The 49,353-nt window shown below is 62.2% G+C and carries 44 protein-coding genes (1 of these 44 running past the window's edge); 9 read left to right on the top strand and 35 right to left on the bottom strand.

Going from position 1 to position 49,353, the window contains the following annotated elements:
- Positions 1-104: 104 nt before the first annotated feature.
- The 5 genes from HKX24_RS15380 to HKX24_RS15360 form a co-directional block, all read right to left on the bottom strand.
- A complete protein-coding gene (locus HKX24_RS15380) occupies positions 105-770 on the bottom strand; it encodes a DUF262 domain-containing protein (RefSeq protein WP_276154089.1) in 666 nt (221 codons plus the stop codon).
- A gap of 112 nt (positions 771-882) precedes the next feature.
- Positions 883-1,242 carry a response regulator gene (locus tag HKX24_RS15375; protein WP_271692240.1) on the bottom strand — a complete coding sequence of 120 codons (360 nt, stop codon included), beginning with the start codon at positions 1,240-1,242 and terminating at the stop codon, positions 883-885.
- A 6-nt stretch (positions 1,243-1,248) separates the two neighbouring features.
- On the bottom strand, positions 1,249-2,697 hold the full coding sequence (locus HKX24_RS15370) for a histidine kinase dimerization/phosphoacceptor domain -containing protein (protein ID WP_276154088.1): 1,449 nt from the start codon (positions 2,695-2,697) through the stop codon (positions 1,249-1,251).
- 329 nt (positions 2,698-3,026) lie between these two features.
- Positions 3,027-3,437, bottom strand: coding sequence for an ATP-binding protein (locus HKX24_RS15365; RefSeq protein WP_271692242.1), 411 nt, complete (start codon positions 3,435-3,437; stop codon positions 3,027-3,029).
- Entirely contained in the window at positions 3,418-4,539 is a 1,122-nt protein-coding gene (locus tag HKX24_RS15360) for an MHYT domain-containing protein (protein WP_271692244.1), read from the bottom strand. The genes HKX24_RS15365 and HKX24_RS15360 overlap by 20 nt, the downstream gene beginning before the upstream one ends.
- Before the next feature lie 397 nt (positions 4,540-4,936).
- Here HKX24_RS15360 and HKX24_RS15355 point away from each other — a divergent pair, with 397 nt between their 5' ends.
- Complete coding sequence (locus tag HKX24_RS15355) at positions 4,937-6,742, top strand: histidine kinase N-terminal 7TM domain-containing protein (protein ID WP_271692245.1); 1,806 nt, start codon at positions 4,937-4,939, stop codon at positions 6,740-6,742.
- A 15-nt stretch (positions 6,743-6,757) separates the two neighbouring features.
- On the opposite strand, the gene HKX24_RS15350 is transcribed toward HKX24_RS15355, so the two are convergent.
- Together HKX24_RS15350 and HKX24_RS15345 are read right to left on the bottom strand one after the other, a co-directional pair.
- A complete protein-coding gene (locus HKX24_RS15350; protein ID WP_271692247.1) occupies positions 6,758-7,465 on the bottom strand; it encodes an SDR family oxidoreductase in 708 nt (235 codons plus the stop codon).
- A gap of 67 nt (positions 7,466-7,532) precedes the next feature.
- Complete coding sequence (locus HKX24_RS15345; RefSeq protein ID WP_168612790.1) at positions 7,533-8,252, bottom strand: LuxR family transcriptional regulator; 720 nt, start codon at positions 8,250-8,252, stop codon at positions 7,533-7,535.
- Between the two features lie 621 nt (positions 8,253-8,873).
- Here HKX24_RS15345 and HKX24_RS15340 point away from each other — a divergent pair.
- The 3 genes from HKX24_RS15340 to arsJ are packed head-to-tail and all read left to right on the top strand — an operon-like array spanning position 8,874 to position 11,970.
- On the top strand, positions 8,874-9,716 hold the full coding sequence (locus HKX24_RS15340; RefSeq protein WP_271692249.1) for a helix-turn-helix domain-containing protein: 843 nt from the start codon (positions 8,874-8,876) through the stop codon (positions 9,714-9,716).
- A complete protein-coding gene (locus HKX24_RS15335; RefSeq protein WP_271692251.1) occupies positions 9,713-10,711 on the top strand; it encodes an ArsJ-associated glyceraldehyde-3-phosphate dehydrogenase in 999 nt (332 codons plus the stop codon). The genes HKX24_RS15340 and HKX24_RS15335 overlap by 4 nt, the downstream gene beginning before the upstream one ends.
- Positions 10,708-11,970 carry an organoarsenical effux MFS transporter ArsJ gene (arsJ, locus tag HKX24_RS15330; protein ID WP_271692252.1) on the top strand — a complete coding sequence of 421 codons (1,263 nt, stop codon included), beginning with the start codon at positions 10,708-10,710 and terminating at the stop codon, positions 11,968-11,970. Before HKX24_RS15335 ends, arsJ begins: the two co-directional genes overlap by 4 nt.
- A gap of 3 nt (positions 11,971-11,973) precedes the next feature.
- Here arsJ and HKX24_RS15325 read toward each other — a convergent pair whose 3' ends face one another.
- The 12 genes from HKX24_RS15325 to HKX24_RS15270 form a co-directional block, all read right to left on the bottom strand.
- A complete protein-coding gene (locus HKX24_RS15325; RefSeq protein ID WP_271692254.1) occupies positions 11,974-13,479 on the bottom strand; it encodes a mannitol dehydrogenase family protein in 1,506 nt (501 codons plus the stop codon).
- A gap of 72 nt (positions 13,480-13,551) precedes the next feature.
- Positions 13,552-14,556 carry an ABC transporter ATP-binding protein gene (locus HKX24_RS15320; RefSeq protein ID WP_271692256.1) on the bottom strand — a complete coding sequence of 335 codons (1,005 nt, stop codon included), beginning with the start codon at positions 14,554-14,556 and terminating at the stop codon, positions 13,552-13,554.
- Positions 14,557-14,571: 15 nt separating this feature from the next.
- Positions 14,572-15,402, bottom strand: a complete 831-nt coding sequence (locus tag HKX24_RS15315) for a carbohydrate ABC transporter permease (protein WP_271692258.1) — start codon at positions 15,400-15,402, stop codon at positions 14,572-14,574.
- A gap of 12 nt (positions 15,403-15,414) precedes the next feature.
- Positions 15,415-16,281, bottom strand: coding sequence for a sugar ABC transporter permease (locus HKX24_RS15310; RefSeq protein WP_136720472.1), 867 nt, complete (start codon positions 16,279-16,281; stop codon positions 15,415-15,417).
- 118 nt (positions 16,282-16,399) lie between these two features.
- Positions 16,400-17,704: a sugar ABC transporter substrate-binding protein gene (locus HKX24_RS15305; RefSeq protein ID WP_271692259.1), complete on the bottom strand. Its 1,305-nt coding sequence runs from the start codon at positions 17,702-17,704 to the stop codon at positions 16,400-16,402.
- A 115-nt stretch (positions 17,705-17,819) separates the two neighbouring features.
- On the bottom strand, positions 17,820-18,851 hold the full coding sequence (locus HKX24_RS15300) for a LacI family DNA-binding transcriptional regulator (protein WP_271692260.1): 1,032 nt from the start codon (positions 18,849-18,851) through the stop codon (positions 17,820-17,822).
- Positions 18,852-18,999: 148 nt separating this feature from the next.
- Entirely contained in the window at positions 19,000-19,653 is a 654-nt protein-coding gene (gene eda / locus HKX24_RS15295) for a bifunctional 4-hydroxy-2-oxoglutarate aldolase/2-dehydro-3-deoxy-phosphogluconate aldolase (protein ID WP_271692262.1), read from the bottom strand.
- Between the two features lie 3 nt (positions 19,654-19,656).
- Positions 19,657-21,465 (bottom strand): phosphogluconate dehydratase, encoded by a 1,809-nt coding sequence (gene edd / locus HKX24_RS15290; protein WP_271692264.1) that lies wholly within the window; start codon positions 21,463-21,465, stop codon positions 19,657-19,659.
- Positions 21,462-22,925, bottom strand: a complete 1,464-nt coding sequence (gene zwf, locus HKX24_RS15285) for a glucose-6-phosphate dehydrogenase (RefSeq protein ID WP_271692266.1) — start codon at positions 22,923-22,925, stop codon at positions 21,462-21,464. The genes edd and zwf overlap by 4 nt, the downstream gene beginning before the upstream one ends.
- 149 nt (positions 22,926-23,074) lie before the next feature.
- On the bottom strand, positions 23,075-24,001 hold the full coding sequence (locus HKX24_RS15280) for a carbohydrate kinase (RefSeq protein WP_271692267.1): 927 nt from the start codon (positions 23,999-24,001) through the stop codon (positions 23,075-23,077).
- A gap of 3 nt (positions 24,002-24,004) precedes the next feature.
- The gene (locus tag HKX24_RS15275) at positions 24,005-25,132 is read right to left on the bottom strand and encodes an ROK family transcriptional regulator (RefSeq protein WP_271693853.1); all 1,128 of its coding nucleotides are present in this window, start codon (positions 25,130-25,132) and stop codon (positions 24,005-24,007) included.
- Between the two features lie 198 nt (positions 25,133-25,330).
- Positions 25,331-26,401 carry an alcohol dehydrogenase family protein gene (locus HKX24_RS15270; protein ID WP_271692268.1) on the bottom strand — a complete coding sequence of 357 codons (1,071 nt, stop codon included), beginning with the start codon at positions 26,399-26,401 and terminating at the stop codon, positions 25,331-25,333.
- 88 nt (positions 26,402-26,489) lie between these two features.
- Between HKX24_RS15270 and HKX24_RS15265 the strand changes: the two genes are divergently transcribed.
- Together HKX24_RS15265 and HKX24_RS15260 are read left to right on the top strand one after the other, a co-directional pair.
- Positions 26,490-27,023 (top strand): TetR/AcrR family transcriptional regulator, encoded by a 534-nt coding sequence (locus HKX24_RS15265; RefSeq protein ID WP_271692269.1) that lies wholly within the window; start codon positions 26,490-26,492, stop codon positions 27,021-27,023.
- An 18-nt stretch (positions 27,024-27,041) separates the two neighbouring features.
- Complete coding sequence (locus HKX24_RS15260) at positions 27,042-27,977, top strand: EamA family transporter (RefSeq protein WP_271692270.1); 936 nt, start codon at positions 27,042-27,044, stop codon at positions 27,975-27,977.
- Positions 27,978-27,990: 13 nt separating this feature from the next.
- Here HKX24_RS15260 and HKX24_RS15255 read toward each other — a convergent pair whose 3' ends face one another.
- The 7 genes from HKX24_RS15255 to HKX24_RS15225 form a co-directional block, all read right to left on the bottom strand.
- Positions 27,991-28,950 carry a D-glycerate dehydrogenase gene (locus tag HKX24_RS15255; RefSeq protein WP_271692272.1) on the bottom strand — a complete coding sequence of 320 codons (960 nt, stop codon included), beginning with the start codon at positions 28,948-28,950 and terminating at the stop codon, positions 27,991-27,993.
- A gap of 3 nt (positions 28,951-28,953) precedes the next feature.
- A complete protein-coding gene (locus tag HKX24_RS15250) occupies positions 28,954-29,115 on the bottom strand; it encodes a hypothetical protein (protein ID WP_271692273.1) in 162 nt (53 codons plus the stop codon).
- A gap of 10 nt (positions 29,116-29,125) precedes the next feature.
- Complete coding sequence (locus HKX24_RS15245; protein WP_271692274.1) at positions 29,126-30,463, bottom strand: amidase; 1,338 nt, start codon at positions 30,461-30,463, stop codon at positions 29,126-29,128.
- Between the two features lie 7 nt (positions 30,464-30,470).
- A complete protein-coding gene (locus HKX24_RS15240) occupies positions 30,471-31,889 on the bottom strand; it encodes a TRAP transporter large permease subunit (protein WP_271692275.1) in 1,419 nt (472 codons plus the stop codon).
- Positions 31,886-32,470 (bottom strand): TRAP transporter small permease subunit, encoded by a 585-nt coding sequence (locus HKX24_RS15235; protein WP_093928097.1) that lies wholly within the window; start codon positions 32,468-32,470, stop codon positions 31,886-31,888. Before HKX24_RS15235 ends, HKX24_RS15240 begins: the two co-directional genes overlap by 4 nt.
- A 75-nt stretch (positions 32,471-32,545) precedes the next feature.
- Positions 32,546-33,676 carry a TRAP transporter substrate-binding protein gene (locus HKX24_RS15230; RefSeq protein WP_067266961.1) on the bottom strand — a complete coding sequence of 377 codons (1,131 nt, stop codon included), beginning with the start codon at positions 33,674-33,676 and terminating at the stop codon, positions 32,546-32,548.
- A 234-nt stretch (positions 33,677-33,910) separates the two neighbouring features.
- The gene (locus tag HKX24_RS15225; RefSeq protein WP_271692277.1) at positions 33,911-34,858 is read right to left on the bottom strand and encodes an SDR family oxidoreductase; all 948 of its coding nucleotides are present in this window, start codon (positions 34,856-34,858) and stop codon (positions 33,911-33,913) included.
- 154 nt (positions 34,859-35,012) lie between these two features.
- On the opposite strand from HKX24_RS15225, the gene HKX24_RS15220 reads away from it, so the two are divergent.
- Positions 35,013-35,906, top strand: a complete 894-nt coding sequence (locus HKX24_RS15220; protein ID WP_271692279.1) for an AraC family transcriptional regulator — start codon at positions 35,013-35,015, stop codon at positions 35,904-35,906.
- A gap of 6 nt (positions 35,907-35,912) precedes the next feature.
- Here the strand turns inward: HKX24_RS15220 and HKX24_RS15215 are convergent, their stop codons facing one another.
- Entirely contained in the window at positions 35,913-36,308 is a 396-nt protein-coding gene (locus tag HKX24_RS15215) for a GtrA family protein (protein WP_271692281.1), read from the bottom strand.
- A gap of 4 nt (positions 36,309-36,312) precedes the next feature.
- A complete protein-coding gene (locus HKX24_RS15210; protein WP_271692283.1) occupies positions 36,313-37,338 on the bottom strand; it encodes a glycosyltransferase family 2 protein in 1,026 nt (341 codons plus the stop codon).
- A gap of 216 nt (positions 37,339-37,554) precedes the next feature.
- Between HKX24_RS15210 and HKX24_RS15205 the strand changes: the two genes are divergently transcribed.
- A complete protein-coding gene (locus tag HKX24_RS15205; RefSeq protein WP_276154087.1) occupies positions 37,555-39,345 on the top strand; it encodes a hypothetical protein in 1,791 nt (596 codons plus the stop codon).
- A gap of 30 nt (positions 39,346-39,375) precedes the next feature.
- Here HKX24_RS15205 and HKX24_RS15200 read toward each other — a convergent pair whose 3' ends face one another.
- The 7 genes from HKX24_RS15200 to HKX24_RS15170 form a co-directional block, all read right to left on the bottom strand.
- The gene (locus tag HKX24_RS15200; protein WP_271692286.1) at positions 39,376-40,515 is read right to left on the bottom strand and encodes a M20/M25/M40 family metallo-hydrolase; all 1,140 of its coding nucleotides are present in this window, start codon (positions 40,513-40,515) and stop codon (positions 39,376-39,378) included.
- Between the two features lie 69 nt (positions 40,516-40,584).
- Positions 40,585-41,757, bottom strand: coding sequence for a M20 aminoacylase family protein (locus HKX24_RS15195; protein WP_276154086.1), 1,173 nt, complete (start codon positions 41,755-41,757; stop codon positions 40,585-40,587).
- Entirely contained in the window at positions 41,754-43,439 is a 1,686-nt protein-coding gene (locus tag HKX24_RS15190; RefSeq protein WP_271692289.1) for an ABC transporter ATP-binding protein, read from the bottom strand. The genes HKX24_RS15195 and HKX24_RS15190 overlap by 4 nt, the downstream gene beginning before the upstream one ends.
- A gap of 3 nt (positions 43,440-43,442) precedes the next feature.
- Entirely contained in the window at positions 43,443-44,330 is an 888-nt protein-coding gene (locus tag HKX24_RS15185) for an ABC transporter permease (protein ID WP_209217112.1), read from the bottom strand.
- A gap of 1 nt (position 44,331) precedes the next feature.
- The gene (locus HKX24_RS15180) at positions 44,332-45,273 is read right to left on the bottom strand and encodes an ABC transporter permease (protein ID WP_067266948.1); all 942 of its coding nucleotides are present in this window, start codon (positions 45,271-45,273) and stop codon (positions 44,332-44,334) included.
- Between the two features lie 112 nt (positions 45,274-45,385).
- Positions 45,386-46,996 carry an ABC transporter substrate-binding protein gene (locus tag HKX24_RS15175; RefSeq protein ID WP_067266946.1) on the bottom strand — a complete coding sequence of 537 codons (1,611 nt, stop codon included), beginning with the start codon at positions 46,994-46,996 and terminating at the stop codon, positions 45,386-45,388.
- A gap of 33 nt (positions 46,997-47,029) precedes the next feature.
- A complete protein-coding gene (locus HKX24_RS15170; protein ID WP_271692292.1) occupies positions 47,030-48,586 on the bottom strand; it encodes a M81 family metallopeptidase in 1,557 nt (518 codons plus the stop codon).
- 147 nt (positions 48,587-48,733) lie between these two features.
- On the opposite strand from HKX24_RS15170, the gene HKX24_RS15165 reads away from it, so the two are divergent.
- Positions 48,734-49,353 carry the 5' portion of an IclR family transcriptional regulator gene (locus tag HKX24_RS15165; RefSeq protein WP_271692294.1) on the top strand. The gene runs 187 nt beyond the window's last position, so 620 of the gene's 807 nt are visible here — the first part of the coding sequence; its start codon is at positions 48,734-48,736; the stop codon falls past the right edge of the window.

Genomic DNA, 49,353 nt, shown 5'->3' with positions numbered 1-49,353 from the left:
GCGCTGAGGCTGCAAAGAAAACACGAAAGGAGCCAAAACATTGACCGCGTCATAAACCACGACGCATAACTGAGGGTGGGTCAAATCTCGGTGAAAATACCGGGTCAGCTCTCAGTGACAATCAACACTCTCTCCTCATCGCCAAACCTGGTTGTGATAGTTGCAGGGCCGTCTTTCAGAACCTCTTCCTGAAGGTAAGGAAAACTCGTCTCAGTCTTCAGGACGTAAACTGTTCGTGCATCCCGATCACGTTGCTGAATATATGATTGTATGCCATTCGCGAGATCCGTCGCACCTATGTTCTTAAACCCTTCTCTTAGGGCGCAGAGCAAGATCGCAATCGTAGTTAGACGTTGTTGACCATCTACGACAAACACTTTCGACCGATCACCTTTATAAACCACCATAGAGCCAATGAAGTATGTCTCAGCAATATTCTCGAGGATGTCGTCCCAAAACTTGTTTATGTGATCCATCTCCCACGAGTATGGGCGCTGAAAACTGGGGATCTCAAACACCGTTCCTTTTAACAACGCTTCTACTGTCTGGTCCTGAGATTCGATCTTCATTTGCGCGCCTTCTTCTACCCTTTGGCGAAAAGACTGAAGTAGATCTTTAACTATGCCAATACTGTAAAGCGCAAAAATGCTCTGAATCATGGATGTTCGACCGCCTCCCGAAGCTCCTGCAGCCACCAACTTCGAAACCGGCGTGTTAATGTGTATCCCCATACACTTTAAAATGTTATCGCAATTGGGAAGAGCAGCCATCTATAAAGGCCTTCCGAGCCATTATTACACACACACTCGAGAAAAGTGGGTAAGATAAGAGTTCGAATCCTTCAGGGAGCGCCACTTTCCTCTACGCCTAGACCCTCCCCACCTACGCGCGCGAAAAATCCTCGATCGCCGCGGCGATTAGGTGCGGGAAGGTCGGCTTGCCAAGCATGGCGACAGGCTCAAGCGCGCTTAGCCGCTGCTGGGTGAGATCGTCCAGATTGCCGCTCATGAAGACGCAGCGGATGTTGTGCTCCGCCAGCAGCCACTGCGCCACCTCTTCACCGGAATCGCCATTGGCGAGCCGCAGGTCCATGAAGGCCAGATCGGGCCGGGTCTGCGCCACCACCTCCCGGCAGGTCGCGAAATCCTTGACCGGGCCAAGGACGGAATGTTGAAGCTGTTCGAGCTGCATCTGAAGGTCCAAGGCAATCAAGAATTCGTCTTCGACAATCAGAATATTCACCGGGCATCACCCGGCGGGCATGGGAACCTCAATTTCAACGCAATAACCATGCTCTGTTGCCCTCTTATCCATCGTCGCCCCAAGCTGGCCGACAATGCCCGCCACGATCTTCGAACCGAGACCGACCCTACCTACACTCTCCGCGTTGCCGATCCCATCGTCCGACACCGTTAACGTCAAAAGGTCTCCCTCTTGATGCAAACGAACATCAACCCTGCCCTGTTCCCGCGCGACGAATGCATGTTTATGCGCGTTGGTCACAAGCTCATTGATCAGCAGCGCAAGGTTGATCGCCAAATCGGTCGGCACGGTGACCGACTGCGCGTCGACGACAGTCTCGATCTGCTTGCTATCGGTCTCGGTACTGGCTGAAAGGAAATCGACAAGCTGCGGGATGTATTCACCGACATCCACATGGGTAACGTTATGCGATTTATAGATAAGTTCATGGACGGAGCTTACCGCATGCACCCGGAGCGAGGCCTGTTGCAGGCTGTGTTTCACAGACGCATCGTCCACCGACGCGGCTTCGAGACGCAGAATGCTCGACACCAGATGCAGGCTGTTCTTGATCCGGTGGTTCACATCGCCAAGCAGTGTTTCCTTCTGCTCAAGAAGCTTGTCACGCTCGGTCAGGGTCTTCTGCAAGACCTCTTCGCGCTTCTTGGAATGGGTCAGATCGAGGGTGGCATCGATGAACCGCGCGGGCTTGTCATGTTCGAAAAGAACTTCACCACGCGTGTTCAGCCACCGGGTTTCCCCATTGGGCAAGACGATCCGATAATCGGCGTTCACCGTGGCATCATTGGCCATCGTTTCGCCCAAGCTTTGGTTCACATGCGCCAGATCATCTGGATGGATACGCCGGAACAGCTTGGCCATGGGGATTGTCCCCTCGGTATCGGCATAGCCGAAAAGATTGGCCAATTCCTGCGAGATATTCGCGGTCCCCGTCTGAAGGTCCAACTCGCCATAGCCGATCCCCGACACCTGCTTAGCTAGATTGAGCCGTATCGCCTGATCACGGCGACCGATAAATTCCGAGGTGACATCCTCGACATGGTGGATCAGCGCGATCAGCTTGCCATCTTCGAACACGGGCGTGTTCAACGGTTGCCAATATTTCTCTTCAAAGGCCCCGTCGGCGCTGTCGCGAATGGGAATATTGTACTTCTGCACGGCCATGCGGTGCTGTTTGCCCGTGGCGGCGACGATCTCAAGCGATTTGCCCAGATTATTGGTGCCATCTGCCGTCGCGTCGGAAGGGTCATCCGGGAAAGCGTCGAACAGATGTTTCCCGACGAGGTCCTCCGCTTTTGACCCGGTGATGAATAGGTACCGGTCATTCACGTCGATAATCTTCAAATCGGTATCTAGAACGAGATACCCATGGGGGGATGCCGCAAAAATTGCAGATCTCGACACGCTACCGTTCGCCGATCTTTCACCACCCATATTCTTCCCTATAAACTTCCTTCAATCCCTCTGGCCACCATATCCCCTTAACTTTGAACAGAAAAGCGCAGCCTCCTTGATATAAGTTAAGCAGCGATATGGCGACGCGCCGCAGCAAATGATGGACCGCTCAATTATTCGGCAAGCTAAGAACTCAGGTAATGAATGACGCGCATAAATGGCGCGTCTTTTTACGATTGGCGCTTTTGCGCCTCTATTCAAGCCGCAGCACCCTGAGGCGTGCCAATTGAATTAAAACCGCGCGCATTCGCTTACTCGATTGGCGTATTCAGAGGAAGAGACCCCGCCCCGAATTGGGAAGGGGCCGATCACGCGGCCACAAGCGCTTCCTCTGCCGCGATTTCCGAGGCGCAGAGGGGCAGATCGACGGTGAACTTCGTCCCGATGCCAACGGTGCTCTCTACCCGGATGTCCCCCTCATGCGCGGCGGCGAGCTTTTTGCTAATCGCAAGACCAAGACCAGTGCCGCCATCGGCGCTTTTGTTGGCTGTTTCCGCTTGAATGAAGGCTTGGAAAATCCGCTGCAAATCCTCCGCCGGCATCCCGCAACCATTGTCTTCGACCTCAAGCCGGCATGTATCGCCGACCTGCTTGGCGCGCATGCGAATGCTGGAGGCCGAAGAGAACTTCAGCGCGTTGCCCAAGAGATTGATCAGGATCTGTTTGCAGCGCCCCCGGTCGGCGAAAACGTCAAATTCATCATATTCGATTTCCAGCATCGCCTGTTTTTCCTTGGCCAGCCCCTGAAATTGCTCTGCCAATTCGGCCAGCAAATCGCCCGCCGCAAAAGAGGTTCTGTTGAGCTTCACGGAATTCAATGCTCGTATAGTCAAGCAGCTCATTGATGATGGTCAGCAGATGGTCGCCCGCCGATTTGATACGCCCGCCGTAGCGCTCTGTCTGGTCGCCCAACTCATCGAAATGCACCTTTGAGATCGGCTCGTTCGGTTTCAGCTTGGCCATGGTATGGCCTTTGAGGTTGGTCAGGAAGCTGGCGTAGCCGTTGATGATGGTCAGCGGCGTGCGCAGCTCATGGCTCAGAACGCTCATGAACTCCGACTTGGCGCGGCTGGCATCGCGGGCCTCATCCCGCGCTTGGCGCAGCTCGACGATGTTCTCCATCCGGGTGCGGTTTTCGATGAAATAGGTGAAAAGCCCGCCCATTACGATCATCGCAGCCGTCCCCGCGATGACCATCGCCAGCAATCTGAATTCATCCGGGTTGCTATGACCGGTCAAACAGGTCGGCGTCACGTGAAAGGCGGCCATGCCGGTGAAATGCAGCCCGATGATCGCCAGCGCAAAGCTGCCCGTCATCTTGCCCGTGGCGTATTTCCCGTTTTGCGCGCCAAAGAACAAGGCCACAGTCGATAGCACCATGGCCAGCAGAACCGAGGCGACGAGATAGGTCTTGTCCCAAAAGATGACCCCCTCGATCCGATAGGCGACCATCCCGGTGTAATGCATGGCCGAGATCGACAGCCCCAAGATCACCCCGCCAATCACGGTCGTGACCCTCTGACGGAACATCCCCGCGATCAAAATGCCGACCGTAGAGCCGATAATCGCGATCAACAGCGACACGAAGGTTAGCCCGAAATCAAAGCTTACCGGCGCGTCAGGCTGATAGGCCAACATAGCGATGAAATGCGTGCACCAGATGGCGATGCCCGAGGTCACGGCGGTCAGGAAATACCAAAGTAACGCCTGCCGCGGCTTCTGTTTGAGCGCATGCCGGTAAAGGTTTGCGATTACCCAGCTGCCGAATACGCACAAGAGCGCGGCAAGCAAGACCAGCATCATATCATGGTCAGAGTGCATAGAATGAGCCACTGTCAGCATTATTAAACCTCAAGATAATGAGGCAAGTGTTGCGCAAGGATTGCGTCGAAACAGTGTTCGAGTGCGTTCTTTTTGGCGGTAATTTCATCTGATGAAACTCCAGTCCGGCCCAAAGGGCGCAGGCGGCACGCCAACCGATGGACCGCCGCCCTCCCCTGCCGTTGAGGGCGCCGCGATCCCCGTTCTAAGCGCCCTTTCGCCCCGGCCCGGGCGGGGAATCACAGCGAGCAAACCACGGGGATGGCGGTACTAAAAAGAGCGATTCACATCCAAGGGTTGCATTTACCGGCCATAATACGTCACTACAGCGCCAAACTTGCGCCGTATTTTAATGCTGGTCTGCGCACATTCATTTTGGTTCATAGGTATTTCCGCCATGCTAACGTGTTTCCAAGGGCTGATGCTCGACCCGGTCTATTGGACCGTGCTCGCCGTCAGCACGATCGCCGCAGCTGTCGCCTTTTGGACGCTCAAGTTCCAAGAGTTCCATGGCAAAATTTACTATGCGCTCACCTTTTTGGGGATGATCTGGACCCTGATGATGGTCGGGGCCGAAGCGGCAACGCCCGCCTACGACTGCCAGATGCAACAGGCGCAGCTTGCGTGGCTGGGGCATGGGCTGGTGCCGGTGGCGTGGTCTTTCTTTATCTTCGAATATGTCGGCCCCTCCAGCCGGTCGCGCGGGTGGGTGAGCCTTCTGGCCCTGATTGCCGTGCCGCTTGCGGCCTTCGGCCTTGCCGCGACGAACGATTGGCACCACCTGATCTATACCGCCGAGACCGCGCTTCAGCCGGGCGACGATCAGATCACCTTTGAACATGGGCCGGGGTATTTCCTCGTTCTTGCGGTGCTCTATTGCTTCGTGATGGCGACGCTCATCGGGCTGGGCCGGGCGTTCTTTCGCGCGAAACGGGCCGCTTGGCCGCTGCTGACGATGCTGGTGGTGATCACGCTGATCCCATTGGGCGCGAACGCGGCCTATGCGCTGCTTGGTTTTACTGTCGTCGGCCTTGATCCGACCGCCTTCATGTTCACCTTGGGCATTTTCGCCTTCTCGTGGCTCTTGGTGACCAACAAGACGATGGACATGCCCTCGGTCGGGCAATCGACCCTGTTTGATACGATGAGCGAACCGCTCATCCTATTGGACGCGCGGCGGCAGGTTGTCCGCTCGAACGCCGCGGCCAAGCGCAGCCGGCTTTTGGCGGATCCGACTTTGGGCCACGATCTGATCGCCGGGATCGAAGCGCAGACGGCCCAGAACGCCTCGGCCCATATTTCCTGCAACGAACGGCTTTATGAGCCGCGCGTTCAGCCCATCGAAAACCCCCTCGCCCCCGCAGGCCCCGCCATCGGCTGGAGCGTTACTTTCGTCGATGTCACCGACCGGATCGCCACCACCACGGCGCTAGAGCGCGCGTTGAAAGAGGCGGATGAGGCGAACCGCGCCAAAGATGAATTCATCTCAGTCGTCAGCCATGAGCTGCGCACGCCGCTGACCTCATTGAAAGGCGGCTTGGCTTTGGCCCTCAGCGGCAAGCTGGGAGAGATCAAAGGCCCGCTGCGCTCCTCGCTCGACATTGCCCATCGCAACGGGGTGCGCCTGTCGCGGTTGGTCGATAATATCCTGCTGGTGCAAAAGCTTGAGGTGCAGGCGCTTTCGCTCGAATGGCTGCCGGTCGACCTGCCCGCCCTGCTCCGCGAAAGCATCGAAGAAAACCGCATGTATGCCCATGAGCGCGGCGTGCGGCTGGATATCGGCAGTGTCGGCCAGCCCGCCGTTGTCTTGGGCGATGCCTTTGCCATCCGGCAGGTCGTCGACAACCTGATCTCGAACGCGGTGAAATTCTCAAATGTGGGCGACACGGTCGAGGGCACGCTGACCACCAACAACGGGCGCGTGCGGGTCTCGATCCGCGATCATGGGCGCGGCATTCCCGAGGGGATGGAGGAAAAGGTCTTTGGCCGCTTCGGGCAGCTTGACGACGACGGGCAGAAATCGACCCAAGGCTCCGGCCTCGGCCTGCATATCTCCCGCCAACTGGCGCGGCAGATGGCGGGGGATCTGTTTTACGAAAGCGAAGTAGGCGTCGGATCGACCTTCCACGTCGAATTCGGCATCGGGGCCGAGGCAGAGACCGCCCAGCAAGCGGCCCCAAGCGCGCTGCAAAGCACCGATTAAGCCCCGCGCCTGCGCTTAAAGTTCGATACGGATATCGTGGATCCACAGTTTCGGCGGACGGGACAGGACAAAGACCACCACATCGGCCAGATCATCCGGCTCGGTGAAAATATGGTTCGGCACGTCCTCTCCGGCCTTGGCGAACATGCCGGTATTGGTGCCCGACTGATACAGCCCGCCCACCCGCACGCCGGTGTTTTCCTCATCCGCCTTCAGCACCTCGGTAAAACCGCGCACGCCGTATTTCGTGGCCGTATAGACCGACTGCCCCGCCTGCGCCACGACACCGGATTTGGAGACGACATTGAGGATGATCGCCTCGTCATTGTCGCGCAGCGCGGGCAGCGTGGCCTGTGTCATCTGCATCAGGCCGGTCAGGTTCGTCTGCACCGTGGCCTGCACCATCTCGCGCGCAATCGTGTCGAGCGGCCCTGCCTTGTGCCAAATCCCTGCGTTGTTGATCAGGATGTCCAAGCCGCCAAAACGGTCCACCACCTGCGCGGCGGTCTGGTCGATCGCCGAAGGGTCTTGCAGATCGCAGGTCAGCCCCACCGCCTCTGCCGCGCCAGCGGCTCGGCAGGCTTCGGCCACGGCCTGAAGACGTGTCTCATCCCGGCCCAGAATGGCCAGCCGCGCACCCGTCTCTGCCAGTTTCAGACAGATGTGGCGCCCGATCCCGTCGCTGCCGCCGGTGACCAAAATACGTTTGTCGCGCAGTTCCATATCGCTCTCCTATGTTGCGGGCGGCTTACCGCGCGGCGAAGCCGCCGCCAAGCCCTGCCCCGCCCGGTCAGATCGTGATGATCTGCGCACGGATCGCCTTGGCCACCGCATGGGTCTTGTTGGTCACGTCCAGCTTGGCGCAGGCGTTATAAAGGTGATGGTTCACCGTGCTGGCCGCCACCGTCATGATCTGCGCCGTCTCCCATGCCGTTTTGCCCACCGCGGCCCATTTCAGCACTTCCTTCTCACGGTTGCTCAGCCGTGGCCCCGGCGCGGCGGGGGCGATATCCGCCACCATATCGCTTTGGATCAGACAGCCCAGATAGATCGCATCGGCGATGATCCCGCGCTTGTACTTGCGCCATTCGTGAATGCGCAGGTCAGAGTTCAGCGTCAGCACCGCTTTGCCATGTGCGTGGTCCCGAATGGGGATCGACACACCGTTCTGGCGCACGCCGAACTCCATCGCCTCGCCAAAGAAATTGCGCGTGGTCCGGTCGACCTTGGGCAGCTCGCTCCAATCCACCGGCAGGGTACCTTCGAGGGATTTGTCGACCACCGGGTCGATCAGATGGTAGTTTTCCTCTTGGTAGCGCGTCAGCCAAGCGGGATCATAGGTCGAGTGAATGACCGGATCACTGCCACTGGCGCCGGTCTTGTGAAACCCCAGATAGGACAGGTTGTTCAGCCCCATATCCTGCGCCAAGACCTGCAACATCTCGGCGGGTTTGATGTCGGGGCGCTGTTCTTTCAATAGGAGGTAGCGGTCGGAAAGCGGTGTCACCATAGGGCGGCGTTCAAAAGCTCATGTGATTAAAAACTGAGCATTCAGTTAGGGCACCTCAACCAGTGAGGGAACATGCCCGCCGTCGAATGATTTCTCGGAATAGGGGAAACGGGCCAAAACGTTGCAATTTTGTCCCGATGACCAAGGGTCAACCGAAAGGCCCGCCCGACGAAAGGTCGGCACGTCCGCCTGCCCGCGAAGCGGTGCAGAGCATAAAGCGGCCCCCGCCCGAAAACCAATGCGCCCCTTACAAAAACACGATTGTCCAACACAGCGGACAGGGGCGCAGCTTCCGAAAGCGGGGACCGAAACAGAGCCAAATGGCAGGCCCTGTCAAAAGGTCGCGTCAGCCTGAGCGCGCATCTTATGTCTGACGGCCATTCAGCACAGCCGCAAACTCGGATAGCAAGATTCGCGCCGTCGATCTTCAAGCATTTGTTATAGTTTGATTAAATTTCCGGCGCATCTTGACTGCGCGCGCCCGGGCGCATCTGTAAAGCTGGTAATATTTATAGGTTTCGATGAATCGCGGTGGATAGGGGCGATACGGGCGCAGGCGATTTGACGCTGTTACAAAAACTTCACTGGCGCAAAGCTTATTAATTCTGTAATTCATGAATTATGGAACAAGTGATCCCTAACCGCCTTGCCACCCTCGGCCATCCGCAGCGCCTCGCGCTGTTTCGGCTGCTCATGCGCCGCTACCCTGACAGGGTGCCCGCGACCGAACTGGCGCAGGCGCTCGGCCTCAAGCCCAACACCCTCTCGACCTATATCGGCGCGCTGATGCAGGCGGGGTTGGTAAGCCAAGAACGGCAGGGCACATCTCTGCGCTATGCGATCGATATCGAGGCCGCGCGGGACACCATCGGCTACCTGCTGAACGACTGCTGCCGCGGGCGGCCAGAGATTTGCCTCCCCCTCACCTCTTCAGATGGAAACGCTCCCATGACCGACGACAAGTTCAACGTCCTGTTCATCTGCACCGGCAACTCCGCCCGGTCGATCTTTGCCGAAAGCATCCTGCGCGACCTCGCGGCGGACCGTTTCAACGTCTACTCCGCAGGCACGCGGCCACAATCCGCATTGAACCCCTTCGCCGTAGAAGTGCTCAAGCAAAAGGGCCATGACGTGGCGCAGCTGCGGTCGAAACATATCTCTGAGTTTCAGAGCGAAGACGCGCCCGGTTTTGATTTCGTTTTTACCGTTTGCAATCAAGCGGCTAACGAAGAATGCCCCACATGGCCCGGTCAGCCGATCACCGCGCATTGGGGCCTGCCCGATCCGGTCAAGGTCGAAGGCTCCGACGCCGAAAAGAGCCTCGCCTTTCAGCAAGCCTATGGCACGCTGCGCAACCGAATGTTGGGCTTTACCAGCCTGCCACTGACCTCGCTCGACCGTATCTCGCTGCAAAAGGCGCTGGATGACGCTGGCCAAACCGACAAAGAAGGAACTCCCGCATGACCACCTACGCGATCAACGGCCTTGGCCGCATCGGCAAGCTCGCCCTGAAACCGCTGCTGGACCAAGGGGCCGAGATTGCATGGATCAACGATGCGGTGGGCGACCCGGAAATGCACGCCCATCTGCTAGAATTCGACACGGTCCACGGACGCTGGCAAGCCGATTTCGCCCATGACGCCGACAGCGTGACGATCAACGGCACCCGCCTGCCCTTCATCGGCACCCGCAACCTTGGCGCGCTGCCGCTCGACGGGGTGGATGTGGTGATAGATTGCACCGGCGTTTTCAAAACCGCGGCAAAGCTCGCCCCCTATTTCGAAGCGGGGGTGAAGAAAGTGGTGATCTCGGCCCCGGTGAAAGACGGCGATGCCGCCAATATCGTCTATGGCGTCAATGACAACGTCTATGATCCCGGCCGGCACCGGATCGTCACGGCGGCAAGCTGCACGACCAACTGCCTCGCCCCGGTGGTGAAGGTCATCCATGAGGCGCTGCGGATCAAACATGGCTCCATCACCACGATCCACGATGTGACCAACACACAAACCATCGTCGACCGCCCTGCCAAGGACCTGCGCCGCGCGCGTTCGGCCCTGAACTCCCTGATCCCGACGACCACGGGCAGCGCCACGGCGATCACGCTGATCTATCCCGAACTCAAAGGCCGCCTGAACGGCCATGCGGTACGGGTGCCGCTGCTCAACGCCTCGCTGACCGATTGCGTGTTTGAGGTAGAGCGTGAAACGACGGTGGAAGAGGTAAACGCCCTGTTCAAAGCCGCCGCCGAAGGAGAGTTGAAAGACATCCTCGGCTATGAGGAACGCCCGCTTGTCTCAACCGATTACACCAACGACACGCGCTCAAGCATCGTCGATGCGCCCTCGACCATGGTCGTGAACGGCACACAGGTGAAAATCTACGCGTGGTACGACAATGAGATGGGCTATGCCCACCGTCTGGTCGATGTGGCGCTGATGGTCGGGGCAAGCCTGTGAGCGAGAGCGCGACCCGCCCCGAGGGGCTTTCGGCCTATATCGCGGTCACGGCGGCCTATTGGGCCTTCATGCTGACCGATGGCGCGTTGCGCATGTTGGTGTTGCTGCATTTCCACCGGCTTGGCTTTTCGCCGGTGCAACTGGCCTATCTTTTTGTGCTGTATGAGATCGCGGGCGTCATTACCAACCTCTGCGCGGGCTGGATCGCGGCGCGCTTCGGGCTGGCCTCGACGCTCTATGCCGGGCTGGGGTTGCAGATCGTGGCGCTGCTGGCGCTGGCGCAGCTTGACCCCACATGGGCGGTTGGCGCCTCGGTCGTTTTCGTCATGCTGGTGCAGGGGGCCAGCGGCGTGGCCAAGGATTTGGCCAAGATGTCATCGAAATCCGCTGTCAAACTGCTCGCCCCGGCTGAGGATGGCGGGCTGTTTCGCTGGGTGGCGCTGCTGACCGGCTCCAAGAACATGGTCAAGGGCTTGGGCTTTCTGCTCGGCGCGGCTTTGCTGGCGACGCTTGGCTTTGTCTGGGCGGTGCTCGGGATGGCGGCGATCCTTGCGCTGATCCTGATTGCCGTGCTGACCGCCATGCCGCCCGGCCTGCCCAAGGGCCGCAAGGGGGCGAAGTTCTCGGAGGTCTTCTCAAAATCCGCCAATGTGAACTGGCTCAGCGCGGCGCGGGTGTTTCTCTTCGGCGCGCGGGACGTGTGGTTCGTGGTGGGCATCCCGATCTATTTCTACGCAGTCCTCTCGGATGGCACGGAGGAAAGCAACCGCGCGGCCTTTTTCATGATCGGCACCTTTATGGCGGTCTGGGTGATCCTCTACGGGTTGGTGCAAATCTACGCCCCACGCCTGCTCCGCGCGAAATCCCGCCCGGCAGGAGACCTGATCTCAGCCGCGAAGGGCTGGGCATGGTCGCTTGCCGCCGTGCCCGCGGCGCTGACGCTGGCGGCGCTGTTCAGCGACGGGCCGCAGGGCTGGCTCACCGTGACGCTTGTGATCGGCCTCTTGGCCTTTGGCGCGGTCTTTGCGGTAAACTCATCGCTGCATTCCTACCTCATCCTCTCTTTCACCAAGGCTGAGCGGGTGACGATGGATGTGGGGTTTTACTACATGGCCAATGCCGCCGGGCGGCTCTTGGGCACGCTGATGTCGGGGCTGAGCTATCAGATCGGCGGGCTGCCCCTGATGCTGGGGGCAGCGGCGATCATGGTGGCCCTGTCGGCGCTGCTGGTCGGGTTCTTGAAGCCCGACCAGAGCTAACCGTTAGCCTACCTTGCTGGCGCGACCGCTGCTCTGATCAGCCTGCGTATAGGCATCCATCGCCGCGACGGCGCCCTCGTCCCAAATGAGCGTGAGCCAAGCAACAAAGGCGTCGCGGAAGCCTTCGGCCTGCGCGAGATCGCCATAAAGACGGTCTTGCTCCAACCATGCCACGGGCCGCGTGCGTGCAGTCTGCGCCACAGCTTTCAGCTCGTCCCAGATCGGATCGTTTGCCGCAATCTCGGTGCCGTTTTCCCGCGTGCCTGCACACATCCGCGCCCAGAGCGCTTCGACCAAGGCCAAACCACTGACCGAACGCCCCGCCGCCAGTTGATCGCGCAAGATCGGCAGCACGAAACCGGTGTGCCGCGCCGAGCCGTCAAAGGCGACGCGGCTGGTGGTGTCGACGATGCGCGGGTTCGAGAAGCGCTGTTCGATCAGGTCGAGATAGGCAAGCGGCGTCATGCCCGGCACCGGGGCGACCGTCTGGGTGATCTCTTCGGCCTGCACGCGGTGGAACATCGCGCGGATCGCCGGATGGGCCATAGTGCCGGAAATCGTCTCGATCCCCAGCACCTCACCGACATTGGCCAAGACCTGATGGCCCGCGTTGAGGATGCGGATTTTCATCTTCTCATAGGCGTGCACCTCGTCCGAGAAGGTGGCCCCCACCTGATCCCAATCCGGGCGGCCCGCGCAGAAGTCGTCCTCGATCACCCATTGGCGGAAGGCTTCATGGGTGACGGGGGCGGCGTCGTTCACGCCGAACTCCCGCGCCTGTGCGATCTCGGCGGGGCCGGTGGCCGGGGCGATGCAATCGACCATGGAGTTGGGGAAACTGGCGTTTGCCTCGATCCAATCGGCCAGCGCCGGGTCGGACATGCGCGCCAGCGACACGACCGCTTGGCGCAGGATATCGCCGTTGCCTTGCAGATTGTCACAGCTCAGCCCGGTGAACGGCCCCTGCCCCGCATCGCGGCGCAGCCGCAGGGCCGCGACGATGGCCCCAAAGGCGGTGCGCGGGGTTTCGGGATGGGCCGCGTCATGGATGATATCGGCATGGGTCGCGTCGAACCCCTTGCTCACCGGGTCGATGTAATAGCCGCTCTCCGTGACGGTCAGCCCGACGATGCGAATGGCCGGATCGGTCATGGCGCGGATCAGGGCGCCGTTGCCCTCTTCGATCGGCAGGTAGTCGATCATGGACCCCACCACCTCGGCCGAGGTCTGCGCGGGGTCGAGTTCGATCAGCGTCGTCAAACAGTCCTGCGCCAAGAGCTTCTCGCGCATGGCCGCATCATAGGGGCGCACGCCCGCGCCGAGGATCGCCCAGTCATGCGCTTGGCCGTTCTGCATCAAACGATGCAGATACCACGCTTGATGCGCGCGGTGGAAATTGCCTACGCCGATATGCACGATACCGGGGGTCAGGGCGCTGCGGTCATAGCTGGGGTGGGCGATGTCGAGATCACCCAGCGTCGCGTTCGAGAGGTCTACCAGTTTATCCATGATCCACATCCTTAAAGGGCCGCGCACCGGGGAAAGGGTACGGGGGTCGGCCTGTCATTCCTGCCGCTTGCATTACTCGACCCGAAGGCCCTGCGCGTCGAACCGGTGGAGCTTGTCCGCCTGCGGGGTCAGGAAAATCCGGTCCCCATGTCGGACCGACAATTCGCCATCCACGCGCACGGTCATCGGGTCGCAGCCCGCCACGCCATGGACGTGCAAGAAGGTGTCGGAGCCCAGATGCTCGGCCACGCCGATGGTGCCCTCCCATGCGCCTTCGGTGGTGGAGACATCGAAATGCTCGGGCCGGATGCCGATGGTCGGCGCGCCACGCGCTTCGGCTTCGGCGCCCTTGATCAGGTTCATCTTGGGCGAGCCGATGAAGCCCGCGACGAATTCGTTGCGCGGCTTGTAGTAAAGCTCAAGCGGGGAGCCGACCTGTTCGATATGGCCCGCCCGCAGCACGACAATCTTGTCGGCCATGGTCATCGCTTCGACCTGATCGTGGGTGACGTAGATCATCGTCGTGGCCAGCCGCTTGTGCAGCTCGCTGATCTCAAGACGCATCCCCACCCGTAGCGCGGCGTCGAGGTTCGACAGCGGCTCGTCGAAAAGGAACGCCGAAGGCTCCCGCACAATGGCACGGCCAATGGCGACCCGCTGGCGCTGACCGCCTGACAATTGGCCCGGACGGCGGTCAAGATAGTCGGTCAGGTTCAGCGCCTTGGCAGCCGCTTCAATCCGGCGGTTCTGCTCATCCACGGGCAGCCCGGCCATCTTCATCGGAAAGGCGATGTTTTTGCGCACCGACATATGCGGATAAAGCGCGTAGGATTGGAACACCATCGCCAGACCCCGTTTCGCGGGTGGCACGTTAGTCGCATCGGTGCCGTCGATCTCGATATGGCCCGAGGTGATGTCCTCCAGGCCCGCGATCAGCCGCAGCAGGGTTGATTTACCGCAGCCCGAGGGGCCGACAAAGACCGTGAACTCGCCATCTTCGATGGTCAGATCAAGGGGCGGAATGACTTCCACATCGCCGAAGCTTTTGGAAACCTGATTGAGTTTAATTTGTCCCATGTGACTGTCCCTTGCTTACTTGACTGCGCCGAAAGTCAGGCCGCTGACGAGTTGTTTCTGGCTGAACCAGCCGAGGATGAGGATTGGCGCGATGGCCATGGTGGAGGCCGCGCTGAGCTTGGCGTAGAAAAGGCCTTCGGGGCTGGAATAGCTCGCGATGAAGGCGGTGAGCGGTGCGGCCTTGGCCGCGGTGAGGTTTAGCGTCCAGAAGGCTTCGTTCCATGCGAGGATGAAGTTCAACAGCAGGGTGGAGGCAATGCCCGGCACCGCCATGGGCGTGAGGACGTAAAGCACCTCTTCGCGCAGGCTTGCCCCATCCATCCGTGCCGCTTCCAAAATCTCACCGGGGATTTCGCGGAAGTAGGTGTAGAGCATCCAGACGATGATCGGCAGGTTGATGAGCATCAGGATGATGACCAGTGCGATCTTGCTGTCGAGCACGCCGAACTGGATGCAGAGCAGATAGATCGGGTAGAGCACGCCCACCGCGGGCAGCATCTTGGTCGAGAGCATCCAGAGCAGGATATCCTTGGTCCGCTTGCCGGGGACGAAGGCCATCGACCATGCGGCAGGCACCGCGATCAGGATGCCAAGGATGGTCGAGCCGCCCGCGATGACGATGGAGTTCCACAGGAAGCGCCCGTAGTTCGACCGTTCCAGAACCGCCTCGTAATTCGCCAGCGTCCAGTCGAAGCCGAGGAAGATCGGCGGATCGGCGATGGCCTGTGCTTCGGTCTTGAAGCTGGTGAGGATGGTCCAAAGGATGGGGAAGAAGATCAGGAAACCGATGCCCCAAGCGAGGGCCGTGTTGACGATCTTGCGTTGCCTTGTGACTGCGCGTGCCATGATGTCTCCTCCTCAGGCGTCCAGGTTCTTGCCGACGATGCGCATCAGGAAGATGGCGACGATATTGGCGAGAATGATTGCATAGACACCGCCCGCCGATCCGAGGCCGATGTTCTGGCTCTCCAGCACGCGCTGGAAGATGAGATAGGTCAGTGTTTTGGTGCCGAAGGCCCCGCCCGTGGTCACGAAAATCTCCGCGAAAATCGACAAGAGAAAGATCGTCTGGATCAGGATCACCACGGTGATCGCGCGGCCCAGATGCGGCAGGGTGATATAGGCGAAACGTTTGGTCACCGGCGCGCCGTCCATCTCGGCGGCGTCAAGCTGCTCGCGGTCGAGCGACTGGATCGCGGTGAGCAGGATCAGCGTCGCGAAGGGCAGCCATTGCCAGGATACGATGATGATGATCGACGACAGCGAAGCTTGGCTCATCCATTGCACCGGGGTGGCGCCAAAAAACTCCCACAGATGCGCGAACAGGCCATAGTTCGGGTCCATGAACATGTTCTTCCACACCAAAGCCGACACGGTGGGCATGACGAAAAAGGGCGCGATGACAAGGATGCGGACAAAGCCCTGACCCCACATCGGCTGGTTCAACAGAAGGGCAAGCAGGATGCCGAGGCAGACCGTGATCGCCAGCACACCGCCAACGATGATCAGCGTGGTCATCACCGAGGGCCAGAAAGAGCTGGAGGTGACGAAGCGCACATAGTTGTCGAACCCCACCCAGCCCAGATCGCCGCCGCGCATCGGCAGGTATTTCTTGAAAGAGAAATAGAGCGTCATGGTCAGCGGGATGAGCATCCATCCAAGGAGCAAGACCACCGCAGGGGCCATCATCAGGCGTGCCGCTGATCGGGAATGTTGGGTAGCCATCGGGCACATCTCCTCTGCCGGCGGCGGATGCCGCTGTTAGGTGAAGGGTATCATATCAGGTGGTGGGGCGGAAAAGGGCGGCGGTGGTCGCCGCCCTTTGAGCCGTGGAAGCGGCGGCTTAGCGGTAGCCTGCAGCTTCCATTGCGTCGTTGGTCAGGTCTTGGGCCTTCTCAAGCGCCTCTTCGACGGTCTGCTGACCGGCATAGGCGGCAGAGAACTCTTGGCTCACGTCGGTCGCGATGCCTGCAAACTCGGGGATCGCGGCGAATTGCACACCGACGTAAGGCGTCGGATCGACGGTGGAGTTCTCAGGATCAGCCGACAGGATCGAGTCGAGTGTCATCTGCGCGAAGGGTACTTTCTGGTACTCGGGGTTCTCATAGAGCGACTTGCGCGCGCCGGGAGGAACGTTTGCCCAACCTTCGTTCTCGGCAACCATCTCAATGTAGTCTTTCGAGGTGGCCCATTCGATGAACTCTTTTGCGGCATCTTCTTTCTGAGTGCCCGCCGGGATTGCCAGCGCCCATGCCCAGAGCCAGTTGGAGCGTTTGCCAAGGCCCGTGTCCGGTGCCAGCGCAAAGCCAACCTTGTCAGCCACGGTGGAATCGTCAGGGTTGGTCACGAAAGACGCCGCCACGGTGGCGTCGATCCACATGCCGCATTTGCCCTGCTGGAACAGCGAGAGGTTCTCGTTGAACCCGTTGGAGGCATAGCCCGCCGGGCCGCTTTCATCCATCAGGTCTTTGTAGAAGTTGATCGTGTTGGCCCATGCCTCGGTGTCGAACTGGGCATTCCAGTCTTCATCGAACCAGCGCGCGCCAAAGGAGTTGGACATCGCCGTGATCAGCGCACCGCCCTCGCCCCAACCGGCCTTGCCGCGCAGGCAGATGCCGTTGATGTCGTTCTGACGATCGGTCATGGCGGCGGCGGCTTCGCGGATGAATTCCCATGTCGGGTCTTTCGGCATTTCCATGCCGGCTTTTTCCATCAGATCGGTGCGGTACATGATCATAGAGCTTTCGCCGTAGAACGGTGCCGCATAAAGCGTGCCGTCATGGCTCAGACCACCGGCCATGGCGGGCAGGATATCGTCTGCGTCGTATTCATCGCTGAGGTCGTCCAGCGGCACCAGCCAGCCGTTCGCGCCCCAGATCGGCGTCTCATACATGCCGATGGTCATGATGTCGAAAGAGCCACCCTTGGTCGAGATGTCGGTGGTGACGCGCTGGCGCAGCACGTTCTCTTCCAAAGTGACCCACTCCACTTCGTGGCCGGTCTCTTCGGTGAATTTGTCGGTGTAGCCTTGCATGCGGATCATGTCGCCGTTGTTGACGGTGGCGATGGTGATCGTCTCGGCAACCGCGCCGCCCGCCATGATCAGGCCCAAAGCCGTCGCGGCGTAAAGTGATTTATCGCAGAACATCGATAGTTCCTCCCTCTATAGATGATGCACCGAGACTAACGACCTACGCAACGCGCAGTCAAATTAAATTTTACGCGCGATAACTATTTTCTGAGCAACTTGCGAACTCAATGACTTAGGCAGAGGTGCGCATCACCAGCTTGCCGTCAAACAGTGACTCTTCGCGCTCGGTCAGCCGGGTTTCGCTTTCGATGATGCGAAACAGGGTACTGGCGGCACGATTCGCGATGGCCCCGTAATCCTGTGCGATGGTGGTCAGCGGCGGGCAAGTATAGCGCGAGAACGGGTGGTCGTCCTGCCCCGCGATCCGCATGGCGCAATCCTTGCCATGCCCCACGCGTAGCCCCATCCCATAGGCCGCCGAGAGCATCCCGATGGCCAGACGGTCGTTCGAGCAGAGCACCGTATCCGTCTCGAACGCCCCCGCCGAGATCAGCTTGCCACCCTCGGTCGCGCCGATCTCTTCAAAGTTCCAGCCCTCCCCCGGCACCTGATGGATATGTGGTGCAAAGCCGTGCCGCTCCATCGCTTCCAGATAGGCTTGGCGGCGCTTGTTGGCGTTGGGGTTGCTGGGGGTCTTCATCTCGAAAAAACAGGGCGGCTCACCGCTGCGGCAGAGATATTCGACGATCAAATCAACGCTTTGGAAGTTGTCGGTGCCGACGAAAGCCTCGCAAACCCCTTCGACATTGGCGTCAAAGGTCACCACCGGCACATCCTTGCAAAAGCGCGCGATCTCGTCACGGTCCGAGGCTTTGCCGAAGGGCGCCAGCAGCACGCCCGCCGGTTTCAGCGCCCGAAGCGAGTCGAGATTGGCGCGCTCCTGCACCGGGTTGCCGTGCGAGCTGAGCAAAATCGGGCTATAGCCCTCGGCCAGACAGGCCAGTTCCACCTCGCGGCCAATCTCGGAAAAGAACGGGTCGGCGAGGTTGGGCACGACCACGCCGATGTTGCGGGTTTTGCGGCGGTTCTGGTTCACCGCATAGACGTTCGGGCGATAGTCATACTGGCTCAGCGCCGCTTCAATCCGCTCCCGGGTCGAGCGCCGCACGCTGTCGGCATCGTTAAAGTATTTCGACAGGGTGGGCCGCGAAATGCCGCTCACGGCGGCAAACTCCTCCATATTGCGGATCTTCTGCTGGCCCATCTTAACCCTCCCTTAACGAAACGCTGCGCGCGTAAACTAAAGTCAATATAGAGATAAGTTCGCCCAGCCAGCAAGGGGTTGGTGGCGTCAGGCTTTCCGCGGCCCTCTGGGGGGCAACGGAAAGCCTGCGCTCGGCCCTCTTCCGGGGTTAACCGGCCTTGCCCAATTGCGCTGCGGCGCGGGCCAGCGCTTCGATCCCGGCCCAGTCCCCGGCATCGATCAGTTTCTTCGGCGCGACCCAGCTGCCGCCTGCGCAAAGCACGTTGGGCAGGCTCAGGTAGCTTTCCGCATTGTCGGGGCTGACACCGCCCGTCGGGCAGAAGGTGATCTGCGGCAGGGGCGCGCCGATGGCCTTGAGCGCAGGCGCACCGCCCGAAGCTTCGGCGGGGAAGAATTTCAGCATTTCATAGCCGCGCGCGAACAACTGCATCGCCTCGCTCGCCGTGGCGGCGCCGGGCAAGAGGGGAAGCTCTTCCTCCTCGCAGGCCGCGATCAACGCATCGGTGGCACCGGGCGAGACGCCAAAGGTCGCCCCCGCCCGTTTCGCCGCGCGCACGTCTTCGGGGGTGACCAGCGTCCCCGCCCCCACGTGGCCGCCCGCAACCTCGGCCATGGCGGCGATCGCGTCGAGGGCGGCGGGGGTGCGCAGGGTCACTTCCAAAGCAGGCAGCCCGCCCGCGACCAGCGCCTCGGCCAAGGGCCGGGCGTCGGCGACATCTTCGATCACCAACACGGGCACGATCGGGGCAAGCGCACAGATTTCACGGGTGCGACCGCTGGCGTCTTTTGCAGTAAGGGTCATGGATCAGCCTCCAAAAATGGTTGCGCCGGTGGTAGCAGAACCGACGGTGTCGCGGAACATAGCGAACAACTCGCGCCCCGTCCCGGCATGATAAGCAGAAAGATCAGCGGTGACGTTGGAGCGGTCGTCGAATTCTTCGGCCAGCACGTCAAGCGTCCCTGCCACGGCATCAACCCGCAGCAGATCGCCATCTTGCACCCGCGCGATGGGGCCGCCGTCGACCGCCTCGGGGCTGACGTGGATCGCCGCAGGCACCTTGCCCGACGCGCCCGACATGCGCCCATCGGTGACCAGCGCCACCTTCTGACCGCGCCCCTGAAGGATCGACAGAAGCGGCGTCAGGCTGTGCAACTCGGGCATGCCGTTGGCTTTGGGCCCTTGGAAACGGACGACGACAACCAGATCGCCGGTCAGCTCTCCGGCCTTGAAGGCCGCCTTCACCTCGTTCTGATCCGCAAAGACTCGCGCCGGGGCTTCGATAACGTGATGTTCGGGCGCCACGGCAGAGACCTTCATACAGGCAGTGCCGAGCGACCCGGCCATGCGGCGCAGCCCGCCGGTGGGCTGGAAAGGATCGCTGGCGGGCCGGAGGATTTTCTCGTTCAGGCTCTCGCCTGCGCCCTTCTCCCAGACCAGACCCTCGCCCTTTAGCTTCGGCTCGGCGATGTAATGCTCCAACCCCTGCCCGGCGACGGTCAGTGTGTCGGGGTGCAGATGGCCGGAGTTGAGCAATTCGCCGATCATATAGCCCAGCCCCCCGGCGGCGTGGAAATGGTTCACATCCGCCAGACCGTTGGGATAGACCCGCGCCAGCAGCGGCGTGACATCGGAGATGTCCGAGAAATCCTCCCAATCCAGAATGATCCCCCCGGCCCGCGCCATGGCGATGAGGTGGATCAGCAGGTTGGTCGACCCGCCCGTGGCGTTGAGCCCGACGATCCCGTTCACGAAAGCCTTTTCATCCAAAACCGAGGCGACGGGCGTGTAATCATTGCCCAAAGCGCTCAGCGCCAGCGCGCGTTTCGCGCCTTCCTGGGTCAGCGCATCGCGCAGCAGCCCATTTGGCGGCACAAAGCTCGCCCCCGGCAGGTGCAGCCCCATGAACTCCATCAACATCTGGTTGGTGTTGGCAGTGCCGTAAAAGGTGCAGGTGCCCGGCCCGTGATAGGCGGCCATCTCGGCGGCCATCAGCGCGTCGCGCCCGACTTCGCCCGCGGCGAATTGCTGGCGCACCTTGGCCTTCTCATCATTCGACAGCCCGCTTTCCATCGGCCCGGCGGGCAGGAAGACGGCTGGCAAATGGCCGAAAGCCTGCGCCGCGATCACCAGCCCGGGCACGATCTTGTCACAGACCCCAAGGAAAACCGCCGCGTCAAATGTGTTGTGGCTGAGCGCCACCGAGGCCGCCAAGGCGATCACATCACGCGAGAAAAGCGACAGTTCCATCCCCGCTTCGCCTTGGGTCACCCCGTCGCACATGGCGGGAACCCCGCCCGCGACCTGCGCAGTGCCGCCCGCCGCCCGCACGGCGTCGCGGATCAGATCGGGGTAGCGCTCAAACGGCTGATGCGCCGAAAGCATGTCGTTATAGGTCGTCACGATCCCGAGGTTGCCCGCGCTGGTGGTCGCCAGCCGGTCCTTATCCGCGCCAGAGGCGGCATAGGCATGGGCCTGCCCGCTACAAGACAGATGCGCGCGGGCCGGACCCTTGGCGCGGGCGGCTTCCATCCGGTCGAGGTAGGGCCGCCGGGTCGCCTCGCTGCGGGCGATGATACGGTCGGTGACGCGGTCAATCGTGGAATGCAGGGTCATGTCTCGTCCTTTCGTGTGATCTCGCGCCAGCGGCGGCCGTCGCGGTGCATCAGCATCAGCGCCTCTTCGGGGCCGGAGCTGCCGGGGTCATAGGGATACGGAGGTTGCCGGGTCTCTTCCCAGCCGTGAATGATCGGATCGGCCCAAGCCCAAGCGGCTTCGACCTCGTCCCCGCGCATGAAGAGCGTCTGATCGCCGCGGATCACATCCATGATCAACCGCTCATAGGCGTCCTGCGGGGTGCCCTGCTCGCCCAAGGCATCGGCAAAGGTCATATCCAGCGCCACTTCGGCCAGACGCATGCCGCCGGGGCCGGGGTCTTTGATGGTGTTGCGCAGGGTGATGCCCTCATCCGGTTGCAACCGGATGATCAGGGCGTTGCCCTTATGCCCCTCTGTCGCGGGGAAGATCATATGCGGCGGGTCGCGGAAGATCACCGCGATCTCGGAACTGCGCCCGCGCAGTTTCTTGCCCGTGCGCAGGTAGAACGGCGTGCCCGCCCACCGCCAATTGGCGATCTTCACCTTCATCGCGACAAAGCTTTCGGTGCGGCTGTCGGGGTCGCCCGCATGGGCGCGATAGCTGCCCGCGCCATTGGCGGCGCGGTACTGGCCGCGAGCAATGTCCTTCTGCGCCACAGGCTCCAGCGCTTCAATCACCTTCACCTTCTCATCGCGCACCGCGTTGGGGTCAAAGCGCGAGGGCGGCTCCATCGCCGTCAGACACAGCAGTTGCATCAGATGGTTCTGCACCATGTCGCGCATGGCGCCCGATTTATCGTAGTATTCGCCCCGCCCTTCGACACCGAGGCTTTCGGACACGGTGATCTGCACATGGTCGATATGGGTGGAATTCCACAGCGGCTCCCACAGCGCATTGGCGAAACGCAGCGCCATGAGGTTCTGCACCGTCTCTTTGCCAAGGTAATGGTCGATCCGGTAAATCTGGCTCTCGTCGAAATTGGCACGCAGGTCGGCGTTCAGAGCCTGCGCGGTTTCCAAATCATGGCCAAAGGGCTTTTCGACGACGATGCGGCTCTCGGCTGTGGCGATGCCGTGATCATGCAGCTTGCCACCAATCGTGCCGAAGAGCGACGGCGAGACCGAGAGGTAGAAGGCCCGCACGACATCATCGCGCATCAGGTCTTTGAGATCCGCCCAGCCCGCATCGCCCGACGCATCCACGCGCACGTAATGCACCATGCCAAGGAACCGCTCCAAGGCGGCACTCTCTTGGGCCAGCTTGGGGGCGAACTCCAGTAGGCTGTCGCGGATCATCTTGCGGAAGGCATCGGCATCAAGCTCGGAACGGGCCGCGCCGACGATCCGCGCGGCCTCCGGCATCTGGCCGACGGTAAAGCGGTGAAACAGACCGGGCAGAATCTTGCGCCGGGCAAGGTCGCCGGTCGCGCCGAAAATAACAAGGTCGAAAGGATCAACGGGGATTACGCGCGATACCATGGGGTCAGCCCTCCTGCCTGCGCAGGTGCGCTACGGCACCCTGTTTTCGATTGCCCAAAGCCATCACCACCCCCTTCGCGCCCTCCTCCGGGCGGCCACTGGTAGCGCTAACATATTTGAGCGAAAAAGATAGGCGGTTCTTCAACATTTCATATTTCCTCTACCCAAGGCGGGTTTGCCCCGGCCCGTGAAACGGTCACGGCGGCAACCCGCGCACCATAGGCCAGCGCTTCGGACAGCACCTCCGGCGCAAGGGTGGCAAGCGCAGATTTATGCAACTGCCCCAGCTCCGACATCTTGGCCAGAACGCCTGCGTTGAACGTGTCGCCCGCGCCGACCGTATCGACGATTTCGGCTTTCACGGCGGGCACTTGCACCTCTTCGCCATTCGCCAGATAGCCCGTCGCCCCCTCGCCCCCGCGGGTCAGGATGACAACCGATGGACCCTTCTTTAGCAACTCGGCCACCTTGTCGCGCAGCGACAGCGGCGCGGGGTTGATCCAGTTCAGATCCTCATCCGAGACTTTCACGATATCCGACAGCGCCAGCATCCGGTCGAGCCTTTGGCGATAACGTTCGATATCTTTGATGAAACCGGGGCGGATGTTGGGGTCGATCATCACCGCGCGGCCCTCGGCGTTGCGCGCCAATAGCTCGGCATAGGCATCCGCCCCCGGCTCGCAGGCCAGACTGATCCCGCCGAAATAAAGCGCTGAAACCTCGCTCGACAGTGCGGGCATATCCTCGGGCGTGATCATCCGCCCGGCGGAGTTTTCGTCATAGAAATCATAGGTCGCATGGCCGCCCACCAGCCGCACGAAGGCCAGCGTCGTCGGACGGTCGGACAGGACAACATGCGACACATCCACATGGCTTGCCTTCAACCCGTCGACCAACTGCCGCCCGAACATGTCCGACGACAGGCCCGAGAGCATCCCCACCTGCGCGCCGAGCCGCCCCAATGCGATGGCCGTGTTGAACACCGCCCCGCCCGCATGGGGCACGAAACCATCGGGGCCCGCCTTGGTCGGGGTCGGGATCATATCGATCAAGGCTTCTCCGCAGCAAAGGATCATCTGTCAGCCTTTCAAAAATGCGTCACGGTCGACGAGGAAACGGTCCGAAAGCGGCAGGCTCGCCGCGCCGAGCGCACGGGCATCGCTGCCGACGGTGCCTTCGCGCAATTCGGGAAGGGTGACGCCCGGCAAGGGCCGGGCGGCGAGGTGGCGGCGGGTGCGGGTGACCAATTCGGCGCGAACCTCTGCGGGTACCGACCCGTCGATCATCACCGTGTCGAAATCAATCAAACATGTCGCGGCCCGGATCGCCTGCGCCAATGCCTCGGTCGTGCTGTCGAGCCATGGGTGCAAAATGTCATCGCCAAAGCCCCAAGCCGCCGGATCGCTCCAAGGGGCGCGGCGGGTCTCCCCGGCCTCTTGCAAGGCGCCCTCCAAAGTCGCCAAAGAGGCCACATCGACCAATTGCCGCGCCGCATCCCCGGCCAACGGCATGGAGCCGAGCGCCCCGGCATTGCCGCTTTTGCCGGTGTAGAGCTTGCTGTCCAGCACCAGCCCGCCGCCGACGAAATAGCCAATGTAGAAATAGAGGAAATCGCGCGGTTTGTCCTGCGCGCCAAAGACCAGTTCCGCCCCACAAGCGGCAGAGGTGTCATTGCAGATATAGATCGGCAGATCGACCAGTTCCGCCAAAGCCGCTTCGATATCAAAGGTCTGCCACGCACTCAGATCGCCGCCCGCGACTTCCCATTCCCAGATGCCAAACGGCAGGGCCACGCCCAGCCCGGCCACCCGCGCCTGCTGCTCGGCGGAGAGGGAGGCAAGCGCGTCCCGCAAAGCGCGCGCGGCAAAGGCCATGACCGCATCGGGCGTGGGATGGGCGTAGGTCTCGCTGCTGTGGCGGGTCACCTGCCCTTCGAAATCGGTCAGGATCAATTCAACGCTGCGCCGCCCAACCTTCAGCCCCAGAAAGAACGCACCCTCGGCGTTCAGGCTAATCGGCACCGATGGCTGCCCCACCCGGCCCCGCACCCGCGCGCCTTTCTTCAGCAAACCCTCGGCTTCGAGGGCGCGCATGATGACGGAGACGGTCTGCGCCGACAGGCCCGTAAGCCGGGCAATCTCGGCCTTGGACGTCGGCCCGCTGCGCCGGATGAGCGACAGAACCAGCCGTTCGTTATAGGCCCGCATCCCGCTTTGGTTCGAGCCGCGCGCGGCGCGGTCGGCGACTGTCTGTAGCTGCTGCAAACTGGCCTCCCCCCGGTTCATGCGGCGTTTCACCGGAGAAATCCCAGATGGGAGCAAGTGAGTCAACGCTTAAATCAATCTAATTGACTTATTGCGCGATGAAGGGCCGACCGCCTAAAGGCGAGCGGCCCGCTTTTGCGGTTAATCCGCCACCGTGATCCCGATTTTCCCCATATGGGACTTTTTGATGAAAGCTTCCTGCGCCTGTTTCAGATCGCGCAGCGCGTAGGTTTCCGCCACGACAGGCCGGATTTCCCCGCGTTCGATATAGCCCACCAGATCGGCAAAAACGCTTGGCTCTTGCCGCGTGCTGCCCATCAGGGTCAGGTCCTTGAGGTAGAGCGTGCGCAGGTCCAACTCCACGATCGGCCCGGCAATCGCGCCCGAGGTCACATAGCGCCCGCGCGTCACCAGCGCGTCAAGCAATTTGGGCCAACCCGCCCCGCCCACGAGGTCGAGCACCACGTCATAGCTGTCCTCCGGCAGGGCCGCATCCCGGTCGAACGTCTCATCCGCGCCAAGCGCCTTCAGCGCCTCCATCTTGCCGGGGCTGGTCACCGCCGTCACATGCGCGCCGCGCCGTTTGGCCAGCTGCACCGCCGCAGAGCCGACCCCGCCCGAGGCGCCGGTGATCAACACACGTTCGGCCCCCAAAGCGGCCCGCTGTATCATCCCCTCGGCCGTCGAAAAGGCGCAGGGAAAGGAGGCGAGTTCAACGTCCGTGAGGGCGCTATCGACCCGCAGCGCATTGCTGGCCTCGGCGGTTGCATATTCCGCAAAACCGCCGTCCCGCTCCGATCCGAAGGTGACCAGATCGTCCGGCCCCGCGCCCGCAGGGCTGTACATCGGGCGGATCAGAACCCGTTCGCCGATCCGGCCTTGCTCGACATCCGCGCCCACGGCCACGACCTCTCCGCAGCAATCGGCCCCTTGGATGCGCGGAAAACTCAGTGCGCCAGACCAGCCGCCATCGGCGTCCGACGCGCCGCCGTAGCCCTCGCTCGCCGCCGAGCCGGTGTCGCTGCGCACCGCTTTGGAATACCAGCCCGTGCGCGTGTTCACATCCGTGTTGTTCACCGCCGCCGCGCCGACGCGAACCAGAACCTCCCCGGCGGCGGGCTTTGGCAGCGCGACATCCTCGCGCCACGCCAGCTTGTCCAAGCCGCCATGGCCGGTCAGCAGCATCGCTTTCATGGTCTTCGGTAGGGTCATCGCTCGGGCTCCTTCAGCGGCGGAATGGTCAAGTGTAGAATGATTACTCTACTTGCGTAGGTAGAGCGTCCCCTCTACATCGTCAAGCATGACAGATACCAAAAGCAAGATCGCCGCCGGGCTGGAACGTGCCTTTGCCACCCGCGGCTTTGCCGACCCCAGCGTCGAAGACCTACGCGATGCGGCCGGGGTGAGCCTGCGCACGCTCTACAAATACACCCCCTCCCGCGCCGAAATGGTACTGGCCGCGCTAGAGAACCGGCAGCAACGCTATCTGGCGCTGGTCTTCGGCGATCTGCCCGAGACCCCGACCGAGGCGCTTGAGACAATTCTGGCCCGCGTCGGGCAGTGGATGGAAACGGAAACCTCGCACGGCTGCCTGTTCCACGCCGCCGTCGCCGCCGACCCCGGCAGCGAAAAACTGCACGCCTTGCTCTCACGCCATAAGGCCGAGGTCGCGGCCAAGGCCGCCGCAGCCGCCGATCTGCCGGGCGCGGAGACCGAGTTGCTGTTGATCCTCGAAGGGCTCACACAGACTTGGCCGCTACGCGGGGCGCAGGCGGTGACCGCCGCGCAGCATTTGGCCAAAACGCTGCTGCGCGATGCGCGCCAGCACCAATGACATGCTAGGGACGTTTTCATGATGCAGGGCCACCGCTGGGGCGTGATCGCCATCCTTTTCGCTGCCGTGGTCTGGGGCACGACCGGCACCGCCGCCACCTTCGCCCCCGAGGTCAGCGCCGCCGCCATCGGTGCCGCTGCCATGGGGCTGGGCGGGATCGCACAGGCCCTCTGGGCCGGGCGGGGCATCCTGAACCAACGGCGGCGGCTCTGGCAACAGCGCCGCCTGCTGGTCATCGGCGCGCTGGCCGTGGCGATCTATCCGCTGGCCTTTTACGGCGCAATGCGGCTGGCGGGGGTGACGGTGGGCACGGTCATCACCATCGGCTCCGCCCCGCTGCTCTCGGCGCTGATCGAATACCTGTTGGATGGCCGACGCCTGACCCTGCGCTGGTCCTTCGGTGCGGCGGTCGGGCTGATCGGCATGGGGCTGATCTGCTTGGCCGAGGGCGATGCCCATGGCAGCGCGGTAAGCGCGCCTTCCATCCCTCTGGGCGTTTTGCTGGGTCTGATCGGCGGTTTCACCTACGCGCTTTATTCGTGGAGCGCGCGCCGGATGATGCTGCAAGGCACCGGCTCTGCCGTGGCCATGGGGGCGACCTTTGGGCTGGGCGGGCTGTTGCTGATGCCGGTGCTGGCGGTCTCGGGCGGGGCGTTTCTGGCCTCGTGGACCAACGCCGCGGTGGGGCTTTACATGGCCGCCGTGCCGATGTTTCTGGGCTATATCGCCTTTGGCTACGGCCTCGCCCGGGTGGAAGCGAGCACGGCGACAGTGATCACCCTGTTCGAGCCGGTCGTCGCGGCGGTGCTGGCCGTGGTCATCGTGGGCGAACGCCTGCCCCCGCAGGGCTGGGTCGGCGTGGCGCTGGTGATCGGCTGTTTGGCCATCATCACCCTGCCCGCCCCGCGACGGCTGCGGCGGCATACACCTGCCCCGCCGCCACGCGCCACCTAGGCGGCCGCTGCCGCTAAAGCTGATCCGGCGGCGTCTCACCCCGGAAAAAATGGTCGAGATTGTCCAGCGCCTTGAAGCCCATCGCGTCGCGGGTGGCCACGGTGGCGCTGCCGACATGGGGCATCATCATCACGTTATCATGCGCCGCAAAGGCCGGATTGCCGCCCGGCTCGGTCACGAAGCAATCCAGCCCCGCCGCGCCGACATGACCCGAAGTGAGCGCGTCGAGCAGTGCCGCCTCATCCACCAGATTGCCCCGCGCGGTGTTTACGATCACGCAGCCCTTGGGCATCTGCGCGAGGCGCGTGGCGTTCATGAGGCCCACCGTCTCGGGCGTGGCCGGGCAGTGCAACGAGAGGAAGTCCGACACCGCCAACAGGTCGTCCAACTCGGCGTGATATATCGCCCCCGCCTCCGGCTCCGGGTCCAGACGGCGGCGGTTGTGGTAGTGGATCTCCATATCCAGCCCGCGCGCCTTGCGGGCAAAGGCACGGCCCACGCCGCCCATCCCGATGATGCCAAGCCGCGCGCCGGAAAGCTGTTTGCCCACCAGCATCGCAGGCGACCACGACTGCCACTGCCCGCTGCGCACCAGCCGGTCCCCGGCAACCGCATGACGGGCCGCGCCCAGCATCAACATCAGCGCCAGTTCCGCCGTGGCATCCGACAAAACACCGGGCGTGTTCGTCACCACGATCCCCCGCGCCTTGAGGCTGGGCAGATCGCAGTGATCGACGCCCACAGAATGGTTCGCGATGATCTTGAGCCGAGGGTCGAGCCGGGCCACAACCTCGGCGCTGAAATGTTCGGAATGACAGGGGATCATACCATCGACACGCGCGCTCATCGCAATGATGTCCTCGGCGCTGCCGGGCTTGTCGGCGGGATCCCAGATCACCTCGTAATCCCGCCTCGCGCGGTCGAGCGTGGCCTCTGACAGCTGCCGTGTGATCCAAATGACGGGTTTGCCCATGGCTCAGTCCCGATCTTTCCGGCTGGAGGTGAAAAAGTCATAGGCCACAAAAGCCAGCGTCACCGCGACGATGGTGATCAGGTCGATGCTGGGCACCTCCACTGCGAGGATCAGCAAAAACACCGCAATCGCGGCAAAGGCGAGCAGGGCAAGTAGGCGGTTCATGGTCTCATCCTCATTCAGTTGCACCATCGGCCCAGTCGAAAAGCCACTGGGCGCTGCGCATCAGACGCCCGTCCTGGCCGTGACCGCCGACCAGTTGCACCCCCATCGGCAGCCCCTCTTCCGAGGTCATCAACGGCAGGGTCACACAGGGGCTGCCGCAGAGCGTCCAAAGACCGTTGAAAATCGGGTCACCGGTGGTCTTTAACCCGCGCGGCGCGGGGCCGGTGGCTGCGGGGCAGAGCAGCACGTCGCAACGGGTCAGCATTTCTTCCAGCGCGGCGGTCAGCACCTTGGGCAAGTCGCGGGCCGATTGGTAATCGCGGGCAAGCACCTTATTGCCCGCCTCCATCGCCTCCCGCGCCACGGGAGAGAGCAGCTCGGCCCCGTCGCGCAGATAGGGGTAGAAGTGATAGGCCATCTCGGCAAAGTTGATGCGTTTGCGCGCCTCGGCGGCCTCGTTAAAGACCGGCGGCAGGGGCATCTCGAAAGCCTGATCGCCAAGCGCCGCGACCAGTTCCTCGAAAGCGGCGTGCAGCTGCGGATCGGCATCCTCCCACCCCGGCGGGCGGACAAAGCCGAAAACCGGCGGGATCGGCGGCGCGCTGCTCGCCTCGGCCAAAAGCGCGGGGGTCGGGGCAAGCTCGGTCGCGCGGTCTTCGGGATCATGGCCGAACAGCACCTCGGCCAGCAGCGCCGCCCCTGCGGGATCGCTGGCAAAGACGCCGATGGTGTCGAGCGAGGGCGATTGCGTCAGCACCCCCCGGCGCGGGATCGCGCCGAAGGTTGGTTTGAACCCGGTGACCCCGCAATAGGACGCAGGTCGGATCACCGACCCGCCGGTTTGCGTGCCAATGGCCAAGGGCACCATCCCATCCGCCACCGCCGCCGCCGACCCTTGGGACGAGCCGCCGGGGCTATGCGCCGGATTATGCGGATTGGTGGTCTTGCCCGGATGCATGAAGGCCAGTTCGGTAGTGACCGTCTTGCCCATGATGATCGCGCCCTCGGCCCGCAGCCGCTCGACAATGAAAGCATCGCGCAGCGGCACGCGCCCCTTGTCCTGCGCCGCGCCGTTTTCGGTGGGGATGCTGCGCGTGTCGATCACGTCTTTCAGCCCCACCGGGAGCCCGTGCAACCGCCCAAGCGGCCGGCCCGCCCGGCGATGATTGTCGAGCGTTCGGGCCTGCGCACGGGCGAATTCGGAGTCGAACCACGCCCAAGCGCCCACGACTTCCTCGCGCGCTTCGATCCGCGCGATGTAGCTTTCCACCAGCGCCAGCGCATCCAATGCGCCGGTCGCCAGACGGTCCCGCAACTCGACCACGCCGAGCGCCGCCGGGGCGGTCATCCTTGGCTCAGCGCCCATAGAACACCTCCGGCAGGTAGAAGACGATCTGCGGGAAGACATACATCAGCACCATCGACAGGATCACGCAGAAGAGGAACGGCATCACGCCCGCGAAAATCTGCGTCAGACGCAACTCGGGCGGGGCGATCCCCTTGAGGTAATAGGCCGACATGGCCATCGGTGGCGTTAAGAAACTGGTCTGCAGGTTCAGCGCCACGAGGATGCCAAAGAACAGCGGATCAATTTCGAACACCGCTAGCAGCGGCAGGAAGATCGGCACGAAGATGATGATGATCTCGGACCATTCCAGCGGCCAGCCCAGCAGGAAGATGATCAGCTGCGCGAGGATCAAGAACATGATCGGCGAGAGGTTCAGAGATTGCACGAACTCAGAGATCACATGCTCGCCGCCAAGGTAGGAGAACACCGCCGAGAAGGTGTAGGAGCCGACGAAAAGCCAGCAGACCATCGCCGTGGTGCGCACCGTGAGATAGACGCTTTCGCGCATCCGCTGCCATGTCATCGCACGGTAAATGAAGGCGAGGAAGATGCCGCCCAATGCACCGATCGAGGCCGCCTCTGTCGGGGTGGCAAGGCCGAAAAGGATCGAGCCCAGCACCGCGAAAATGAGGAAGGCCAGCGGCAGGAAGGAGGTGGCGATCATCAGCAACAGCTTGCCCATCGGCATGTCTGGCACCTCATCCGCCGTGGGGCGCGGGGCCGAGGAGGGCTGCAACAGCGAGCGCCCGATGATGTAGATCAGGTAAAGACCCACGAGCGTGAGCCCCGGCAGGAGTGCGGCCGCATAAAGCCGCACGATGGAAACATTGGTCGCCGCCGCATAGACGATCAGCATGATCGAAGGCGGGATCAGGATGCCCAGCGTGCCCCCCGCGCAGATGATGCCGGCGGCAAAGGACGGGTTGTAGCGCGCCTTCAGCATCGCGGGCAGGGCCAGAAGCCCCATCAGCGTCACCACCGCGCCGACGATGCCGGTGGCGGTGGCGAAGAGCGCGCAGGTGATCAGCGCGGCCACGCCCATGGAGCCGGGGATGTTCTTGGAGGCGATGTTGAGCGTAGTGAACAGCCGGTCAACGATATTCGACCGCTCCACGATATAGCCCATGAAAAGGAACAGCGGCACCGCCGTCAGCACTTCGTTCGACATCACCGTAAAGGTCTGGTTCACGAAAAGGTCGAATATTCGGTTGTTGAAGAACCCATCTATCCAGGTCGACCATTGCTCCCATTGGCCGGCCTCCTCGTCCAGCCGGTCGAAACTGCGCCACATGCGGCGCGCGTCGAAATAGGCGTAATAGCCAAAGCCGATGCCCATGGCCATCAGCGTGAAAGCAATCGGAAAGCCCAGGAAAACAAAGACGATGAACAGCCCAAGCATCATCAGGGCGATTTGCGGATCGGTCATGTGAGATGGCCCTTTTCGGCCTTGTTGGCTTCGCGCATCATGAGGTCTTCGGTCTCAAAGACGTCTTCCTCGGCTTCGAGCCAGTAGTTGGAACGTATGGCGATAAGACAGCGGCAGACCTGCGCAATGCCTTGGATGAACAGCAGGATCCCCGCCGCCACGATGATCGCCTTGAATTGATAGATCGGCACGCCTGCCGGGCTGTTGACCGACACCTCGCCGTATGACCACGAGCGGGCGGCATATTTCCAGCCTGCGAGGATCAGCGCGGTGACGCCGGGGAAAAAGAAGATGATATAGAGCACGAGGTCGATCATGCCTTGGGTGCGCGGCTGGAATAGCCGGTAGAGGAAATCCCCCCGCACATGGCCGCCCCGCGACAGCGTATAGGCCCCGCCCATCATAAAGAGCGTGCCATACATGATGAAGGACACATCCAGCGCCCAAGCCGTGGGATTGTTCAGCACATAGCGCACAAAAACCTCGTAGCCCGTGCCGATGGACATCAGCAAAATGAGCCATGCAAAAGCCTTGCCGAACCATGCGGAAAGGTTATCGGCGAACCGAATGAAAGATATCATGATGCCCTCGGTATCTCACACGAACCCCGGCACGCCATGCGCCGGAGTTCGCGGTGATGTTATGGGTTTGCGGGATCAGAGTTTGATCTTGCCGGGGAAGTAATGCTCATAGGCAAGCCCGTAATCCGGCGAGTTCATCAACTCGTAATAGGCCACGCGGTCGACCCATTCGCGCTGGCTGTCGAGGGTCTTTTTCATGAAAGGATCGGATTCCAGCTCGGGGATCAGCTCATCCCATGCTTTGAGCTGCGCATCCAAGATTTCCTTGGAGGTGCGCCGCACGGTCACGCCAGCCTCGTTTTGCAGGAACTGAAGGTCCGCCGAATAGCGGTCCATCGCCTTGGCCGTGTTCGCGGTCGATGCCGCCTCAACCGCGTATTTCAAGATCGCCTGAAGATCGGGGTCGAGGTCTTCGAGGAACATCTTGGAGAACAGGAACTCAAAGCTCTCGGAGGCTTGGTGATAGGACGACAGGTAGTAGTTCTTGGCCACGTCCTGCGCGCCGAAGTCCTTGTCCGACGAGGGGTTGTTGAACTCAAAGGCGTCGATCACGCCACGCTCCATCGCGGGCACGATCTCCCCGCCCGGCAATTGCGCCACCGACATGCCCAGCTTGGCCATCAGATCGGCGGCCAGGCCCACGGTGCGGTATTTAAAGCCTTGCAGGTCGTCGACGGTATTGACCTCATTCTTGAACCAGCCGAAGGGCTGGGCGAACATCGGGAAGCCCATGTAGCCCACAACGTCGAGGCCCATGATGTCCTGCGTCAGCTCGTTATAAAGCTCCTGACCGCCGCCCTGATAGAACCACGACAGCATCGTGGTGGCAGAGCCGCCGAAAACCGGGCCGGTGCCAAAGAGCGATGCGGCCTTGTTCTTGCCGTACCAATAGACGGGCACCGAATGCGCCGCGTCGATCAGACCGTCGTTCACCGCATCGAGCACCTGAAACGCCGCGACGACCGCGCCCGCGGGCAGCACGTCGACCTTCAGACGCCCGCCTGACATCTCCTCGACCCGCGTCGCATAATCGCGGGCGAAGTCTTGCCAGATGTTCGCGTCGTTCCACGACGTCTGCATCTTGATGACGATCGGCGCTTGGGCCAGCACCGCCGGTGCGGCCAGCATGCTCCCCGTCGCCGCCCCCCCAGCAAGTGCGGACTTCGTCAGGAACGAACGTCGATTGAACTTTTTAGTCTCAGTCATGTTTCCTCCTCCCAGAGTGGCCGCCCCTTTGCTTACTTGAAATACGCTATTGGTCGGGCGACCCGAGATCAGAGACTAACCAAATGATCTCATTTGGCAAGAATAGACCGCAAGGGGCTCCTCAAGTGCAACTTTATTGTGCAAATACCGCGAAAAGGGACACTCTCCTTCGATACTGATGGCCTGCGGATCTCGCGCGTTCTTAGCAGGGCGGAGACAGGCCCCGCCCACCCCTCAAACCGCCCAGTCAAAGCCGGTTTCCGCCTCGGACCGCGCCCAGAGCCTGACCATCGTCTCCTTGTCATAGGCATAGGGCTCCAACCTGCCGCGCCCGACCGGGCCGACCATCTCCATCCGGCCTGTAGGGCCGTAAAGCGCGCGCTGCTCCAGCCCGTCCTCGGTGGCGCACATGACCTCGGGATAGGCGCCGCGCTCCGCCGTTTGAACGATCGGCAATTTCGACATCAGCCACCAAGTGAACCGGGTCATCAGCCCGCCGCTGGTGCTGATCAAAGAGGTGGCCGAGGCACCGGGGTGGCAGACATAGACCGCCACGTTCCTCCCCGCCCGCGCGACGCGGTCCTGCAATTCATAGGCGAACATCATCTGCGCCAGCTTGCTTTGGCTATAGGCTGGGTTGGCGCGGTAATTCTTGTCCCAGTTCATGTCGTCGAACTGGATGGTGCGCAGGCCCATCTTGTAGCCAAGGCTTGCCACCACCACGATCCGGCCATTGCTTTCGTCGATCCGGTCGAAGAGCAAGCCGCAGAGCAGGAAGTGGCCGTAGTGATTGGTGCCGAGCTGGCTTTCGTGGCCTGCCTTGGTCAACTGGCGGTTTGGCACTTGCGCGATGGCGGCGTTGCAGATCAGCGCATCAATGCGGGGAATGTCGCGCAGAACCTCTGCCGCCGCGCGGCGCACCGACTGCAAATCGGCGAGGTCCATCTGCACGAAACGCACCCGCGCCGCCGCGCCAAATTCGTCTTTCAGCTTGGCCACCGCCTCTGCTGACCGTTCCGCGCTGCGGTTCAGCATCACCACCGCGGCACCTTTGCGCAGCAAGGTCCGCGCTGCCTGAAATCCGGCCCCCGCATTGGCCCCGGTGATCACAAAGGTCTTCCCCTCTACCCCGTCAATCCGCTCAGGGGTCCAGCCGTGCGCGCCGAAAGTCTTATCTGTCATGGTCTCGTTCCTTAGCTTTACTGAGGCATCGCGCCCCGTTGACCTTGCAAATAAATCTCAGCACTCCAAAGAAATAGACCGGATCGTCGCGATTACTTGCCTTATCCTCTCACAGCCATTGCATGAAACGCTCGTGCGGTCCTAATCTGCACGGATGAGCAAAGACCAAATCCGCCATATCATCGAACAGCACAGCCAGATCGACGGGCTGACCGAAACCGGCATCAAAGGCGTGCAGTATTTCCGGGCGACCAGCGCGATCCCCTGCGCGCCTGCGGTCTATGAACCCTCTGTCATCGCCATCGTCAGCGGCGCGAAAGAGGCGGTGCTCGACGGTCAGCGCTATGTCTATGACGACAGCCGCTATATGTGCTGCCCCATGTCGATGCCGGTCAAAGCGGGCACGCCAAGCGCCTCGCCCCAGACCCCGCTATTCGGCGTCTACATCGCTCTGGACGCGCGACTTATGGCGGAGCTTTCGCTCGAAATGGAAAGCGCGGGGAGCCTCCTCCCCCCTGCCCCCGCCGACTTGCGCGCCGAGGGAATTAAACTTGCCAAATGGGACGGGGCTTTCTCCGATGCCCTGCTACGCCTGCTGCAATTGAGCAAAAGCGACACCGACCGCGCCGTGCTGGCCGAGGCGCGCCTGCGGGAACTGTACTACGCCATCTTGAAAGGAGAGGCAGGGCTCTTCGCGCGGCGGGCCTTCGGGGCGGGCAATGCCGTGGCGCGGGCCATCTCGCATGTCGCGGCCCATCTCGACGCGCCCATCTCCATCGACGGGATGGCCCAACGCGCGGGCATGAGCCGCGCGGTATTTCACCGCAAATTCAAACAGGTAACGACGATGTCGCCAATACAATTCGTCAAATCCATGCGCCTGAACAATGCCGCCGTGAAAATCGCAGGCGGCGCCACGGTCAGCGAAGCGGCAATGGCGGTGGGCTATGTCAGCGCCTCGCAATTCAGCCGAGAGTTCAAACGCATGTACGGCCAATCCCCCCGCGAATGGAGCGACGCGCAGCAGATAGCAGCCGGGGTGGTTTAGAGGGGGTCAGGCCGGGCGAGGCCGAAACACCAGCCTTTTCGCCCCGACAAAATTAAGCGCCATTGCCGCGATTGACCCCGCCGCCAAAGCCAATACGGTATGTAGCGCCGTAGGCCCGACAACGGCCAAAACCCCGGCATAAACGGCGTAGTTCACCACCGCCCCCGCCGACTGCACCCCGAAGTACCGCAGATACTCGCCACGGCAGGGACCCGTGGCGCGGCGAAAGGTCCAACTGCGGTTGCACCACCATGTCACACTGACCGCCACGGCAAAGCTGACCAGCCGCATGACGTAAGGATCCCCACCGAGCGTGACCAGCAGCAAGAGCGTGCCAGCATCGGCGATGAACCCCAACGTCCCGACGGCCAGAAACCTGACAAATTGCCCTGAGGGCCACATGCGCCTAACCTTTAGCGGGCGCTGCGGCCCTTTCTTTGTCCTGCGCGGCGACCACGCTCAGCACGCCGGGAACCGAAAGATAGCGCATGCGCTTGGTCTCTTGCCGGCCACGGGTCACGGTATCGAGGATCAGCCCCACCGCCCCCATCAGAAAGGCAAGCAGCATGATACTGGTCGACAAAACCGCCGTCGGCAAACGTGGAACGAGCCCGGTGGCAAAATACTCCGCGAAGATCGGCAGCGACAGCGCGACAGAGAGCAGAGCCAACCCGCCCGCGAGCGCCCCGAATACCGGCAAAGGGCGCTCTTGTTTGAGCAGTTTGGTGATCGTCGACAGGATGCGCACGCCGTCGCGGATGCTGTTGAGCTTGCTTTCCGACCCTTCGGCGCGGTCTTTGAAATGCCCCGGCACCTCGGCTGTCGGCATGTCGAGTTCCAGCGAATGCACGGTCAGTTCGGTCTCGATCTCGAACCCGCGCGACATCATCGGGAAGGTTTTCACGAAGCGGCGTGAGAAAACGCGATACCCCGAGAGCATATCAGATGACCCTCGACCAAAGATCGAGCGCACAAGGCCGGAAAGCACGCGATTGCCCAGCTTGTGACCCGGACGGTAGGCCGTCTCACTGCCCGCCACGCGCACACCGTTCACCAGATCCAGCCCTTCGGAGACCATGCGCGCGACCATCTGCGGCGCGGCGCTGGCATCATAGGTGTCATCGCCGTCCACCATGAGGAAGATGTCAGCCTCCACATCGGCAAACATCCGGCGCACCACATGGCCTTTGCCTTGGCGCGGTTCCCGTCGCACGATGGCCCCGGCCTCTGCCGCGATTTCCGCGGTGCCGTCGGTGGAGTTGTTGTCGTAGACATAAATATCCGCCTCAGGCAGGGCCTTGCGAAAATCGCCAACAACAGTGCCGATGGCCGCGGCTTCGTTATAGCAAGGGATCAACACGGCGATGCTAAGCGCACCAAAGCGTGGCACGGGGGCGGCCTGCTGAAAGGTATTTGAAACGACGACCTGCATCTTGCTCTCCTTCCCGGACCAATGCGCCGGTATCTTTGAAGGGAAAGATCCTTGCAGAAGGCGGCAGGATTGAGGCAAGTTCGCGACCATTCCACGCCGCCTATTTCCTATAGACTTGTCATAATTACGCCAGAGCCCTGCCTCTCTCCCGCCGGGATCGCTCGTTTTACACGGGGCGCGCCCCGGCAGAGGACGCCAAGAGCAGAAAGCAGACCCATGCAGACCCCCGACACTTCCCCCAGCCAACGCCGCATGTTCTTCGTCATCACCGGTTTCGCACTCCTCGTGACCGTTCTGAAGGCCGTCATTTTGGGCCATGAACCTATCGAGTTTCTGGCCGTCGCCGACAATGACAGCATTATGCGCTACTTATCGGTAAAGGCATGGTTTGAGGGGCAATCATGGTATGACATGACGCAATACCGCATGTTGCCGCCCGAGGGGCTGGACTTGCATTGGTCGCGCTATGTCGATCTGGGCATCGCCGTCATCGTCTGGCCCTTGGCGCAGCTAATGCCGCTGGAATCTGCAATGAGTGCGGCCATCGTGCTTTGGCCCACGCTCTTGCTGCTAACACTGCTCTTGCTCACTGCCACAGTCGGCTACCGTGTTTTTGGCCCCGCCGTTGCCCTCGGCGCCGTGCTCGGCATTCTGGGCTGGCCACCGGTTGCGCCGAACTACTTTGCCGTGGGCGGGCTTGACCACCACAACCTGCAAATTCTGCTCGCGACGGTTATGGTCTTCATGCTTTTGCTCTCGGGCCGCCCCCTATGGCGCGGCGTAATCGGGGGTTTGGCGGCGGCGCTTTCGCTGGCGGTGGGCTTGGAAATGCTCCCCCCGATTGCCATGGCTGGGTTGATCCTTGTGGGCAGCGTGGTTCTGAGGCGGCCAGAAGGGGACAGGGCCCTCATCGGCTTTAGCCTCAGCCTCGCCCTCGGCACCCCCGCGCTCTACGCGCTGCAAATTCCGACTGGCGAGTGGCTTATCACCCGCTGCGACGAAGTCTCTCCGCCCTTTATCGCGGTGACCTCGCTCGGCGCTGTTTTGGGTCTGATGACCGTGGCGCTGGCCCCGCGTTTGCCGAATGTCGCGGCCCGCAGCCTTGCATTTCTAGCGGCCAGCGGGGCTGGCATCGCGCTGGTTTGGCCCCTGCTTGCCACCTGTCTCTACGGCCCCTACGCCAGCCTGCCCGCCGAAGTGCAGACCATCATCACGGACCGCATCGGAGAGGCTCGACCCATATTGGAACCGCTTTTCGAGGGGGATGTGAGCGCCTTCGGCTTCTTCGTACCGACCGCCATCACATTGATCCTTGCCAGTGCCATGTGGCTTTGGGGCCGCTTCCAAGGCACGCAGACGTCTGATTTTCCCCGGCGCCTTGGCATCTTGCTAATCTTCGGCTGGCTTGGGCTGTTTGCCGGCCTGCATCAAGTGCGCCTGACGATCCTCGGGGCGTCGGCGGTGCCCATGTTGATGGGGTTGGTTCTTGCCCCCTTCCTCGTCAAAGACAACGCCCACCCTATGCGGCGTTTGGCGCTGATCCCGCTTGGGGCCGCCACGATCTTTGCGCCCGCGCTATATGGCTTTGTCATCGACATGAACCGGCCTGCCGATCACGGGGCCGAGACGGCCTACGTCAAAGTCCAGTCTTGCCGCCATCCCGACCTCATTCGCAGCCTCAACAGCGTCGCGCCGGGGGTGATCCTCAGCGGCAGTAACCTCGGCCCGCCTATCTTGCTACTGACCCATCACGACGTGCTGACCGGCCCCTATCACCGCAGCATCCAAGCCATGGCCGACGGCGTGCTGCCTTTCGATGGGGATGAGGCGCAGTTGCGCGCCGCCCTCAAACGCACTGGGGCGGAGTATCTGCTGCTGTGCCGGGACGGCCTATATGGAACGCCTGCCTCCTTTACCACGGAACTGGCGGGCGGTGCGGCCGCCGCGGGCTTGACCCCGGTCTCCGGCCCCGACCCGAAGCTATTGCTGCTGCGCGTGGAGAAGTAACATCGGGGGCGGGTCTCCGCCCCTCCCCCCTCAAGCCGTCAAGCGACAGAACAGCCCCGCCGCCAGTTTCGCACGTTCGGTGAGACTGCCGACATAGATATGCTCCTGCAACGTATGCAGCCCCTTGCCACGCACGCCGATGGAATCCAGCGTCGGCAGGCCAAGGAAACCGGTGAAATTGCCGTCCGATCCGCCCCCGGCAGAGCTTCCGGTGATCTCGATCCCCAGTTCGCCCCCAATCTCCTGCGCGAGCTTCAGCATCGCCAACGTGCCGGGCTGGTCGGGCTCCCAAACCGGGCGGGTGACGCCGCGGCGGATTTCCATGATCACGTCGCCTTCGTCCGAGTTCAGCGCCATCATCTTTTCCACGCCTGCGTCGAGCTGCTCTTGCGTTTTTGCCATGGTGAGCACTTCGGCATCGCAGACCGAGGACACGCAGTTGACCCATTGGCCCGCGTGAAAGACCCCAAGCGAGAAGGTGCAATCCTCGGTGGTCATGCCTTCGATCGTGCCCACGGCCTTTGCCATCTCCGCGATGGCCGAGCGGCCTTCGGAGAGCGCCCAGCCCGCGTGGCTGGGGCGCCCCCGGGTCTGGAGGTTGAATCGCGCGATGGCGTAGCGCCCGATCACCGCGCCGCCGTCGGGGCGGGCGGGTTCGGGGACGAGGATGTATTTATGGCGCTTCGCCTCCTCTTCGATCAGACGGCGTGTGGCGGGGGTGCCGATTTCCTCATCCGGGGTGAAAAGCACCGTCACCGGCAGCGGCGTCTCGACCCCGGCGGCCTGTAGCTTGCGCAGCGCATCAAGGTAGACGTAGTTGCCGCCCTTCATGTCCATCAGACCGGGGCCGTAGCAGATATCGCCTTCGCGTTTGTAAGGCAGGCTCGCCAAGGTGCCGAGCGGGTGAACCGTGTCCATATGACCCAAAAGCAGGATGCCCCCCTCGCCCGCGCGGGGATGGGGCATCTCAGCGCGCAGGCTGTCGCCCAGCCCCATCGGGCTTGGAATACGCTCTGTCCGCGCGCCCAAGACCGCCAGATCGTGCTGCGCCACATCCATCATCCGGTTCACCGCCGCCCCGTCGAATGTGGGGCTTTCGGTTTCGATCCATGGGCGCAGCCCGGTGAGCATCTCTTCGGTATCAAAAGGCAGATCGAGCGGGTTGGTCATGTTCAATATCCTTTCCTCCGCCGCGCGACAGCAGGCGGTTGGCTTAAATTAAAAGATTGGCGCAAGGGCCTAGCCGCCGACCTTTGGCAGGCGCGTCTCGACAATCCGCGCATAGATCGAGGCACCGACAGGCAGAATGGCGTCGTCCAGCACGAAGCCGGGGTTGTGCAAAGGCACGCTGCCCGCATGGCCCACCCGGCAATAGGCGCCCGGCACCACTTTCAGCATATCGGCGAAATCCTCCGACCCGCTGGCCTGTTCGGTCGAGACATGGGCGTTCTCGCCGCCCACCACGCTGGCCGCCGCTTCGACATAGGCGGTGGTCAGTTCGGGGTCGTTCATCAACACGTCAAAGACATTGCGGATGTCGACTTCGATCTCGATCCCATAGGCTGTGGCCATACCGGCGCAGAGTTCGCGTATCCGGGCCTCGGCCATTTCGATCACATCCTCATGGAAATAACGGATCGTGCCCGCAATACTGGCGGTATCTGGCACCACGTTATAGGCCGAGCCCGCGTTGAATTTGGTCACCGAAAACACGATCGGCTTGGTCGGCGGGGTGTTGCGGCTGACGACGGATTGCAACTGCTGCACCAGCGCCGTGCCGATGACGATAGGATCGCGCGACTGATGCGGCATGGCGGCGTGGCTGCCAGTGCCCTTGACGGTAATGTCAAAGAAGGCCGCCCCGGCCATGGCCGCACCGGGGGTGACATTGACCACGCCCGGCTCTGCATTCGGATCGTTGTGCATGCCGTAGATTTCGTCGCAGGGGAATTTCTCGAAGAGCCCCTCCTCCAGCATCCGGCGCGCACCGCCCAAACCCTCTTCGGCGGGTTGAAAGATCAGCACCACGGTGCCGTCGAAATCGCGCGTCTCCGCCAGATAGCGCGCGGCCCCCAAGAGCATGGTGGTGTGGCCGTCATGGCCGCAGGCATGCATCCGCCCGGGGTTGGTCGAGGCATAGGGCACGCCGGAATCCTCTACAATCGGCAGCGCGTCCATATCCGCGCGCAGCCCGACACGGCGGTTGCCACCGCCCGCGCCCTTGATGATGCCGACAACCCCGGTGCCACCCAGCCCTTCGTGCACCTCATCCACCCCGTAGGCGCGCAGCTTTTCGGCCACGATGCCCGCGGTGCGGACCTCTTCGAACCCCAGTTCGGGGTGGGCGTGGATGTCTTGACGGATGGCGGTGAGATCGGCGGCGAAGGCTTCGATCTTGGGAAGGACGGTCATGCGGTGGCTCCTGTCGTCATGGTGGCGCTGCCGAGCGCGCGGTAGTTGGCAAAATCCCAATGGCGGCCCGGGGCCGCTTCGATCAGGTTGCGCGTGTAGTCGTGATGCGGGTTGGCCAACACATCGCCCGCGGGGCCGTATTCAACGACCTGCCCGCGCTGCATGACCAAGACCTCGTCACAAATCTGCGCGGCGACCCGCAGGTCGTGGGTGATGAACAACATGGCCACGCCGAACTTCTCTTGAATGTCATCCAAAAGATCGAGCACCTGCGCCTGCACGCTCACATCAAGGGCCGAGACAGCCTCATCCGCGACCAGCAGATCGGGCTTCATCGCCACCGCACGCGCGATGGCGATACGCTGGCGCTGCCCGCCTGAGAATTGATGCGGATAGCGGTCGAGCGCGTCGCGCGGCAGGTCCACCAGTTCCATCAGCTCAGCCGCATGGCGCATCGCCTCTTCGCGCGGGGTGCCGAAGTTGATCGGCCCTTCGCACAGGCTGCGCGCCACGGTCCAACGCGGGTTGAGCGAGCGGTAAGGGTCTTGGAACACGATTTGGAGGTGTTTGCGGTGGTCGCGTAGCTGACGGCGCGAGAGTTTGGCGATCTCGGTCCCGGCGACATTCACGCTGCCTGCTGTCGGGTCGATCAGCCGCATGATGGCCCGCGCCACCGTGGATTTGCCCGAACCGGACTCCCCCACGATGCCCAGCGTCCGCCCCGGCTGGATGGTAAAGCTCACGTCCTGCGCGGCTTTCACACCCTCGCTGCGGCGCAGGAAACCGCCGCCGCCATAGGTCATGTCGAGCCCGGCCACACGCACCACTTCGCTTTCCGATGCCGCCGCCCTTGCGGGCCGCGGGGTGAGGTTGGGCACGGCGGACAGCAGGGTGCGGGTATATTCCTTCTCCGGCTTGGTCAGCAGCTTTTCAATCGGCGCGCGTTCGACGATCTTGCCCTGCTGCATCACCGTCACGGTATCCGCGATCTCGGCCACCACGCCCATGTCATGGGTGATGAAGAGCACGGCGGTGCCGTGACGCTCTTGCATCTCGGCGATGAGCTTGAGGATCTGCAACTGCGTGGTCACGTCCAGCGCCGTCGTCGGCTCATCCGCGATCAGCAGATCAGGGTCGAGGATCAGCGCCATGGCGATCATGATGCGCTGGCGCTGCCCGCCGGAAAGCTGGTGCGGGAAAGCGCTAAAGATGCGGTTCACATCCGGCAGATGCACCTGATCCATCATGTCGAGCGTGCGTTTCTTGGCCTCGGATTGGCTCAGATCGCTATGCATGTTGAGCACTTCCATGATCTGCTCGCCCACCCGCAGCACGGGGTTCAGCGCGGTCATCGGCTCTTGGAAGATCATCGCGATCCGCCGCGCGCGCAGCTCGCGCATTTGCGCGTGGCTGGCGCTGGTGATCTCGAAATCGTCCAGCGTGATGCTGCCGCTTTGCACCTCCAGCGCCGATTTCGGCAGAAGCCCCATAGCCGCCAGCGAGGTCACGGATTTGCCTGAGCCAGATTCACCCACCAAGCAATGCGTCTCGCCCGCGCGGATGGTGAGGTCGATCCCGTCGATCACCGGCTTGGCCTGTGGCCGCCCGGCAAGCCCGATGCGCAGGTCGCGCACTTTGAGCACCTCACGCGCGTCGGAGAAGTCTTTGGTCTTGAACTGCATCTCTCAGCCCTCCCGTTTCTTCATGCGCGGATCGAGCAGATCGCGCGCGGTGTCGCCCAAAAGGTTGATCGACAGGATGCAAAGCGACAGCAGCAGCCCCGGCCAAAAGATCAGCCCCGGCTTGATCTGGAAATAGGTCCGCCCCTCGGCCATGATGTTGCCCCACGTGGGGATCTCGGTGCTGACGCCCGCGCCCAGAAAGCTCAGGATCGCCTCGATCAGGATCGCCGAGGCGCAGATATAAGTGCCTTGGACGATGAGCGGTGCCATGGTGTTGGGCATCAGGTGCTGGATTAGGATCTTGGGCATCGACGAGCCGAGCGCGATGGCCGCCTCGACATAGGGTTCCTCCCGTGCCGACAGCACGACCGAGCGCACCAGCCGCACCACGCGCGGCACCTCCGGCACCGTGATGGCGATGATGACCGAGCCGAGCGATGGCCCATTCAGCGCCACCAGCGCAATCGCCAGCAGGATCGCGGGAATCGCCATCAGGCTGTCCATGATCCGCATGATGATGCCATCCGCCACCCGAAAGAAACCAGCGACAAGGCCGATGGCCAAGCCGATGGCGACGCTGACCAAAGCCGCCCCGACGCCGATCAGCAGCGACACGCGCCCGCCGGTCATCACCCGCGAGAAGGTGTCGCGGCCATAGGGGTCGGTGCCCAGAAGATACTCTTCGGAAGGCGGCTTGAGCCGCGCGGCAGAGTTCATCGCCAGCGGATCATAGGGCACGTAGAGCGGGGCCAAGATCGACGCCAGCACGATGGCCACGAGGATAAGCGCCGCCAGCAGCGGGCCGATACCGACCCTTGCGCCCGCAGGCAGGGAAAGCAGTCCGGTCAGCACCTGAAAGGCGCTGTGACGGGATTGGGGTTGCTCGATCATGTCAGTACCGGATCCTTGGGTCGAAGAATGAATAGGAGACGTCAACCAAGAGGTTCACGAAGACGTAGATGCCCGCCGTCAGCAGGATCATCGCCTGAATGACGGGGTAGTCGCGCGCGAGGATCGCATCGACCGTAAGCCGCCCGATGCCGGGGATGTTAAAGACGCTTTCCGTGACCACCACGCCCGAGATCAGCAGCGCGAAACCGGTGCCGATGATGGTCAGGATCGGCACGGCGGCATTGCGCAGCGCATGGCGAAACAGCACGACATTCTCGCGCACGCCCTTGGCCCGGGCGGTGCGGATGTAATCTTCGCCCAGCACTTCAAGCATGGAGGCCCGCGTCATCCGCGCGATGAGCGCCACATAGATCGTGGCCAGCGTGAGCGAGGGCAGAATGGCGCGCGAGAAGAACGGCCCGATGCCCTCCGAAGGCGCCTTGTAGCCCTGCACCGGCACCCAACGCAGTTCGATCGCGAAGATTTGGATCAGGATATAGCCGATCACGAAGACCGGCACCGAAAAGCCCAGCACCGAGAAGGACATCACCAGAAAGTCGACCCAAGTGCGGTGACGCCATGCGGCGATCACGCCCATCGGCACAGCCAGCAGGACAGAGATGGTGATGGTCATCAGCGCGATGTTGATGGTCGGCCCCAGCCGGTCGCCCAACATGCCCGCCACGGAGGTGTTCGACAAAAGCGATACGCCCAGATCGCCGCGCAGCAATTGCCCGATCCATGTGAAGAACTGTGTCAGCAGCGGATCGTTCAGACCCAGACGGTCACGGATCCGTTCAAGCTGTGCAGGGGTGGCGGCATCGCCGGCGAGAATGGCTGCCGGATCACCGGGAGTGAGACGCAGCAGGAGGAAGACGAAGATGGCGACGATCAGCATGACCGGGATCGTGGCCAAGACGCGCTTCAGGATATAGACGAGCATTTTCCGGAAGGTCCCTTTCGGCGGAAAGAAGGCAGGCCCGGAAGCGGGGGCGCTGCCTGCGGGCAGAGATGACGGTGGAGAGCGCGGCGGCCGCGCCCTCCGAAAGGCTGGATTACTCCGCCTCTTTGGTCATGTTCCAAAACACCGGCACGGGCGATGGCAGCATGTTCTGGATCGTGTTGCGACGCGCCTGCGGGATCAGATATTCACCCATCATGATGTAGTTGACGTTATCCATGACGTGTTTCTGGATCTCGACGGCCACTTCCTTTTGCGCCTCGGGCCCTTCGGCCTTCATGAACTTCGCGCGCAGCTCTTCGACCTTGGGGTCGTCGGGCCATCCGAACCACGCCTCATCGCCACGGCCACTGACCATCACGTTGGTCAGCGGGTCCGAAATCTCGGGCACCATCCAGTTGGTGAAGAACATGTTCCAGCCACCCTCTGAGACAGGGCTTTGCTGGGCGCGGCGCTGCACGACCGATTGCCAGTCCATCGACTGCATGTCGACTTCGAAACCGGCTTCGCGCAGGGCTTGAGCGGCCACCACAGGTTGATTGATCAGACTGATCACATCCGTCGGCGCCATCAACACGATCGGCGTGCCATCATAGCCTGCCTCTTCGAGCAATGCCTTAGCCTTTTCCGGATCCGCGCCGCCAGTCACGATCTCCGCATCCGCTTCGTCGCCCAGAGGCGTCGAGCAGCCAAAGATCGCGCCGCAGACGTTATAATAGGCCGGATCGCCCTGCATCGTTTGCAGCATGGATTCTTGATCCAGCGCCGCCATCGCCGCCTGACGCACCAGCTTGTTGTCGAAGGGCGGGTGCAGGTGGTTGGGCCGACCGATGGTGACATAGCCAAGGTCATCGCGGGTCTCGACCGTGACCTCGGGGCTGGCGTCGAGGATCGGCAGCAGGTCGATCTGCACCTGTTCGAGATAGTCAATCTCCCCCGCCGAAAGCGCGTTGATCGCAGTGAGCGCGTCGGGCATCGTGGTCCAGACCACACGGTCGACATTGACCACCTTGCCACCCGCCATCCAGGAGGCTTCCTCGTCACGCGGGACGTAGTCGTCGAACTTCTCATAGGTGACGTTCACGCCGGGCTCGTATTCATCTTGGTTAAAGACGAAGGGGCCGGAGCCGATATATTCCGTGATCGTCTCATCCGCCGAGGTTTCGGCCACGCGCTTGGGCATGATGAAAGGCGGCACGGCGGATTGTTTGGAGATCACCGACAAAAGCGGGCCAAAAGGCTCGGTCAGGGTCCAGACGACGGTCTTTTCGTCACTGGCCTCAAGGCTCTCGGTCACGTCAAAGATCAACTGCCCGCCGCCGTCACGCTTGCCCCAGCGTTTGAGCGAGGCCACGACATCTTCGCCAGTCACCGGCGCGCCGTCATGGAACATCAGCCCATCGCGCAGGGTGAAAGTATAGACGAGCCCGTCATCCGAGACGTCCCAGCTGGCCATCTGGGGCTGCGGCTCAAAGTTTTCGTCCACGGCGGTCAGCACGTCATAGACCATATAACCGTGGTTGCGGGTGATATGCGCGGTGGTGATGACCGGATCGAGAACCCGCAGGCCCGAGTGCATGACCGCGGTGATGGTCGTTTCGCCATCCTGCGCCGCCAGAGAGCCGGGTGCCAAAAGCGCCGTGGTCGCGGCAAAGGCGGCGGCAAGTCCGCGCGACTGTTTCAGTGCCGATCGTAGAGGTATCATGTGGTTTTCCCTTGTTGAGTGATCTTTTGGTTTTTATTGGGCCACGGCGGTCTTGCCGCCCTGGTCAGGTGGTGCGCTTTGGGCACCATTGGCCCCGAAACGGGGGCCATTCGGAGACAGCCGAAGCCCCGCGCGCAGGCGCGTGAAGGGCAAATCGGCCGGATTGAGGGGCATCGGCCCCGGCGCACAGGCGACAAGGATGTCGCGCGCGATGGGAGCAAAGTCTGCGCGGAAATGGGTGGAGCTTTTGACCACCAAGAGATCCATCTCTTCGGGTTGGATACCGACAAAGCGGAACATCTCGCGGTCGGCCATCTGGGCGATGCGGCTGGTCACGACGACATGGACCCCGCCGATGCGCAGGCAGGCCGAGGGGCCAAGGTTCAGCGCCGTGCCGCCATAATAGGGGCCGGTCGCGCGCAGCGTTCCGTCGCAAAGATGCTGGACCGTCGCCGCCGTTTCAAACGGCGTATCATCCGTGATGTCGGCGTGGCCGCCAAGGCGCAGGTTAATCTCGGCACCGACCCCGGCCTGATGCGCCGCTTCGGCGGCGGCGGGGTCGACGATCAACCCGATGGCCGCGTTCTGGGCTTCGGCCTTGACGAGCGCGCGCAACATGCCCGTGGTGGCCGATACGCCGCCCGCGCCGGGGTTGTCTTGAGTGTCAGCGATGACCACAGGCCCGCGCCCCGGCCCGGCGGCACGCGACAGCGCCTCGGCCACCGCCCTGTCGGGATCATAGGCTTCGTTTTCCAAAAATGCGGGCGCGGCCGCCTCATAGGCTGCGGCAAGCCTGTCGGCGGCGGCGTCTGCTGCGGTCTGCGTCTCGCCATAGGCGACGGCCACGGGGCCGCAATCGGGAATATCCGCCGCCGGGAAGCCCATAAACAAGCTGGCCGAGAGCGCCCCCGCGGCTTCACAGGCGGCGACCCCCTCATAAAGCTCACGTCCCGGCGACATTTCGGTCGATTGAAACGGGATCGGCACCAGATATGACATCTGGCGAAAGGCTTTGGCCGGACGCTGGCCGGTCGTCATGATCCGGTCGAGTTGGCGGGCCGCGGCAGCGCCGGTATCGGCCATGTCCACATGCGGATAGGTGCGAAAACCGACGAGCACATCGACATTCGCAACGAAATCTTCAGAGATATTGCCGTGCAGATCAAGCGCCGTGGCGATGGGCACATCCGGCCCCACGACCGCACGCAGACGGCGAACCAACTCCCCTTCCCCGTCGTCGAGATGCCCCGCCACCATGGCGCCGTGCAGGTCCAGAAAGACCCCGTCGAGCGGCCCGGCCTGCCGAATGCCTTCGATAATCTCGCCCGCAATCGTCTCATAGGCGTCGCGGCTGACATGGGCCGAGGGGATCGCCCCCGCCCAGAGGATCGGCACGATGTCCCAACCCTGCGCTTGGCCCACCCTCAGCGCGCCCGCCATGCCAAGGTTAACCTCTTCGAAGGCGGGCAACATCGCCGCGCCGCGCACCATGGGGACATAGCCACCGCCCAGTTGGAAAGCCTGCATATCCGCCGGATTGGGGGCGAATGTGTTTGTCTCGTGCAGAAAGCCCGCAACAGCCACGCGCATTCCAGAACCACTTTCCAAACTTGTCTCCTTCGCCTTCTCGGCCCCGTCATCCGCGGGCCACGCCCATTGTGTATCGTACTGCAATACAGCTATAGTGCACAGCAAGCGTAAGCGGCGCTTTAACGATTCGTCAACTACAGGCCATTTATGAGTAGATTTTTCCGTGAAGACGCCCCGCAGGCGGCGCAGAATCAGGCAGACGAGGACCGTTTGTTCGTCCGGGCGGCAGATCGCGCAATGCAGGTGCTGGGCGCCTTTCACAACGCGACCGGGCCGATGACCCTTTCCGACATCGCCAAGACCGCAGGCATCGACCGATCCGCGGCACAACGGCTGGTCCATACGCTCACCAAACTCGGCTATATTCGGCGCAGCGGGGATGACCGCGGCTATCTGCCGGGCATTCGTCTGCTGGATCACACGCTTGACCTGCTGCGACTCGACCCCGTGGTGCAGAAAGCCACGCCGGTCCTGCTGGAACTGCGCAAATCCCTGCGCGAGCGGGTCGATCTCAGCCTCTATGACGAGACGCGCCTGATCTATGCCCTGCGCATGCAAAGCAAGCGCGAGACCTTTTTCGCCACCCTCGTGGGTCATAGCGTGCCGACCTTTTGCACCGCGGGCGGGCGCGCCGCGCTGGCACAGCTTCCCGATGACGCGGCGCGCGAAATCCTCATCCGCGCGCCCTTGCACCCTTTCACCGCCAGCACCAAGACCGATCCCGAAGCGATCATGGCCGAGCTTAGCATCGCCCGCGAAAACCGCTT

It is taken from the genome of Sulfitobacter sp. M85, from assembly GCF_029285915.1.
In the GTDB taxonomy this organism is placed as follows: Bacteria; Pseudomonadota; Alphaproteobacteria; order Rhodobacterales; family Rhodobacteraceae; genus Sulfitobacter; species Sulfitobacter faviae.
This window is presented reverse-complemented; position numbering and strand designations above follow the sequence as displayed.

What these genes read in the sequence shown, in the direction of transcription:
- HKX24_RS15380 (WP_276154089.1), bottom strand. Translation starts at nt 770, where the DNA reads ATGGCTGCTCTTCCCAATTGCGATAACATTTTAAAGTGTATGGGGATA.
- HKX24_RS15370 (WP_276154088.1), bottom strand. Translation starts at nt 2,697, where the DNA reads ATGGGTGGTGAAAGATCGGCGAACGGTAGCGTGTCGAGATCTGCAATT.
- HKX24_RS15365 (WP_271692242.1), bottom strand. Translation starts at nt 3,437, where the DNA reads ATGCTGGAAATCGAATATGATGAATTTGACGTTTTCGCCGACCGGGGG.
- HKX24_RS15360 (WP_271692244.1), bottom strand. Translation starts at nt 4,539, where the DNA reads ATGCACTCTGACCATGATATGATGCTGGTCTTGCTTGCCGCGCTCTTG.
- HKX24_RS15355 (WP_271692245.1), top strand. Translation starts at nt 4,937, where the DNA reads ATGCTAACGTGTTTCCAAGGGCTGATGCTCGACCCGGTCTATTGGACC.
- HKX24_RS15350 (WP_271692247.1), bottom strand. Translation starts at nt 7,465, where the DNA reads ATGGAACTGCGCGACAAACGTATTTTGGTCACCGGCGGCAGCGACGGG.
- HKX24_RS15345 (WP_168612790.1), bottom strand. Translation starts at nt 8,252, where the DNA reads ATGGTGACACCGCTTTCCGACCGCTACCTCCTATTGAAAGAACAGCGC.
- HKX24_RS15340 (WP_271692249.1), top strand. Translation starts at nt 8,874, where the DNA reads ATGGAACAAGTGATCCCTAACCGCCTTGCCACCCTCGGCCATCCGCAG.
- HKX24_RS15335 (WP_271692251.1), top strand. Translation starts at nt 9,713, where the DNA reads ATGACCACCTACGCGATCAACGGCCTTGGCCGCATCGGCAAGCTCGCC.
- HKX24_RS15325 (WP_271692254.1), bottom strand. Translation starts at nt 13,479, where the DNA reads ATGGATAAACTGGTAGACCTCTCGAACGCGACGCTGGGTGATCTCGAC.
- HKX24_RS15320 (WP_271692256.1), bottom strand. Translation starts at nt 14,556, where the DNA reads ATGGGACAAATTAAACTCAATCAGGTTTCCAAAAGCTTCGGCGATGTG.
- HKX24_RS15315 (WP_271692258.1), bottom strand. Translation starts at nt 15,402, where the DNA reads ATGGCACGCGCAGTCACAAGGCAACGCAAGATCGTCAACACGGCCCTC.
- HKX24_RS15310 (WP_136720472.1), bottom strand. Translation starts at nt 16,281, where the DNA reads ATGGCTACCCAACATTCCCGATCAGCGGCACGCCTGATGATGGCCCCT.
- HKX24_RS15305 (WP_271692259.1), bottom strand. Translation starts at nt 17,704, where the DNA reads ATGTTCTGCGATAAATCACTTTACGCCGCGACGGCTTTGGGCCTGATC.
- HKX24_RS15300 (WP_271692260.1), bottom strand. Translation starts at nt 18,851, where the DNA reads ATGGGCCAGCAGAAGATCCGCAATATGGAGGAGTTTGCCGCCGTGAGC.
- eda (WP_271692262.1), bottom strand. Translation starts at nt 19,653, where the DNA reads ATGACCCTTACTGCAAAAGACGCCAGCGGTCGCACCCGTGAAATCTGT.
- edd (WP_271692264.1), bottom strand. Translation starts at nt 21,465, where the DNA reads ATGACCCTGCATTCCACGATTGACCGCGTCACCGACCGTATCATCGCC.
- zwf (WP_271692266.1), bottom strand. Translation starts at nt 22,925, where the DNA reads ATGGTATCGCGCGTAATCCCCGTTGATCCTTTCGACCTTGTTATTTTC.
- HKX24_RS15280 (WP_271692267.1), bottom strand. Translation starts at nt 24,001, where the DNA reads ATGATCCTTTGCTGCGGAGAAGCCTTGATCGATATGATCCCGACCCCG.
- HKX24_RS15275 (WP_271693853.1), bottom strand. Translation starts at nt 25,132, where the DNA reads ATGCGGGCCTATAACGAACGGCTGGTTCTGTCGCTCATCCGGCGCAGC.
- HKX24_RS15270 (WP_271692268.1), bottom strand. Translation starts at nt 26,401, where the DNA reads ATGACCCTACCGAAGACCATGAAAGCGATGCTGCTGACCGGCCATGGC.
- HKX24_RS15265 (WP_271692269.1), top strand. Translation starts at nt 26,490, where the DNA reads ATGACAGATACCAAAAGCAAGATCGCCGCCGGGCTGGAACGTGCCTTT.
- HKX24_RS15260 (WP_271692270.1), top strand. Translation starts at nt 27,042, where the DNA reads ATGATGCAGGGCCACCGCTGGGGCGTGATCGCCATCCTTTTCGCTGCC.
- HKX24_RS15255 (WP_271692272.1), bottom strand. Translation starts at nt 28,950, where the DNA reads ATGGGCAAACCCGTCATTTGGATCACACGGCAGCTGTCAGAGGCCACG.
- HKX24_RS15250 (WP_271692273.1), bottom strand. Translation starts at nt 29,115, where the DNA reads ATGAACCGCCTACTTGCCCTGCTCGCCTTTGCCGCGATTGCGGTGTTT.
- HKX24_RS15245 (WP_271692274.1), bottom strand. Translation starts at nt 30,463, where the DNA reads ATGACCGCCCCGGCGGCGCTCGGCGTGGTCGAGTTGCGGGACCGTCTG.
- HKX24_RS15240 (WP_271692275.1), bottom strand. Translation starts at nt 31,889, where the DNA reads ATGACCGATCCGCAAATCGCCCTGATGATGCTTGGGCTGTTCATCGTC.
- HKX24_RS15235 (WP_093928097.1), bottom strand. Translation starts at nt 32,470, where the DNA reads ATGATATCTTTCATTCGGTTCGCCGATAACCTTTCCGCATGGTTCGGC.
- HKX24_RS15230 (WP_067266961.1), bottom strand. Translation starts at nt 33,676, where the DNA reads ATGACTGAGACTAAAAAGTTCAATCGACGTTCGTTCCTGACGAAGTCC.
- HKX24_RS15225 (WP_271692277.1), bottom strand. Translation starts at nt 34,858, where the DNA reads ATGACAGATAAGACTTTCGGCGCGCACGGCTGGACCCCTGAGCGGATT.
- HKX24_RS15220 (WP_271692279.1), top strand. Translation starts at nt 35,013, where the DNA reads ATGAGCAAAGACCAAATCCGCCATATCATCGAACAGCACAGCCAGATC.
- HKX24_RS15215 (WP_271692281.1), bottom strand. Translation starts at nt 36,308, where the DNA reads ATGTGGCCCTCAGGGCAATTTGTCAGGTTTCTGGCCGTCGGGACGTTG.
- HKX24_RS15210 (WP_271692283.1), bottom strand. Translation starts at nt 37,338, where the DNA reads ATGCAGGTCGTCGTTTCAAATACCTTTCAGCAGGCCGCCCCCGTGCCA.
- HKX24_RS15205 (WP_276154087.1), top strand. Translation starts at nt 37,555, where the DNA reads ATGCAGACCCCCGACACTTCCCCCAGCCAACGCCGCATGTTCTTCGTC.
- HKX24_RS15200 (WP_271692286.1), bottom strand. Translation starts at nt 40,515, where the DNA reads ATGACCAACCCGCTCGATCTGCCTTTTGATACCGAAGAGATGCTCACC.
- HKX24_RS15195 (WP_276154086.1), bottom strand. Translation starts at nt 41,757, where the DNA reads ATGACCGTCCTTCCCAAGATCGAAGCCTTCGCCGCCGATCTCACCGCC.
- HKX24_RS15190 (WP_271692289.1), bottom strand. Translation starts at nt 43,439, where the DNA reads ATGCAGTTCAAGACCAAAGACTTCTCCGACGCGCGTGAGGTGCTCAAA.
- HKX24_RS15185 (WP_209217112.1), bottom strand. Translation starts at nt 44,330, where the DNA reads ATGATCGAGCAACCCCAATCCCGTCACAGCGCCTTTCAGGTGCTGACC.
- HKX24_RS15180 (WP_067266948.1), bottom strand. Translation starts at nt 45,273, where the DNA reads ATGCTCGTCTATATCCTGAAGCGCGTCTTGGCCACGATCCCGGTCATG.
- HKX24_RS15175 (WP_067266946.1), bottom strand. Translation starts at nt 46,996, where the DNA reads ATGATACCTCTACGATCGGCACTGAAACAGTCGCGCGGACTTGCCGCC.
- HKX24_RS15170 (WP_271692292.1), bottom strand. Translation starts at nt 48,586, where the DNA reads ATGCGCGTGGCTGTTGCGGGCTTTCTGCACGAGACAAACACATTCGCC.